This is a genomic window from Phormidesmis priestleyi ULC007 (assembly GCF_003003695.1).
GTDB classification, from domain to species: domain Bacteria; phylum Cyanobacteriota; class Cyanobacteriia; order Leptolyngbyales; family Leptolyngbyaceae; genus Phormidesmis_A; species Phormidesmis_A priestleyi_A.
The window spans coordinates 1-45,450 of sequence record NZ_PVWG01000039.1; the positions used below are offsets into that span (position 1 = coordinate 1).

Consider the following 45,450-nt stretch of genomic DNA (forward strand, 5'->3'; position numbering starts at 1 on the left):
TACTCTCCCAGATTGCATTCGGGATCTAGCCAATCAAGTCCATCAGGTTTTTCGCTGGCTAACTTGAAACCACCCTGCCACTCGTGGGGGATTTAGGGGGCTTCCCGAATTCATCATCGGAGTGAACCACTTCTATCGAACTCACGTTAAATCAATGGCTATATTAACGCCGCCGACCGTTACCTGAAGCCGATCGCCCAGAGATCATTTCTCGTTGGGGCTGAGAGCGTGGCGATCGCCGCTGAATCGGCTCAGGCTTGGCGTTGGGGTCAGGTTCAAAGCCAGCGACTTCTTCTTGAGGGAGCGATCGCTTCATGCGCTTTTCGATATCGGCGAGGAGCTTATATTCATCGACACAGACGAGCGACAGCGCTTCTCCGGCTGAACCTGCACGCCCCGTGCGCCCGATGCGATGGACATAATCTTCGGGCACATCAGGTAAGTCAAAGTTAACCACCTGCGGCAATTCGTTGATGTCGATGCCTCGTGCGGCAATATCAGTTGCTACGAGCACTTGCAAGGTGCCGTCTTTAAACTTCGCGAGGGTGCGAGTTCTCACCAGTTGGCTTTTGTTGCCATGAATCGCCAGTGCCGGAATGCCACCCTGAGTTAACTGTTTAGACAGTCGATCGGCACCGTGCTTAGTGCGAGTAAAGACCAACACCTGAAACCAATTGTGTTGCTTGATCAAGTGAGTCAGCAACTCAGGCTTACGATCGCGGGCAACTCGATAAACTTTTTGAGCGATCAAATCAGCATTAGCTTGCCGGGGTGCAACCTCAATCATCACGGGGCGGGTGAGAATCGTCTGAGCGAGTGCTTTGATTTCGTCTGAGAAGGTCGCAGAGAACAACAAATTTTGTCGTTGCTTGGGCAGTTTGGTGAGAATGCGACGAATATCGCGGATAAAGCCCATATCTAACATGCGATCGGCCTCGTCAAGCACGAGAATCTCGACCTGGGAAAGATCGACGGTGCGCTGCTGCACATGATCGAGCAACCGTCCGGGTGTGGCAACGAGAATGTCTACGCGGCTTTTGAGGCGGCGAATTTGCGGATTAATGTTGACTCCGCCAAAGATTGCCATTGAGGTGAGGTTAAGATGCTTGCCATAGTCGCGTACGCTTTCTTCTACCTGGGCAGCAAGTTCGCGAGTGGGCGTGAGAATCAGCGATCGAATCGGTGGGTGACTCGGCAAATCTTCAAGTCGCTTGGCAGACAGCCGTTGCAGAATAGGCAACGTGAAACCAGCCGTTTTGCCTGTGCCTGTTTGTGCGCCTGCTAGCAAATCACTGCCTAGCAGAATCGTCGGAATCGCCTGTATCTGAATCGGTGTTGGGTCAGTGTAGCCCCGTGCGGTAACAGCACGAACGATTTCATCAGACAGACCGAGGTTTGAAAAAGACATGTAACTCCAGAGATAACATCGGTCTGTTGCCGTTGATGGCACCAGTCTTGGCAGACAGATATGGGTTTGAAGGGCTGACGCGATATTCGGTAATGAAGACTGGAGCGAATGCCGACCTTTGCTATTCTATAACAATTCTGGTGTTGCAGAATGAGGGGGTGAAATAGCTGTAGGAATTCTCGCTACGATCGTCTGTGGAGATGATTGTAGTCAGATTCAAAAGCCACCCTGAACGAGATAGCATTTAGTGCCGGATCAATACGATCGCAGTTCCAGCAACGTCACTTATGGCACAAAAGCACCTGACCTACTCTTTAAACTCTCATCGCCTGTCAATTCTTCTATCATTTGGTGTTATTTCTTTGTTGATTATGAAGAGAAAGCCTTTCCTGATGTCAAAGCCGATCCAGGTGAGAAAGCATTAGTCACATTCCACACAGTTGCGTTTGAAGGCTCGATCGGGTTAGTCAATTTATTGCAGGCCCTTCTGATCACAAAGCGGTAACGGTAGACGGCACAACAGTAATGGTGCCGATTTATGACAGTTTGGCGGCGCGATCGCCCTACTCTATCCGCAATCAGTCATCAGCAGAATTGGCTTTAGAACGGCACGGAGAAGCGATTTCGTCGATCAGCTTTCCTCAACAACCCCAGTTCTATAATCTCACCACAACTGACGGCATTCCCTACTGGAAGATTGCTCTACTGCACAGTCGAGATGTATTAGCTACAACCGTTCTGCAAACCTGCATTCGCTATGGTGACACTACAACCTCTTGTCAGTTTTGCGCGATTGGGCAATCCCTAGAATTTGGAAGAACGATCGCCCGTAAAACTCCCGCTCAACTCTCAGAAGTTGCAGAAGCGGCGGTTCGGTTAGATGGTGTCAAGCATTTGGTAATGACCAGCGGAACGCCCAACACGAGCGATCGCGGAGCCGCTTATTTAGTCGAATGTGCCACCGCCATCAAAGCCAGAGTCAGTCTCCCCATTCAAGCGCAGTGTGAGCCGCCTGATGATTTTGTCTGGTTCGATCGCATGAAGACGGCAGGAGTTGACAGTTTAGGAATGCACTTAGAAGCAGCAGATCCGCAGGTGCGGGCGAAGATTATGCCCGGTAAAGCAACAGTACCGGTCGAGGATTACTTCGAGGCATTTGCGGCAGCCGTCAAAGTGTTTGACTGGAGACAGGTAAGTACTTATCTTCTAGCCGGATTAGGGGACAGTTTAGATACTCTGTTGGAAGTGAGCGATCGCTTAATTCAAATTGGGGTTTATCCGTTTGTGGTGCCGTTTGTTCCGATTACAGGAACGCTGTTAGCCAATCATCCTGCCCCCGAAAGTGAATGGATGTTTACTCTTTATAAGCACATTGGTGCCCAACTCAAGCAAGCCAGGATGTCATCAGCAGACGTAAAAGCCGGATGTGCAAAGTGTGGTGCTTGTTCAGCAATCTCTAACTTTGAATCTTGATTCATGTACCAATTCGAGCTAGCAGCCGATTCTCACGAAATTGACGCTTATTTTGAGCGTAACGATCGCGACGACATTGACCAAATTGCTTACCCGATCGTGGCGATCGCTCCTAATCAACCAGTGATTGGCGTAGTCCGAATCTATGAAGTCGAACCCGGCGTTTGGTATGGCGGCAGATTAGGCACTCATGTGGACTATCGCAAAGGTTGACAAATTGGCAAAGGATTGATCTACAAAGCCGTTACAACTGCAAATAGTTGGGGATGTCACCAATTTTTAGTGAGATGCATATCCCTCTCATGCAATCTTGCATTGATATGTTCTCTATGCTGGCAAATGTTATTATTCGCAGCAGCAATTGAAGGCACAAAGTTATTCCTGCGGCGGTTTTTTTGACAAACGTGTTTTCGAGCAGTTTGGTAGCGATCGCCGTTTACATTGAAGGTCGCTCCAGTCTTTCTGCAATCCAAACTTTCACGATCGATTGACGAGTCACGCCCAAGCGTTTTGCTTCTCGATCGAGCGCCTCAACCATCCAGAGTGGAAAATCAATATCTACTCGTTTTTGCCCATGCCCTGGACGGGATGCCGAGCCAGTTTCAAAAACTCGCTCACATCTTCACCCTCATCAAACCGCCGATCAAATTCCTCTGCTTTCATAAATCGCTTTCTCCAGCCTGAATTTTGACCATTATTTAAGGCAACCTGCGCCGCACGAGTTGAATATTTTTAATCCAGGAGAGTAGGTCTGATTCGCTGATGCGTTGAGTACTCGATCGCGCCTTCAAAACTTGTTCCAACTCTGCGGCAGGACGACCTGTTTGCTGAGTCCACGCCTCGACGATCGCGTCTAGTTCTAGCATCGTCGAGCCAAGCCCTAGCGCTTTTTGAATCTGTAGCTGTTCATGTTTGCCGACTCCATCCAGCACAAACTCACTGCGACCCGCTTTGTGCAAAACGCCCGCCAATGCCTGAATATAAGCCTCACTGTTATCTGGCTTGGGGTTTGTCAACGGCATCGGTTGCCCAAAGCGGCGATTAGCTGCCCAAACCAGCACCAGCAACACCCCCCCTAATTGCACCAAAATCGGCAGCAGAGGCGTTTGGCTCATATAGGCTATCCAGCTTCCTTTACCTTCACGAGCCGCGATCGCCGCTTCTTTATAGCCGTGAGTATATTCATCGACCCAGATAGCATGGCCGTTTTGCTTGACTAACTGAGCCAGAAACGCAAAGTTACCGGGTTCGTTTTGATAGGCATTAGCTGCGAGATAGGGAGTGCTGGCGAAGACAATTCGCCCTTTGCCGACCTTGGATTGCCAAACGATCGCGCCCGCTTGATCGCCTAAAAGCTGGTCTTGGTTCTTACCCAGTTGTCTTCTGCGTGTCGTCTCGATTTTGACTAAGCCGCGATCGCTGGTCTGCATCGTCGTGAATGGGCGATCGGTTGCCGGGGCCGGGGCACCCAAAATAATCAGTGTGCTTCCGCTACGAATCCAGCGTTCTTGCTCAGACCCCGGCGCGATCGAGCCAATGCCGTTCTGAGATTCAGGATCTATTTGCAAAAACGTGACTGGAGATTGACGGGTCAGCCCATCTGTCCAAGGCTTTTGCCAGCGCTGGATGGAAATGCCCTGCCGCTCCATGTAGGCATACCAAGCCCCATAACCATCGGGCGCACGGCTAAATGTAGAACCGCTCACCTGACGATTGCTGCTCGGAGCCGCTACGATCGTTAACAGCACGATCGCGCCGATCACAATCAATCCAAAAAGCCCTTTGCGGTTGATGCGCTTCATCATTTGGGTTAGTTAGGCAAAAAGAAACTGGACGAGCTTTTGTCGATCGAGCGGGCACAGATTCATCAAGCATACGCGATGGGCGAATAAGAACCCTCATCCTAGCCCTCTCCCGCAGGCGAGGGGTTTGGGGTGAGGGTTCTTAGTAGTTCACAAAAGTTGAGTTTTGCGTCATAAAAGTCTAACTTTTGCAAGAGAACATTAAACTATAAAGTGCATTAAGAAATCACTGAGCGCCCAAGAACAAACATTCATGGAACTGGACTCGATCGTCGAGCAATCACGGCTAACCGCATTGCAGCAATACCGGATTCTTGACAGTGAATCTGAGCGATCGTTTGACGATTTGGTGCAGTTAGCGGCTCAGATTTGCCAGGCTCCGATCGCGCTGATTAATTTAATTGCCGACGACCGCCAGTGGTTTAAAGCCAAAGTTGGGTTAGACCTGGCAGAAATGCCGTTAGACCTTGGCATCTGTGTTGAGTGTCTGATGAGCCGAGAGACGCTGGTTGTGCCAGATACCAGCGCAAATGAGCGTTGGGCGACCAATCCCCTGGTGAAGGCAACTCCTCACGTCCGCTTTTATGCTGGGGTGCCTCTGATCACACCGACCGGAGACGCGATCGGGACGCTCTGTGTTGCCGACCTCGTGCCCCGGCAACTGACGATCGACCAAATCAGCGCCCTCGAAGGGTTGGGTCGGCAGGTGATGACTCAGCTAGAGTTGAGGCGAAATCTCAGCGTTTTAGCGCAGGCGAACATCGAGCGCAAACAGGTCGAAGCAGACCTTCAGCTTCAGAGTTTGAGTCATCGGCTGTTTACTGAGATCACGCTTAAAATTCGGCAGTCGTTGCAGCTAAATGAGATTTTGCAGATCACGGTGCGGGAGGTTCAAAAACTGCTGAGTGCCGATCGGGTGCTGCTTTTTGAACTTCAAGCAGATGGATCGGGTCAGGTTGTGCAAGAAGCCGTGTTGCAGCCCTATCCGGTTTCGTGGGGGCAAAATATTGTTGACCCGTGTTTTCAGCAAGACTATCAAGAGAAATATGAATTGGGTCGAATCAGCTCGATCACGGATATTCAAACCGCCCCGATTCAAGCCTGTCATCGCCAGTTTTTAGAGCAGTTTGAAGTCAAGGCAAATCTGGTCGTTCCTGTGGTGTGCAGAGATGCGCTGTGGGGGTTACTGATTGTTCACCAATGCAGTAGACCTCGACACTGGAATAATTTTGAAACAGAATTATTGCAGCAACTCGCGAATCAAATTGGCATTGCAATTACACAATCACAACTGCTAGAGCAAGAAACTTATCAACGGAAAGAACTGATCCGATCGAATGCAGAGTTAGAACAATTTGCCTACGTTGCGTCTCACGATTTGCAGGAACCCTTGCGGATGGTGATTAGCTATCTGCAATTATTAGAGCGACGCTATAAGCACCAACTCGATGCCAGTGCAGACGAGTTTATCGACTACGCGGTCGAAGGGGCAGAGCGGATGCAAACCCTGATTCGAGATTTGTTGAGCTTCTCACGGGTCAGCACATGGGGACAACCCTTCACCGATGTAGACACCGAAAAAGTATTGCAGCGCGCGATCGCTAATTTGCAACTCGCCATTCAAGAAAATGAGGCGGTGATCACGCACGATCCGCTGCCCAACGTCACGGCAGATGCCACCCAATTAACCCAGCTTTTTCAAAATCTGGTCGGAAACGCGCTTAAATTTCGTCAGGCAGAAGCTCCTCAAATTCACATTGGGGTGTCTGACGATAATGCAGAAGAAACGACTTTCTACGTGCGCGATCGCGGCATTGGCATTGAGTCTCAATACCACGATCGCATCTTTGCAATCTTTCAGCGATTGCACTCGCGCAGCAAATATCCGGGTACTGGCATCGGGTTAGCTTTGTGCAAAAAAATTGTCGAGCGGCATGGAGGGCGCATTTGGTTTGAGTCGCAGCCGATGCAAGGAACCACGTTCTATTTCACGTTGTCTAGAGGCATCCCAATCTGATGAGTTTACCCATTCAAGTTTTGTTGGTTGAAGATAATCCAGGTGATGCTCGACTCACTCGGATTGCGCTCGAAGATGGTAAGATGCACATTAATCTCAGCGTTGTCGATGATGGCGTAGAAGCGATGGCATTTCTCCGTAAGCAAACCGTTTATGCCAGCGCTCCTCACCCAGATTTAATTTTGTTAGACCTCAATTTACCCAGAAAAGATGGGCGCGAAGTCCTAGCTGAGATTAAAGCCGATCAGGTTTTAAAGCGCATCCCGGTTGTGATTTTAACCACATCTCAAGCTGAGGAGGATATTATTAAAGCCTATAATCTCTGTGCAAACTGTTACATCTCTAAACCCGTTGATTTTGATCAGTTTATTAAAATTGTTCAATCGATCGAAGATTTTTGGTTCACGATCGTCAAACTGCCACCGGAGTAACCATCAATATGGCAGAGCACTCGATAAACGTTTTGTTAGTCGAAGACAGCCCGGCTGATGTGCGGCTGTTGCTAGAGTTTCTCAAAGAAGTGCCGACTAACCCCTTTCAAGTGACGCAATGCGATCGGTTAGAAACCGCCCTCAACAATCTGACTGAGAGTCGATTTGATATTATTCTTTTAGATCTCACCTTGCCCGACAGCATGGGGTTAGAAACGCTGGTTAACATTCATCGTCGAGTGCCCGCCATTCCGGTTGTGATTTTAACGGGGTTAGATGATGAAGTAATTACGCTGCGGGCAATGCAAGAAGGTGCCCAAGATTATTTGGTTAAAGGACAAGTGACGGGAGACTTATTGGCGCGATCGATGCGCTATGCGATCGAGCGTCAACGGGCCGAACAAAAGATTCGTCAGCAGGCGGCATTGCTAGACATCACTACCGATGCCATTCTGGTCAGAGACTTAAGCCATCGCATTGTGTATTGGAATAAAGGCGCAGAGCGATTATTTGGTTGGCACGCCGAAGAGGCGATCGGCAAAAACGCCAATCAACTGCTTTATCGAAAATCATCGCCTCAACTGCGAGAAGCCTTAGATGTGGTGATCGCCAAAGGAGAATGGCTCGGTGAGTTGCATAAAATTACCAAATCTGATCAAGAAGTAACGGTCGAAAGCCGCTGGACACTGGTGCGAGACGAAGCAGGACAACCCAAATCAATTTTGACCGTAGACACCAACATCACCGAAAAAAAGCTATTAGAAGCGCAGTTCTTTCGCGCTCAAAGATTAGAAAGTATTGGCACGTTAGCGAGCGGCATTTCTCACGATTTAAATAATATTTTGACTCCAATTTTAGCGGCGGCTCAACTGCTGCCTTTGAAGTTAAAAAACCTCGACGATCGCAGTCAACTATTGCTTCAGCTTTTAGAAACTAATGCTCGACGCGGCGCAGATTTAGTGAAACAAGTGTTGTCGTTTACTCGTGGCGTAGAAGGCAAACGAGTTCTTTTGCAAACACGACACTTAATTAGCGAGATTGAAAGAATTTTGCGGGAAACGTTACCGCGATCGATCGAGGTTGAGATCGAAGTTCCGCAAGATTTGTGGACGATAGTGGGTGACAGCACACAGATTCATCAGGTGTTAATGAATCTGTGTGTGAATGCTCGTGATGCGATGCCGATCGGGGGCGTTCTCACAATTTCTGCTACCAATCAATGGCTGACTGAAACTGACAAACGGCTGAATATAGAAGCCCAAATCGGTCCCTATTGTGTGTTATCGGTAGTTGACACAGGCACCGGAATTGCCGCCGAGATTCTCGATCGCATCTTTGAGCCGTTCTTCACCACTAAAGAGCTGGGCGGCGGCACGGGGTTAGGGCTTTCAACCGTCGTCGGCATCGTCAAAAGTCACGGCGGCTTCATTACCGTAGCGAGTCAACTCGGCCAAGGAACTGAGTTCAAAGTCTTCTTTCCTGCGGTGATGATTCAAGAATCTGCTCCGATCGAAGACCCAGAACTGCATCAAGGCAATGATCATTTAATTTTAGTGGTGGATGATGAAGCCCCGGTGCGAGAAAGTACGCGCATTACGTTAGAAGACTATAACTATCGCGTGTTGACTGCTTGTGATGGGGTAGAGGCGATCGAAACCTATTCTAAACATCATGATGAAATTCATCTAGTCTTAATCGATTTGATGATGCCGTTGATGGATGGTCCGACTACAATTCTCACGTTACAGAGGATCAATCCTCATGTTGAAATTGTAGCGATGAGTGGGTTGTCGTCTAGGGGAATGGTTGCAAATGCAGCCAATGCAGGCGTACAGCGATTTTTGTCAAAACCATTTACGGTGAAGGATTTGTTGAACACCCTGGAAGAAGCACTCGTTGAGAAAGTCAACACCTGACACGATCAGCTCGTTCCATAGGATCGTGGATTAAATAACCTGTAAAAGTCCTCTGATTTGTCATCGCCGAGACTTTTGCCCCCTAAATCCCCCACGAGTGGGGACTTTGAAACCAGAGTCTTAGCTCAAAGTCCCCCAGAATGGGGGATTTAGGGGGCTGAAGCCGACCCAAACGCAGCGGTAGTGTTCTAAATGTGTTGTAAAGTTCTGCAGAAAGTTTATTGGGTCAATCATTTAGCTCATCCAGCAACATCTCTGAAACACCACCCACGCAGCGACAAAGATTGGTGTACACCGTAGCTCCCTAGGGAGATGGCGAGAAGTTACACCTTAATAAATCCACGTTCCATAGAATGATAGAAGCTGTTGAAAGAGAATTGTTTTATGTCGCAATTTGTCACCGATCGTGATCAGGTCATCGTTCCGCCAATGGATCAATATAATCAGGAGTTGGTTAACAACGTCCATCCGCCCGATTGGGTCAACCCTGAGCCTGCTCCTCGCTATGATCTGGTGGTGATCGGCGCAGGCACAGCGGGGCTAGTAACCGCAGCAGGGGCAGCAATCTTTGGGGCCAAGGTGGCACTAATCGAAAAGCATTTAATGGGCGGCGACTGCACGATCGTTGGCTGTGTGCCCTCAAAAGCCATGATTCGATCGTCGCGAGTCGTTGCTGATATTCAAAATGCGGCACGATATGGCATTGGCACATCGGGCGAGATTAGCGTCGATTTTGCAGCCGTGATGGAGCGATTGCGGCAAGTCCGAGCGCAAATTAGCCCCAACGATTCGGCGAAGAAATTTCAGCAAGATTATGGCGTAGATGTGTTTTTTGGAGAGGCGAAATTTGCGAGTGCTGACACGGTGAGCGTTGCTGGAAAAAGTCTGCACTTTCGCAAGGCAGCGATCGCAACGGGTTCTCGTGCGGCAGAGTTGTCGATCGAGGGTCTAGCCGAAGCGGGATATCTCACCAACGAAAACGTTTTTGAGCTAACAGAACGTCCCCATCGACTAGGGGTGATTGGGGGTGGCTATATTGGCTGTGAGTTAGCCCAAACCTTTCGACGACTCGGATCGGAAGTCACCCTATTACAGCAGAGTTCTCGCCTTTTGAGTCGTGCTGATGAAGACGCAGCAGCGATCGTACAAAAGACATTCGAGCAAGAAGGAATTCAACTACTTTTACAATCCAAAATTCAACGCATTGAGCGTCAAGGTGCAGAAAAAATTATTCACTATGAGCAAGATGGAAAAGAACAATCAGTCACCGTCGATGAAATTTTGGTCGGAGTCGGACGATCGCCCAATGTTGAAAATCTCAACCTTGAAATTGTCGGCGTAGATTATGACGAAAAGCGCGGCGTGATTGTCAACGATTATCTGCAAACCACGAATCCGAAGATCTATGCGGTGGGCGACATTTGCATGGAGTGGAAATATACTCATGCGGCAGATGCGGCGGCTCGAATTCTGATTCAAAATGCGCTGTTTGCCATTCTCGGATTGGGACGGAAAAAGCTCAGTTCGCTGATCATGCCGTCGTGTACGTTTACCGATCCAGAAGTGGCAACGGTTGGGATGTCGCTAAAAGAAGCGCAACAGCAAGGAATTGAAGTCCAGATTCTCAATGTGCCGATGAATAAAGTCGATCGCGCGATCGTCGATGGCGAAGTCGAAGGATTTGCAAAAATTTACCTACAAAAAGGAACTAGTAAAATGATTGGAGCGACGATCGTCGCGCGTCACGCTGGCGATATGATTAACGAAATTACATTAGCAATGACCCATAAACTAGGAATCGGTGCCCTCGCGAATACAATTCATCCTTATCCCACCCAGGCAGAAGCCATTCGTAAAGCGGCGGATGAATATAGCCGCGATCGCTTGACTCCCTTTGTGAAAAAACTAGCTTCAAGCTGGGTTAAGTTGAGGCGATAAATTTTGTTACCCACTTTTTTACATCAATTTATAGACGCTTCTCGTGTGGATAGCCAACGCTCTAAAGACCTTTGGCTTTCACCGCTTTGCCTGCCCGCTAGTAACCCCTCAACTCCAATATGTTCATCCAGATCAACCCACTCGATCGCATAGCCACCACCTAGAAATTGCCAATTTTGCCAGCAATTCTCATTTTGAAACATTTGTACTGAAATCAGAGCTTCTAAAGGCTTGTGCGCTCAATTTTATGAACGGCAGAATGCGAGTTTCAGCCATTCATAGCTGTTAAAACTGGGCGTTTTCATGAGAATTATTCTCATACTGAGAATTGCTGCAATTTTGCCGTTCTTCAGTTGATGCGTGCATTAAGCGAGGATACCAACCCAGAGGAACGATCAGGCTGCGACCATCCATCAAGTCTATAATCAGCTTCTCATCAGTAACCATAATTTGACTTGCGATCGGTTCCGTTTCAAGGGTCAAAGTAGTCATGCCACGCATCCAGTAAAACTGTTTGAGGTTCTTCTACCAGCCTAGCAATTTGGTTTAATCTTGATAAAAAACCCAACTTCAGATTGTTTACAAACGGTGCGTCTTGATCTAAACAGGTACAAGGGAAAGAACTTTAGTAAAGCGATCGTGAGTGAGGGTTTGATATGTATATCGTGCAAATCGCGTCGGAATGCGCCCCAGTCATTAAGGCTGGAGGGCTAGGCGATGTCGTCTATGGACTCAGCCGCGAGTTAGAAAATCGCGGCAACACCGTCGAGCTAATTTTGCCGATGTATGACTGTATGCGATTTGACCATATTTGGGGACTTCACGACGCTTATCGCGATTTGTCAGTGCCCTGGGATGGCGGCGCAATTCTCTGCGATGTCTATTGCGGCTGGGTGCATGGGCGACTGTGTTTCTTTATCAAACCCAAGTCAGAAGAGGGGTTCTTCGATCGAGGCGTTTACTATGGTTGTGCAGACGACAATATGCGATTTGCCTTCTTCAGCAAAGCCGCTTTAGAATTCTTACTCAGAAGCAATAAACGACCCAATGTGATTCACTGTCACGACTGGCAAACTGGATTAATTCCGGTGATGTTGTTTGAGATTTATAAATATCATGGTATGGCAGATCAACGGGTTTGTTATACCATTCACAACTTCAAGCATCAGGGCATTACCGGAAGCGAAATTCTTAAATTAACGGGGCTGAACCAAGAGTCGTATTATTTTCAATACGATCGGTTGCGCGATAACTTTAATCCCTTTGCGTTAAACATGATGAAAGGCGGCATCGTCTACTCAAATTTTGTCAACACGGTGTCACCCCATCACGCCTGGGAAGCACACTACACAGAAGTTGGCTGTGGGTTAAGTCACACGATTCACTTAAACGAAGAGCGATTTTCTGGAATTCTCAACGGCATTGATGATGAGTTTTGGAATCCACAAAGCGATCGCTACATTCCATCTCATTACAGCAAAGACGATTTAGCTGCAAAAGAGAAGAACAAAAAAGCGCTGAGAGATCGTCTGTTACTGCAAGATTCAGATCAACCTCTGATCTGTTATATCGGACGGTTAGATGAGCAAAAAGGAGTTCATCTCGTTCATCACGCCATTTATTATGCACTCGAAAAAGGGGCACAATTTGTCTTATTAGGGTCAGCAACCGAGCCAGGAATTAACGCGAAGTTCCAGCACGAAAAAGCGTTCTTAAATGAAAACCCTGATTGTCATTTAGAACTAGGTTTTAATGAAGAATTATCTCATCTAATTTATGCCGGAGCCGATATGATTGTTGTTCCCAGCAACTACGAGCCGTGCGGATTGACACAAATGATCGGGCTGCAATATGGCACTGTTCCGATCGTCCGAGGCGTAGGGGGCTTACTCGATACAGTGTTCGATCGAGATTACGATTCCAGCAAACCGCCCGAAAAACGCAACGGCTATGTGTTCTACCAAACCGATGAGAAAGCCATAGAATCTGCGATGGATCGCGCGATCGGGCTTTATCAACACGCCCCCGAAGAGTATGAAAAGCTAGTCATTCAGGGCATGGAATACGATTATTCATGGCACAACCCAGCAGAAGAATATCTGAAGGTTTACGAGTTCATCCGGCACAAATAATTTTCACCTCTAAATAATTGGTTGATAGAGTTGTGATTTCTCACCCCATCTAGCCTAGACTAAAATTATCCGCGGCATACTGCAAATGCCGTTTTGAAGCAAGCAGGACTGACTAGAGCTTTTTGAGAAGATGGAGAGTATGAAAAGCTTGTTAGCTGGCTTTTTGCAGAAGTATGGGATTTGTAGTTGAGCACGATCGGGCATTGCTGAATTGCGGTATGAATGAGCAATGCCAGCGATCGTAACTTAGGAAACAGAATGAACTGGTTCGCCAGATTAAAAACCTTAATGTAGTGCCATGAGATTGCAGAAAAGTGCAATCTTACCTGTCTTGTTTGTGCCATGCACTCGACCGAAAACAGGCGTGTATTGTCCAGCCAGTTCTCATATTATGTGAATTGAAACGACAGTTCAGCGATTTGGGAAGTTCTAGCAAATGCATTGCTGAGAATTTCCGATACTGCTATCTGTCTTAATGAGTCGATCGAGAAGCTCGTGATTTTGGCAATTTGTCTCTTCGTTCTGTTTTGGCTTTTAGCCGCCTATCTTGAGATGCGGCGAACATTGCGCTGGGGGCATCAGCGACAGACTGCCCAGCTTTGCCGCGAATCCGAATCGATTCGGGAGGGGTTGTTGCAGGAGTCTTTTGCAATACGACGGAGTTTAGAGTTAGCTCTAGCCCACGATCGAGCCGATACCAAGGAGGTTCAAACCTGGTTAACGCAAATTGAAACAATTCAACACTCGTTAGAAGCTGTGACGAACCGCTTATCGCCGCCCTACCTCAACGATAGTCTGCCATTGGCGATTCAGTATGTTCTTAAGCAGTGGCAGGTGACGCATCCAGCGTTGAAACTGGAAATCGAGTTGCCGATCGCTTGGGACGAAGAGCCGATCGAGCAACGGCGCGCAATTTTGGCCTTTCTAAACGAACTGCTGCCAATGATTGCTTCTCAGCCGCTCCCAGAGACTGTTCTCTATGTTCGATTGAGCCAACAGGCGCAGTCAAGATTGATGATTCAACTGAGTACGTCAAACGTCTCAGACCTTCTATCCAGTGCTAAGACCGAATTGACTTATCTACAGCAATTCTTTCAGGTTTTGGCGGATGGAAAATGCTACTGTCGGAGACAAGGTTCTACGGTGACTTGGTGCTGTCAGTGGCGATCGCCATAATTCCAGTTCACAACGATAACTTGAGAGGAAAGGAGTATGAGCCAAGAAATATCTAAATCAACCGAAAAAATTTTAGTGATTGATGACCACGAATCGGTTCTAAACGGCACCGTTGAGGGACTCAAACGTCAATATCCAACGGCTGAAATTCAGACCGCTCAAACGGCTCAAGCGGCTTCTCAGTGGGTTGAGCAAGGTCAGCCAGACCTATTGGTGATGGATCTTTCAATCCCTAACGTTTCAGGAGAGATCGCCCAAACAGAAACGGGTATTCAAGTCCTCAAAACTCTCATGCAGATCTACCCAACGCTCAACATTGTGGTGCAAAGTGCCCATGTACGATCGCTAGTCCGCCTCAAACCGATTATCAGTAACCATGAAGGCGGATTTACTATTGCTGACAAAAGCCTACCGCTACAAGAGATGCTAAAACTAGTAGATTGGGCCCTCAAAGGGGTCAACTACACGCCGAAAGAAATGCGAACCCGATTGGAGTTAAAACACGAGTGGATGAACGTGTTGAAGCTCGCATTTCACGAAGGGTTGCAGGATAGAGCGATCGCTGAACGCCTCAATGTGGCAGAGCGTACCGTGCGGCACTATTGGACAAAAATTCAGGATGCGCTGGAGGTATACCCCGAAGAAGGTAAGAATATTCGCATTCAAACAGAACTGCGATCGCGGCAGGAAGGACTGATTGATTAATGGCAGATGTTAACCGCAGCCTTGGGACACGGCTGAAAAATGAATCTTCTATTTGGCGAATCGGCGCACTACCCGGAGTCGTGATCATCGGACTCGTGATTGCGGCTCGGTTGACCGGCGTGCTGCAATGGCTGGAATGGAGAGCGTTAGATCAAGGATTGCGGCTGCGCCCGGCAGAGCCAGTAGATGAGCGAATTCTGATTGTTGGCATTAATGAGGCAGATATTCGCCGCATTGGTACTTATCCGATTCCCGATCGCGACCTCGCCGCCCTGCTCAAAACACTGCAAACCTATCAGCCTGCGGCGATCGGACTCGATATTGTTCGCGATCTTCCGGTACAGCCCGGTCACAAGGCATTGGTTCAAGCCTTGCGTGACAAACGGGTAATTGCGATCGAAAAACTGCCTGATGATAAAAGCGGCATTGGCATTAATCCACCGCCCACACTGCCAGCAGAACAAGTAGGATTTGTCGATGCGTTGTTTGATACAGATGGTATACTCAGGCGCAGTTTATTAGGAGCCTCCGACTTAAAGGGAGATTGGCATTCTTCGCTGTCGTTGCGATTAGCAGAGGCTTTTTTGTTAACTAAAAACCTTTCTCTCGAGAACGGGATTCATGACCCAGAAGCAATGCGGTTTGGCTCAACAGAACTTATTCGCTTTCAGCCAAATTTTGGGAGCTATGTGAGAGCCGATGCAGGTGGTAGTCAAGTCCTGCTAAATTTTCGCAGTGGACGCAATCCGTTTCGGATCGTTTCGCTACAAGATATTCAATTGGGTCAGGTCAATCCGAAGTGGATTCGCGATCGCATCGTGCTGATCGGTATGACGGCTCCGAGTACCAAAGATGTAGTGAGTTCGAGCGCGATCGTCAGCGACAATCCAGCGCTCATTTACGGGGTCGAAATTCAGGCACACGCTATTAGTCAAATCGTGAGTGCGACCCTAGATCAGCGTCCTCTACTCAACGTTTGGTCAGACGGTTGGGAGTATGTGTGGATTATTGCTTGGGGTATTTTAGGCATTAGTTTAGGACGGTTTATTCGCGCTCCGCTGTGGATTTTGCTGGGGTTAACGATCGCCTGCATTACGTTAATCGGAATCAGCTATGGATTGCTGCTGCTGGGCTGGTGGATTCCGGTGGCTCCGGCGTTGCTGGTGCTAGTCTTGAACAGTGCAGGATTAGCTGCCTTCTACCGCTATGACCAGGATTTACGATCGCGCCTGCAAGACCGTCAGCGGGTCATTGACTACACGTTCAACACCATTCACAACGGCCCACTACAAACCCTAGCAACCTTGTTGCGTCAGGTGCAGTCGCAAGATCTGCCATCGTCACAGATGCTCAGTGAGTTACAGCAGCTTAATCAAGAACTGCGATCGGTCTACGATTCGGTGCGGCGAGATGCGCTGATGCAGGGCGATCAGTTTTATTTGAGCCACGATCGCGAGTTAAATTTGCAGGAGCCGATGCATGAGGTGTTGTATGAAGTTTACACCAACGTCATGGAGCGAGACTTACCCTGTTTCAAGTCGCTCAAAGTGCAATTGGTCACGTTTGAGCCGATGAATGAGCGACGTTTGAGCGTTGAACAAAAGCGGGGGCTGTGTCGGTTTCTAGAAGAGGCGCTGTGCAATGTCGGCAAACACGCAGTTTGCGCGAGTCGTTTGGAGGTGAAATGTATTCACGCTAAGGGACGCAATTTAATTCAGGTAATGGACAATGGTCGCGGCTATGATTCATCGCTACCGGAAGGAATGGGAACGCAGCAGGCAAGAAGTTTGACGAAGCAATTGCAAGGCGTGTTTGTGCGAGAGGTGCGATCGACGGGCGGAACGCTGTGTGAGTTGAGTTGGTCGGTCAGAAAAGCCAGGTTTTGGCGGTTTTGATTTTGGGGTTTCTGCTGTTCGCACTCGCAGCTCACTAAGTTACCATTTGGTAAGCGATAGATGCCTTGGGGTTCAACGATCGGATCGCCGAGTTTCCACGATCGTCTAAAGTAACCCGTTTTTGTGAGTAGTAGAATAAGACATGGATATTTGTACGACAGAACTCCCTCAAATTTGAGACACCTTAATGATGAGAACGATTAAAACAACGGCAATTGTCAATCCTGATGGTACAGTCAAGATACAAGTCCCGGCTGAAATTCTGCCAGGAAAACACCGCATTGTGTTAGTAATTGATGAGCCGCTTGAGTCAAACGCACTGAGTTCGGCTGAAATCGATGCGGCTCTTGTAGAGATGGCAAGTGATCCAGATTATCAAGCCGAAGCCCTGCAAATCGAAGCGAAATTTGCAACTGCCCAGTGGGAAGCGTTTCTGCAAACGCCGACAGAATTATGAGACGGGGGCAAGTTGACATGGCTCGACTTGATCCGGCCGAGGGGTCTGAGCAAGCAGGTATTCGCCCTGTGGTTTTGGTCAGCCGTAATGACTTGAACGCCAGTAGCCCGATCGGGCTTGCCGTGCCTTGCACAGCCTACCGTGGCAAGCGCATCTATCCGACTCAGGTTTTGGTTCGAGCACCAGAAGGCGGTTTCGATCGGGATTCGGTTGTCTTGGGTGAGCAAGTTCGCGTGTTGGCAAAAACACGGTTGTTAGAGATGCGAGGTGAGTTGAATCAGCCAACTCTGATGTAACTCAATCAAGCGTTAAGGATTGCTTTGGATTTGCTGACGAGTTCAAGCGAGGAAAGCTGAAGTTTATTGATTCTCGCATTCGCGGCTCATGACGAGTTTGCCGTTGGGAAGACGGTAGATGCCTTGAGGTTCGACGATCGGATCGCCGAGTTTCCACGATCGATTGTTCCCTGTTTTCTGAGTTTCTGGATCTGGAAGCGATCGGACTTCTCCAGTCGGAAACGACGAGGGCGGTGCATCTCCCGGTCGCACAGGTAAACCCCCCGAACCCGTAATCAGAAAGCTGCCGTTTTGCTTACGATCGCGGACGATGCAGCTATTGGCAAGCAAAGTATTGGGATCAGTGAGATTCTGCGACAGTTGGGTGAGGCTGTTTTGAATAAAGGTGGTGTCAGGTAGGGTGATGACACCAGAAACCGTGCCGCTGGCGTTAATGTCTACGCGATCGTTGCCATCCACCAACGTAAGCGAATTAGTTCCGCGAGGTGCCGGACGATAGTTTTGCCCAAAGAAAGCACGAGTATTCAGCGTAATATTGCCACCGCGACCATAGGGGGCAAATGAAAGGATATCGCTGTCTTCTAGCGCGATGATGGTGTTGGCAGTGAGGGCTATATTGCCACCTTTGGTATTACCAAAAGTGAAGCTAGAGATATCGCTATTCTGGCGAAGACGAATATCTTTGGCTGAGACTGTGATCGATCCTCCTGAGCCAATCTCCCCAAATGTAGAGATGCTGCTGTTATTGGCTTGTAAATCTCCGCGCAAGTTGATTTGAATATTCCCTGCGTCTTCGGTACTGTAAGTAGTTGCGCTCAACCCTCCGTCATTAGTCAGCTTCAGAGAACCAGCAGAGATAAAAATATTGCCACCCTTACCGCTCCCTCCATATCCTATGGCAGTCCAAATATTGCCAGCATCAAAAATCGCGCGATCGCGCACGTTGAGTATTACATTTCCAGCATCGCCGCCTACGCTTAGAGCACTCAATGCAGAACCATTCGTTACGGTCAAAGAACCAGTAGAGATGCTGATATTGCCTCCCTTTGTGTTCCCGCCAGATTGTACGCTGCTAAAAATATAACCATCATCAAAAAACACGTAGTTATGAGCGTCAATAATGACATTCCCGGCATCCCCTAATCCCTCAGTGGCAGTACTCAAATATGCACTACTAGTTAGAGTCAGAGAGCCAGTGGAGATGTGGACATTCCCACCCTGCCCATTCCCACTGGGCGCGACAGCACTATCAGCACCACTATTGTCGAAAGTCACACGATCTTGAGCATTAATCACAACATTACCAGCATCTCCAGTGCCAAAGATTGCAGTACTCAGTTTCGCACCATTAGTCAGGTCTAGAGAGCCAGTAGAGATACGAATATCGCCTCCCTGTCCAATGGCTCCGGTTGCTATGCTGCTAAAAGCACCACTGGCAAGTCCCTTTGCACTGGTGCCATCAAAATTTACCCGATTACGGGCATCAATGATGATATTCCCAGCATTACCATTACCACGGGTATTAGCACTCAGTTGTGCGCCATTAGTTAGTTCCAAGGAGTCAGTAGAGATACGAATATCACCGCCTTTGCCATTTCCACCAGGTTCTACACGGCTGTAGGCGGCCGTGAGAGGCTTACCATCTGCACCAAAACCATCAAAGGTTACGCGATCTCGGACATTGACAATGATACTTCCAGCATCTCCAGTACCTTCCGTACTAGTAATTAGTTGTGCGGCATTGGTCAGTGCTAAAGAGCCAGCGGAAATACGAACATTGCCCCCGTTGCCCGTTGCATTCGCTTCAACACTGCTTGAACCACCACTATCTATAAAGGAAGCATGATCGCGAACATTAATAATCACATTCCCGGCATTGCCTTGTCCAAAAGTACTAGTACTAAGTTCTGACTCACCCGTCACTTCCAAAGAACCCGCATTGATAATCAGATTGCCAGCATTGCCAACGGAATCGGAACCTACGTTGTTTCTAATTTCACTACTTTGCTCAACACGGATTTTTCCTGTGGCATCTAGGGTTAGGTTGCTTGCTTGACTGCCCTTAACACCCAATTCTGGATAAACACCCGCTAGTAGTTGACTATTTGATACTTGGATGTTGTCTGCCGTTACGACAATCTCACCGTCATTATTCCCCGCGACACCCACCAAAGATTGTTGCGCCAAGGCGACATTACCTCGCTGCACCTCTGGAGTAAATCGCAAATGACCATTTAGTTCTAACTCCACGCTACCAGCCCCGGCCACTGCACCAAGCTCCACTCGCCCACCTGCGGCAACAATTTGCCCCCCTTCAAGCAGGACATTGCCACCGAGTAACGTCAGAGCTTTGCCATTAGGAACTCGCAAGCCAAATGTTGGATCTCCGAATACTGTAGCGGTTGCGGTTGATTGGTTAACAATGCTGCCTCGTTGAGCAACTGCATTAAAGAAACAGGCGGATGGATCTATCGTCAACAATGCCGACGGACTCGCTGGATTTACAGCACTAAAAACACCCCGATCGCCAAATCCCACCCCATCCGCTGTCGTCGCCGCAAACGAACCTTGCACATCCAAACTCGCATTCGTCCCAAAAACAACGCCGTTGGGATTAATCAAAAACAAATTCGGACGACCATCCCCAAACGCACCCAACGTTCCCAGAATCTCCGAAGCCCTGCCACCCGTCACTCGTACTAAAATGTTCTGAATCGATGCATCAGGTAAAAAGTATGCTCCGCGACCTGCACTGACATTAAACTCACGAAAGCTGTGAAATAGATTTTGCCCTCGTTGTGCCCCACCTCCGATCGCTTCAATGGGTAGAGCCAAAAAGTTCTGGATGACTTGTGATCGCTCATTCCCCAACGTCTCATCTGGCACAATTACACTTTGGGCAAAGACAGACGAAGCCGCGATCGCCCCTACACTCCCTGCGATCGCGATTCCCACGAACTGCCCAGCCAACCTTCTCCAGTTGCTCATGCTGCACTCACTCCGCTGAGTTTTGCCGTAATTTGCTTGATCGGGGATGACAGGGTAGCTCCACCTGATCATCCTTATCCTACTGCTAATGGCAAATTCTTCCTATCTCTTGGCAATTTCTTTAGATTGACCTTGATGGGCAATGCGATCGAGTAATTGCTCCTCCCAGCTTGCCAAATCCCTTAAACCGTAACAAGTTCGTATTGCAACACCAAAAAATCTTGCGCTTGTAACGTCGCCATTGCATACTCACGACCCTGGGAATCAGAAAATTCCACCAGGTAGCGACACAGTGCGTCGTCTCGGTCATAAATATGCACGATGGTTCCAACTAAACCAATAGGCAACTCTTCTAGGGCAAGACTATTTTCCTCAACTAATGAGAGGCGATCGCTCGGAAGCTTAATGAGAAGGGCAACTGTATCTAGAAGTTTCGGTTGAGTCATCACTTGATAAAAGCAGAAACGAGTTGAGGTTCAGTTGAATCCTGCGGAATGATCCAGATCGTTCTGAGTTGAACAGCATTGGTATCGGGTAGTGTCCAGTCTAGCTTAAACTCTTGCCCAAATTCAGTTACCTGCTCTTGAACAATTTCGCCTTCGATCGCCGCCTGCCGAATCAATTGATCGAGTCGTTCTACGTTTTCAGCCGTGATGCCTAATGCAGACTTAAACACTTTAGCCTTGTGTTTGCCTTTAGGATGGTCTGGATTGAGGCAATAGCCGAGCAGCTTTGCGATCGGGATAATCGCCTGGTCTCCATTGGGTAACTTCATCACGTCTTCGCCCTTGTCCCTTGGTCGCTGGGGACATCTCACCGTCAACACTCACACCTTAAATTTCAACCGCAATTGCTACTCCTGCGCGATCGCCTCCTCTGCGTGGTGAATTGCCGCTATCGTACCAGTAGAATGGGCGATCGTCCTCTAAATTTAGCCATTTCAGATTGCGAGGGAGCATCTCACCCTGGCGTAAGTATTCATACTCGGTGTTAACTTGTGATCGACTGGACGTACAATGGAGTTTGGCAGAACTATGCTGGAGCAATGGCACGATCGCGCCATTACTGAGAACTATGCTCAAACCCATTACCGAAGCACAAATGGCTGTCTATCGGGCAACGGCACAGCGGCTTGCCCAAGAGCGGGTACAGCAATTGCGATCAAAGCACCAACGGGCTTGGGAGGTGGCGAGACAAGCGGCTCAAATTCTGAAGCAGCAATTTGGGGCACAACAGGTTGCCATTTTTGGTTCGATGCTCTCCCGCGATCGGGTACACGAACGCTCTGATCTAGATATCGCCGTTTGGGGTTTGGATCAAGACCTTTATTATCAAGCCGTGTCCCGCTTGCTGGATTTAGATCCCAGCCTTCCTATTGACCTAGTGGAAGTGGAACGCGCTAAACCCAAAATTCGAGCTGCTATTGAACACGAGAGTGTTGTGCTATGAGCATCCCTGGAACAATTTTGGCAGCTCGGATTCGCACCGAACTAGTTGATATTGAGCAAGTGGTGACCCGCACACAACATTTGCTGGCAAAAGCCCAACAGCAAAACGATGAGGACTATCTAGATGGTGTAGCCCTTAACCTGCACGGATTTTATGCAGGTGCTGAACGATTGTTTGAGGAAATTGCCAGAGAAATTGATGGCTCAATTCCCAGCCGTGCAGATTGGCATCGGGCCTTGTTGATCCAGATGGCATCCGAGATTTTGGAGCGCCGCCCCGCGGTGATCGATCGCGACACGCGCAATTGCCTAGATATTTACCGAGGGTTTCGCCATGTGGTCAGGAACATCTACACGTTCAATTTAGAGCCAGGTCGATTGCGGGAATTGGTGAATGCTTTACCCCACTGTTATGCCAGTCTTGCCAGAGATCTACACCGTTTTTGTGATTTTCTAGAGCAAGTTGATGTTGAGTGAATCCATCCGCCATTCATTCTTGCCCGTAATCAAGGACACTCGCGACTCATGACGAGCTTGCCGTTGGAGAGCCGATAGATGCCTTGGGGTTCGACTACTTGAAAGACGAATAGACTTAGCCGCGATGTCAATATTGCCGCCAGAGGTTAGCAAAGAAAGAGTTGTAATGCTGCTGTTCGAGAGTCGGGTGATGTTTCAGAGATGTTGCTGGATGAACCAGATGTTTTACTAGGTAGGCTTTCTATAGAATTTAACAACACGTCCAGACCACTACCGGAGTATTGTGAAGGATGATCTCTGCAAAAACTGAAATCGGCAGGATTTTCTTGAGGTCTGTGGAGGATTGAGCGATCGAGTACCATAGAAGCAACATCCACTGCACCTCCATTGCGCCCCATGACTTCAGCCTCCGATCGGGTTTATTGGACAACCGAGGACTTAAAGTTACTGCCAGAGAGCAGCAGTCGCTACGAAATTATTGATGGACATTTGCTCATGACTCGCGCTCCTCACTGGAAACATCAGAAAGCGATCGTCAAAGCTTCCAGAATTTTGGATACTTGGGCGGAAGCAAGTCAATTGGGGGAAACGGTAGCGACACCCGGTGTCATTTTTGATGATGCGGACAATGTGATTCCAGATGTGGTCTGGATTAGTCACGATCGACTAGCGGCGGGAGTCGATCAGGAAGGTCATTTCACCATTGCTCCAGAACTGATCGTTGAGGTGCTATCTCCAGGGACGCAAAATGAGCGCCGCGATCGCGAAACCAAACTAAAGCTTTATGCAGAACGCGGAGTACAAGAGTATTGGATTCTCGACTGGCGCACGCAGCAATTAGAAGTTTATCGTCGTCAGGATGCTTTCTTGCGGCTCGTCTCTACGCTGTTTCCCCAAGATACGCTGACCTCTCCTATTCTTCCAGGTTTTAGCTGCGCGGTTGCCGAGTTTTTCCGCTAGTGCAGAGCCTCTACAAACGTCTGGTGTTCAGGGCTGGCAATTCCTTGCTGAAGAGCTTGTAGCACCGCTGCCATGTCGCCTGACAAGAGGCGATCGCCTGCCAACCACAAGCCCGGAAATCGCTGGCTGCGGAAGATACCCAATGCATTGGCGGCTAAAGATTTGTATTCTCCAGCTTTGAGATAAAACCAATCAATCTGCTGACTGTAGGTGCGCCAAACAATATATTCCTGCACACCGTTGCGCCGATAAACTCGAAGCTTGTCGTGCAGATCGTAGGAAGCGCTACTGGCAGCAACTTCGACGATCAGTTCGGGTGCGCCTTCAATATAATCGTCCTCGCTAATCCGAGATTGTCCGCCCTGTTCTAAACGCAAGACGGCATCGGGCTGAGGTTCGTTATCGGCATCCAGACGAACGGTAGGATTATCGTAGAGTTCCACGCCCGGAGTCGCTGTTTTATAAGTCCAGAGCCAACCCATGATGTCGCCGTGGGGTTTGCCGTGTGCTTTGGCGCGTAATGGGGATGCCACGTAAACGACTCCTTCAATCAATTCTACTTTTTTGGGGTCAGGCATAGCAGCGTAACGACGCTCAAATTCAGTGCGGGTAAGGCGATCGCCGCTTTCCAGGGGAGGTAGCTTGATTAGTCGTTCCGTCGTCATAGCTTATCTTCAAGTCGTTAGTCATATTCTACAGCGTTCTTTCTGTATCCAATCTTTTACAAGTTGTTATTAGCACTAGAGTGAACTGAAAATTCAGGTTACAATCTGCTCAACAAATAAATTTAGCCCTGCGATCGTGGAGTCCCAATGCTCACTCGCCCCCGTGTTTTTCACCTGCTCGGATTGTTTATTAGCAGTGTAGTTCTGTGTTTTTGCCTGAGTCGTGTCGTGACGGCTCAATCTGTTAGTCTCGCGCAACTCGTGCAGCAGGGAGTCGATCTCTATCAGGCAGGCGATTATAAAACCGCCATTGAACTCTGGCAAACGGCTCTAAAAACGGATCAAAATAATCCGACGAATGCTGTGATCATCCGAGAAAACTTAGCGCGGGCACAGCAACAACTTGGGCAAAGCGATGCCGCGATCGCTCAGTGGGAGCAAGTCACTAACCATTATCGTCAGACCCGAAACCTCCAGTTTTTAGAACGCAGCCTGACTGAGCAAGCACAAGTCTACAGCAGCTTAGGACAATCGAGAAAAGCGATCGCGCTGCTGTGTGGACAAGAGTCTAACCGACTTCAGATCAGCAACAATCTATCTTGCTTGCCGGAGAGTGCCCTGCAACTTGCCCGTACTGTAACTGACAACACCGGAGAGGCGGCTGCATTAGGCAGTTTGGGAGATGCCTATCGACTGCGGGGTGATTACCAAACGGCGATCGTGCTGCTTCAGTCAGGCTTGAAGTTGACAACCAATCCTGCTTATCGGATGGCTGCCCTCAACAATTTGGGTAACGCCTACAGCAGTCTCGCACAGGTTAGCTATCGTCGTGCTGAGTCTGCTAACCAGCGTAGCGACGAACCCGAAGCTCAGAGATTTAAACAAATTGGATTGAAGGATGACAGTCAGGCACTGCAATATCTCCAAGAAAGTTTGGAACTCGCTCAGAGTCAAAAGAACTTAGCGAGTGAACTGCGATCGCTGATCAGTGCGATTCCTGCCTACTACCGCACTAGCGCCAACGCATCAGCAACAACTGTTCTTCAACAAGCAACGGCTCTGCTCACCCAATTGCCCGACAGACGCGATCGCGTGTATGCCGCAATTGATTTAGCTCGATTACAGCAGCCAGTAACGATCGAGCAACCCCTTTCTCGTATTGACTGTCTGCAATCAAATCTGTTGCCCCAGGCTGAATCACTCCTTCGGCAGGCGGTGACAACTGCTCAACGACTACAAGATCGCCGCGCCGAATCGTTTGCGCTAGGAGAATTGGGACACCTCCAAACCTGTCGCGGAGACATGGCGCAAGCACTCCAGCTAACGCAGCAGGCTCGACTTGCCGCCGATCAAGACCTGAAGGCAAAAGATAGTCTGTTTCTTTGGGAGTGGCAGACTGGACGCATTTTGAAAGCACAGGGACGTAATGCGGAAGCGATCGCTGCCTATCAACGATCGATCGCTACTCTAGAAACGATCCGCAGCGATATCTTGTCAGCAAACCGAGATCTTCAGTTCGATTTCCGCGAAACGATCGAGCCGATTTACCGCGAATTGGTGTCTCTCAAATTACAGCAGGAGACACCCGTTTCAATTCAAACAAAAGCCAACAATTCGACTAAAAGTAACCAGAACTTTAAAGCGATTTTAGGCACGATCGACTCGCTCAAACTGGCGGAACTGCAAAACTATTTTGGCAATGATTGTGTGGTTGTTGCCCTAAATTCTGGTAGCCAAGATGCAGTGAGCGATCGTTCTGCTGCTGTGATCAATACAGTTATTTTGGAGAATCAAACAGCAATCATTCTCAGCCTGCCAGATGGTCAGAAGAAGTTTGCTTTATACAACATCAAGCGACAAGATTTAATTGACCAAATCAACGTCTTCCGTCGAGGGCTGCAAAGCTACGGGGACTTCGAGGGCTATAATCCCCAACCCGCACAGCAAGTTTACAATTGGCTGATTCGCCCTTTCGCTGATGACCTAGAGCAGGCGCAAATCAAAACGTTAGTATTTGTGCAAGATGGTATTTTACGCAGCATACCAATGGCAGCCTTGCATGATGGCAGACAATTTCTGATTCAGCAATATGCCATTGCCACTACGCCTAGCCTCAGTTTGACCGATACCAAGCCTTTTAATCGCAGCCATTTGCGAGTCCTTGCCCTCGGCTTAACCAAGGAAGCGATCGTCGATAATCAAACGTTTCCGGCATTACCCAATGTCCGCACAGAACTCGCAGGCGTTGAAGGCAAGATTCCTGGCAGTAAACAATTGCTCGATGAAGCGTTCACTTCCATTGGGATGCAAAAAGAACTGAGTCAGACAGTCTATCCCATGATTCATTTAGCGACGCATGGCAAGTTTGGCACCGATCCAGACGATACGTTTATTGTGACGGGCAACAGTCAAAAATTGACGCTGAACGAACTCGATCACGTGATTCGAGGCACAACGCGTAATCGCGAACCGCTAGAACTGTTGACTCTGACTGCTTGCGAAACAGCCGTGGGAGACGATCGCTCGTCTTTAGGGCTTGCTGGCGTAGCCATTCAGGCTGGGGCACGGAGTGCACTCGCTTCCCTATGGTCAATCGACGATGCTGCAACAGCAGAAGTGGCTACAGAGTTTTATGCCAATCTGCGCGATGCCAACCTCACTAAAGCTCAAGCGCTTCAACTAGCCCAAAAAGCGTTGATTGAGAAATCGTTGAAAAACCCGCAGTTCTCGCATCCTGCCTATTGGTCTCCGTTTGTGCTCGTCGGAAATTGGCAATGAGCAACCGTTTGCGCCATCAAACTGAGCCTCTACTGCTGTTCAAGCTCTATCACTTGCTTGAGTCGATCGCTCTGCTTCTGTACCGCTTCTAAAGAATTCGGTGCTTCTAGTTTGATCAAGTCCTTCAATAGCGCGATGCTGGACAGCTTCGCTTTATCGTCTTCTAACGCTTCAGCGAGAGCATCGTACCAGAAGCCAGATTCAGCATACAAATTGGCTCGTTTCGTGCGGTCGGAGGTTCTTGCTAAAGACGACTGCAACAGGGTTGGCATCGCTACAACCTCAACTTCTGCCACCGCCATTTTGTTTTTAGAAGGGTCATTGAAAGCACACAAGATCTCCACTTGCCAAAGATACTTCTGTCCGGCAATTAAACTAGTCTGGTCTTTCGGTAACGTATATATCCGGATGCCCTTAGTGTCTTCTGCTCTTTCTAACAGATTCCGATGCTGCAGAATAGGCTTTCCATTGCTGCCATAGCTGTAGAGGCTAAACCTGATCGGATATGACCGAGTGTCGGGTATATACCAAGCAAACGTTGGGTGTGTTGCGATCGTTTGCCCTACATGCCCTAGGGGTGCCAGGGCAGTCAGCATCCCTTTTGCCGCTTCGCCACAGGCTGTTCTCACACCCGTGGTGCCAGTCGCAGTCGAAGGTCGAGAAGGATTTTTGGGCGTGTAAGCAGCAAAAGCGACAGAAGAGATCGTGAGGCAGACAATCAAATTGCAACTGAACAGGAATTTTAGAGTTTTAGGGTGTGAATGCAGAGTCATATCGGTTTGTTGGGGGAGATAAATTACTTCTAGACTACTGAGAAACGATCGACCTGACGAGACCGTTAAGGGTCAAAATTGATGCAGGATTCTGCAAACCGAGTCACCCAAGCTGGCAATTTCCTTTGTCGAATAGCTTAACAATTGTTGCCGATCGATCGTCAAATCTTCAGTGTTTCTTTGGATAGTGTTTTTTGGAGTTGGCTCGATCGCAGTTTTCGGCAAATTTAGCTGCTCGATCGTGCCATCAACTTGTCAAAATACTGCAATCAGATTGGCACAAAGCGTTCATGGATCTATCAACGCATTTTCCTACTATGGGAGTCAACAGCGTTAATGGGGTAACAATTATGAACAGATTTGACGGCTCGACCTGCACGGCTTTAACCGATCGGTCTAACTTCACCCATTCAGCAGCCCTTACCTCGATCGCAACACAAACCAATGGCTTGCAAGATCCCTTTAATTTTTCGCCTCGCACCAGCAGCAGTTTGATTGCACTAGATGACCGAAGTATTGACACCATTAGCGATACCAATCGGCTGACCTCAACCGATATAATGCAGACGACGACAGATTTCTTCGGTCTGGATCAGTTCGCCTGGAACTATCAGGATGAGTTGACGGGGTTAGCAACTGGCACGTTTAATCAGCCAGCAACGCCAGGGTTATTTGCGACGAGAGACGCGATCGATTCAACGATCGCTCAAACGACTCAACCGAAGATTCAACTAGTAGGTGGAACACTGGGAGCCGATACCTTCACGGTGCTTTCAGGAATTCAATACAACGTGTTTTCTGGCAATGGCAACGTTGAGTTTGGCAGAGGTGGACGGGATGTCATCGATTTATCTGGAGTTTTGTCAAGTAGTGTCGATTTCAATTTGGCAACGGCGACCCGTGGTGGCATTCTGTTTAACCCTGGCAATGGCACACGAGTGTTTGATACGCTTAATTTCAGCAACGGCAGTCAGATTTTGTTTGAAGGAATCGACCAAATTAGCTTTGCTGACACAACGCTAAGTCTCTCTGTTACTCCCAACGATCCAGGATTTAGTCAACAGTGGAACCTGCACATGATGGGCGTTCAGAATGCGTGGCGGTTCACGACCGGGTCAACTAACGTGATGATTGGGATTGAAGACACGGGCTTGGGTATGACGGCGGCTGGCAACATTCATTCCGACCTCCGCAGCGACAATACTCTTCTCTATGGGGACAACTCTAAGGATGACTTTTTCCGCAATGTTCCAGGTGAACAGAGGATTCAATCAACCTCCCACGGAACTGAAGTGCAGGGTGTGATTGCTGCTGCCTCTAACAATGGCATCGGCATCAGCGGCATCAATTGGAATTCGACCGTCGCAAATCTGGACGTGCTAGACAACAATCCTGGCGATCTTTCGCTTGCCCAAGCAACCAAAGTGCTGATCGATTACGCTAACAGCCAGGGGCAACGGCTTGTGATTAACATGAGTCTGGGGGGTGGAGACATTGAGCCTGATTTTGAACAACTGGTTGCCCAAAACCAATCCAACGCGCTGTTTGTGATCGCCGCCGGGAATGACGGACAGTATGGCATTTCTAATCCTGCGTCTTTAGCAAGCCGCTATGCGAACGTGATTGCGGTCGGTGCATCTTGGGGCACTGAGGACAAAAATGGCATTCCTAAAGCTCCCGGTTCTCGAATTTCTTATCCAGGCTGGTGGGGGTCTAACTATGGGGTGGGACTGACACTGATGGGCCCGTCTGAAGTGCTGTCAACTCGTGCGATCGATTCCACTTACGATGTGAGTTTTGATTTTGACTCTGAGTTTAATGGCACCTCGGCAGCGACACCCAACGTGGCGGGGGTTGCTTCGCTGGTTTGGAGTGCCAATCCTTACCTGAGCGCAAATCAGGTGCAATCAATTCTGTCTCAAACTGCCTATGATTTAGGAGCGACGGGTCGAGATTTGGTGTATGGCAACGGATTTGTGAATGCAGATACGGCTGTGCGACGGGCGCTGGCGATCGCTGCTGGGGCCGCATAGGCGATTTTGAAGGTTGAGACGAGCGGAATTCAAAATTAACGAAGTGTTAAGTGATACTTGGCAGTCTGAATCTCTAATGGTAGATTAATCTGTAATTTTTATCTTTGCAGAAAAGTTTTCGTAGAAAATTTTAACTGCTCCTGCCATGAAGACGTATGCGATCGCTCGATGTTGGCTTGGTTTAATGGGTTGGTTAGGTGTGCTGGGCACGATCGCTATCGGCGTGAACGATCACGCGGTTGGGGAAATCGTACCAGATGCCTCTCTGGGTGCTGAAAGCTCGATCGTTACGCCCAATACGGTGATTCGAGGGTTGCCTAGCGATCGCATTGATGGCGGTGCGATTCGCGGCAGCAATCTCTTCCATAGTTTCCAGCAGTTCAACATTGGCGAGGGGCGAGGCGCATATTTCGCAAATCCAGCAGGCGTTGAGAATATTTTGAGCCGCGTAACGGGCAACAGTCGCTCTGAAATCTTAGGTAGACTCGGTGTGTTAGGTAATGCCAATCTGTTTTTGCTCAACCCGAATGGCATTGTGTTTGGTTCCAATGCCAGTTTAGATGTCACAGGTTCGTTTACGGCAACAACGGCTAACGCGATCGCTCTGGGAAACCAGGGCTTTTTTAGTGCGACACAACCAGAGAGCAGTAATTTGCTGGCGATTGCGCCGGGAGCGTTGTTTTTTGATCAACAGGTGCAGCAACCGAGAACAATTCAGAACTCTGGAAACTTAACTGCGGGACGCGATCTAACACTATCGGCTGACAATTTAGAGTTGCAGGGACAGGTACGATCGGGCGGCAATTTAACGCTACACGCTCAAGATACGCTTCGCATTCGGGATAGTGTTACCAATCCATTTATTGCGGCGGCGAGTGGGCAGTTGTTGGTGCAGGGCGATCGATCTGTGGATATTTTTGCGCTGAATCATCCTGATAGCGGGGTGTTTTCGGGTGGGGATATGGTGCTGCGATCGGCTAATCAAGTTGGGGGAGATGCTCATTACTACAGTGGTGGCAATTTCCGCATTGAGAAGATAGATGGCGGTTTAGGTAATTTGTATAGTCCTAACGATCCAATCATCCTCGTAGCTGGAAACCTATTTCTCAATAACTATATTGGAGCTTCGCTGCATATTCTGGCTGGCGGATTTGTGTATATTCCAGGAACGATCGAAATCACAGGTGCAGATACTAATTCGACGGCACTCATAGAGAATGTTAATTTATCGGATGGAACGGTATTGCCAATCGATGGTACTGCGCGCCCGACCTTAGATATCCGAGCAGGTATTGATTTATCAGGTGTCACTATTCCAGGAGGAATAGCTATCATTGGGTCTGGAACTTTTCCTGGTGGTGGAGATTTCGATTCTGAGCCTTTTGATTCAGGAATCGTTTTAGGGCAAGTCAATATCATTCCACCCAATGGATTAGTCTTTCTAACGAATCAATATCAGCCGAACACATTGCTGTCAAGTGCAGGTGTTGTCATCACCGGAAGAGGAGTAACTAGAGCAGGAATTGCTTCGCCTGTGCAAGGAATTGATGCACAGGGCTTTGGAGGAAATGGTAGTTCAGTTGTTATTGACTCACGAGGCATAATTTTTCTAAGAGAAGGAGCTTCAATAGACTCTTCTTCTGACTTTGGCAACGCAGGGAGTATTAAACTGACAGCGGGTGAGAGTATTTCGCTTGATCCTGCTGCTTCCCTCCTCTCTTCTACTAGCACTGGCAGAAGTGGCGATATCAATCTAGATGCAAAGGAAATTTCGCTTGATCTTTTTGCTTCTGTGATCACACAAGGTGGAGGCGATATCCGAATTCAGGGCGATCGCCTGCTGATGTATTCGTTTTCACAGATCACAAATCCTACCCAAGGCAACCAAAACGCAGGTAATATTTTCATTCAGATGAATGACTCAGTTCGTAATGATGGGGGAAACATTGGAACTTTTGTATTCCCTGGATCTTCAGGAAATGCTGGCAACATCGACATCAAAACTGGAGAACTATCACTTATCGGGAATGATCTCACAATAAATGGTAGGCGGTTTACAGGCGGAGATATTGGAGCAGATACAACTGGAGATAGTAAGGCTGGAAATATTACGATCGATGCCAGACGAATCAGTGTTCTAGACGGAGCACAGATTAGGGCAAATGCAGGTGCTGACTTGCTTCCGGACGGTAAAGGAAATGGAGGAAGTGTAAACATTCACGCCTCGGAGCTAGTTGAAGTCAGTGGAAGTGTGCCAAGTAACTCAAACATATACAGTAAAATTTCATCCGATACCTATAATTCAGGTGCGGCTGGCAATGTCAGTGTGATAGTTGACAACGGAAATCTGATTGTTCGCGATCAAGGCGCTATTCAATCTCAGGTTCAGGGAGGTTCCGGATCAGGTGGTAATGTCACGATTAAAGCAAATAATGTTTTGCTTGAAGGTGGTGGACAAATTACGGCTGGCTCCTTTGGTACAGGGCGAGGGGGAACTTTAACAGTCAACACCAGCGAATCAGTCAAAGTAACAGGCTTATACAGAAGTGGGGCACCCAGTGGTCTGTTTACCGGAACATATGGTGGTGGAGATGCTGGCGACATCTCGGTTACGACTAATCGACTTCGTGTTCAAGACGGAGGCACTATTTCTGCCTCAACCTTTGCAATATCAGGGCAGGGACGCGGTGGAAACGTAACTATCAATGCGCCTCAATTTGTAGAAGTGAGCGGCAGTTTGAAGAATGCAGAGGGTGATGTTTTTCGCAGTAGCATAGTTGCTGAAACCGGAAGGCTTCTTGAGGTTCCAGGCGGTGTTGAGCCAGCATTGGGCGGAAAATTAACGATCACGACTGGGCGCTTGAGTATTCGCGATGGTGCTAGAGTATCAACCAACACCTACAACTTTGCAGGACGTGCTGGTGACTTAATTATCAATGCGCCGGAAACTGTCGAGGTTATAGGGAAGAACACTGAAGGAAACATCAGTAGTTTATCAGCAAAAACAAATGGAATTGGGAATGCTGGTAACTTGACTATTAATACTGGACAATTATCAATTCGCGGTGGCGCGGAGGTCTCGACTAGTACTTCAAGAGACAACGATGAATTTCGCGTACAGCAGGGTGGGCAGGCAGGTATATTGAATGTTAAAGCCGACCTGATCGAGGTCAGTGACGCGCCGAGTGGGTTAATAAGTAGTTCTTTGCTCTCAACTGGCGATGCAGGTCAATTAAATTTGACAACGAAGCGCTTAATCATTCGTGATGGTGCCACTGTAGCAACCTCCTCAGTTTTGGGAGGACGAGGAGGCGATTTGAATGTGACGGCTACAGATTCTATCGTCATTAGCGGACAAGGATTTACATCGCTAGCCAATGATCCGTTTGGGCTAGGGCAGTTGACGATCGCGAGTAATCTTTCGGCTGAGGCAACAAGTCTCACAAATGCAGGCAATATAGCAATTCGTACAGATCAGTTAATTGTCAAAGATGGTGCAGAAGTTTCTGCTAGAACTATGGCTTTAGGAAATGCAGGGAATATAGGAATTCAAGCAAATTCGATCACTTTGACGAATGGTGGGCTGATCACAAGCCAAAGCAGTGGACTGTTTACGAGCCAAAGCGGCAATGCAGGTAATATCTTTCTGAATGTCCGGGGACCCTTACAAGCTAACGATGGAACAATCTCAACTAGCGCTGCTCAATCTTCCGGGGGAGCGATCGAGATTACAGCCAAAGACATTCGACTGAAAGGCAACAGCGACATCACCACCTTTGTTAATAGTGGTGCAGGCGGTGGGGGCAACATCACTCTGACTGCTGACTCCATCCTCGCCTTCAATGACAGCGACATCCTGTCATTTGCCCGTGATGGCAAGGGTGGCAACATCACTCTTAATACAGCCGCTTTCTTCGGGCAGAACTATCGTCCGGCTCCTCCTGGTACTGATCCGCGCACATTAGATGGCAACAACCGGGTCGATGTCAACGCCAGCGGCACGGTTTCTGGCATCATCACTATCCCCGACACCACCTTCATTCAAAATAGCCTCACCCAACTGTCAGACAATCTAGTCGATCCCTCTACGCTGCTTGCCAATAGCTGCATTGTCCGCAGTCGCGATCGCACCTCAAATGGCACCTTTCTCATAACAGGCTCCGGCGGCTTACCCATCCGTCCCGGCGATCCACCACCCTCATCATTTCCAACTGGGGAAGTCCGATCGCTCCCCCAACCCCAAAGCCAAACCGATCACCCCTGGAAAATCGGCGACCCGATCGTTGAACCTCAAGGCGTTTACCGATTAGCCAACGGGAAACTGGTTATGAGTCGGGAGTGTGAGCAATGAAGACGATCGTGTTCACACTGGCGCTCTTTTTTAATGGGGCGGCGATCGCCACAGCCCAATCCCCACCGCCTGCGGGTGTGACAATTCCGCCCAACGCCCCCCAACGGCTTGAGCAAACCATTCCAACCCCGTCCGAGTCGCCTAGTCCCCTGCCGCCACCTACCTCTACTCCGCCACCGCGCTTAACCATTCCCGCTACGCCATCCCCGCCTGAGCCATCAGTGTCCCAGGGAGAGCAATTTTTCATCAAAAAAGTAGAAGTTTCTGGGAACACGGTTTTGCAGCGCGAGATTACTGCTCTGGTAAAACAGTATGAGGGCAAAAAGGCAACATTTGAAGATATCCTAAACCTCCGCGCCAAGATTACTCAACTCTATACCGATGCAGGTTACATTACCTCCGGCGCATTTTTGCTGAACAATCAGGCATTAGATCAAGGCATTGTTCGGATTAAAGTTGTTGAAGGTGAACTGGAGCAGATTGAGATTAGTGGCTTAACTCGGTTACGCGATCGCTACGTGCGGAGTCGCTTAGAGCGGGCAACCAAACCCCCTCTCAATCGCCGACCGCTTGAAGAAGCTCTGCAACTGTTGCAGCTTGATCCACTCATTGCTCAAGTCAATGCAGAACTGACAGCAGGCACTGCCCCCGGTCGCAATCGATTGCGCGTCAGCTTGCGAGAAGCACCGCCGTTTCATGCAGGGGTTGCGATCGCGAATGATCAATCTCCCAGCATCGGCGAAGTGTCTGGCAGTGTCTTCGCCTCTCACGACAATCTGCTGGGTTTCGGCGATCGTCTCACCGCCAACTATAGTAGAACCGAAGCGCTCGACCTCTACAATTTTAGCTACACGGTGCCTTTCAATTCCCTCAATGGCACTGCCAGCATCAGCTATGGCAACAACGCCAGCGAGATTATTGAAGAACCGTTTCAAGACCTGGGGATTCGCAGTAAAACTCGTACCCTTTCTTTTAGTGTTCGTCAACCTGTGCAGCGATCGCCTCGCAGTGAGTTCGCCCTGGGTGTCGGACTCGATCTGCGGCGCAGTCAGACCTTTATTTTAGATGATATTCCATTCTCGTTTTCCGAAGGGCCGGACAACGGCGAGTCGAAGGTCACAGTCATTCGCTTTTTTCAAGATTGGACAAATCGCGGCAGCACTCGTGTTTTAGCAGCGCGATCGCAGTTCAGTTTTGGCATCAATGCCTTTGATGCCACGATTAACGATATTGGCACTGATGGGCGCTTTTTCTCGTGGCTGGGGCAGTTTCAGTGGGTGCAGCAGGTGTCTCCCAGAGTAGTGTTGATTAGCCGACTCGCGGCGCAACTAACCCCTGACTCTCTGCTATCTTTAGAGCGCTTTAGCCTGGGTGGAGTTGATACAGTGCGCGGCTATCGACAAAACCAACTTGTATCCGATAATGGCGTAGTGGGTTCGCTAGAACTGCGGATTCCCCTGACGAACAATCCGAGTATTCTACAACTCACGCCTTTTGTTGAAGTGGGTAGTGGCTGGAATAATCGTGGGGTCAATCCTGACCCACAAACGATCGCTAGTCTTGGTGTAGGATTGCGCTGGCTAATCAGTCCAGGCTTTGATGTGCGCGTAGACTATGGCATTCCACTGGTGTCGATCGACCAGTCGGGTAATTCATTGCAGGACAGCGGCATTTATTTCTCCCTGCGCTACCAACCCTTCTAATTTAGTTCCTGTGGGTGAATGCTGGCTCAGTTAACGCAAACAGGGCAGCTATAAAGGACTGCCCCGCCATTTCATTCAATTGTTAGACTTAGCGATTCTGAGAGACTGCATTAGGTGATGCGGTTTCCTCGGACGGTTGGATGGAGAGCAAAAATCGACCTCGATCGTTCGGATTTACCGTGCTGACAATCAGCGTGTAAGAGCCATTTCGAGGAAGTTTGATGTCAACCTTAGACTGGCGATCAGCTTTTCCTTCAACAACCTTCTTGCCCTCAGAATCCAGCAGAATCAGGTACGGGTCGAAGTCGAACTGGTATAAGGTAAGCGCGATAGTTTGGTTTGCCTGCCCTGTAAATCGATAGCTACTGTAAGGGGAGCCATCTTGCAATTGGGGACTGGTGCGAGTTAAGCGTCCTTGCTCAAAAAGCAAAGGAACGGTTGCTTGCAGTTGATAAGCTCCAAGCTGCTCTGGATGTAATGCGTTGGCGATCACGGTGTAGGTTCCGGCTACTGGTAATTTCGCCAACATTGTCGCCGTGCCACCGCGCTCTTTACTCTGACGTTCAGCCACGACTTCCCCATTCGGTCCTAGCAGTACCAAATAGGAGCCGATTTGCGAACTGGTCATACTAATCTTGACAGGTTGATCAGCATCACCCTTAAAGGTGTAGAGGTCGGCTCGGCTCTTATCACCACACATTAAATTGTCGCTTTTCTGAAGAGTGCCGTTGTTCACTGCACCATTGAGCAATAGTTTTGCTGCTAAATCATGACTCGATGACGTGGTAAGACTCACGTACTGTCCAAGAATAGGAGACAAACCTTGCTTTAATGCTTGCACCAATGCCTGCACTTTGTTCGCTGCGATTGCAAAGTTCATTCCTGTCGCATCCCTACGTCCGCCCGTATTGATGCCCAAAAGTTCCCCACGATCGTTGAGTAGCGCTCCGCCAGAGTTACCAGGGTTCAGCGTTACATCCGTGTCAATCCTGCCTTGATCAATAGAGACATTACTGACACCACCTCGCGTAATCGAAGAGGGTTTCGTACCTTTCGGGTAACCGATTGCAAAAACCTCCTGTCCTTTCTCTACGGAACTCGCTGCCGCAAAATTTATGGTTGGTAGCTTAGTTGCTTGAATTTTTAACACCGCCAGATCTACGCAACCAGGTGTTCCCTGTGAGACTACCTGGGCCATAAACTTGCGCCCGTCCGCCAGTTCGACTGCTACCTGTTGTGCGCCTTCTACAACATGTGCATTCGTCACAATCAAGCCATTTGCATCAATGATGACACCACTACCTGTGCCTTGCTCAGTTTCTATATACACAACTGCGGGTGCAGCTTTGCGATAGATATCTTGTCCAGACAGACGCTCACTTTTTGCCAGAGCTGCGCGAGTTGAATCAATACCGGGTGTCGTGAGAGTGAATTCGCTGATGACCGTAGTCGCGATCGCCGCTTGAGTTGCCATCAGCCCAGTAATTGCAAAGCGAACCAGCTTAGACGATCGAGGAAAGAATTGCAGTGTCATGATAGTACTCCTGTAAGTTGGAAAAAATTAGCAATAGAAAGCAAGATTGGACAGTTAGTTATCTAGCGGAAAATTTGCAGATCTACCACTGCATCAGCGGAATGTGAACCATCCCATTGCTTGGTGGCAGCAAACGAGTCCTACCCTCATTAATTGCGTCTTCGACTTTTTTGAGAGACTCTGGATTGAGAGTAATCGGCGTTGTGGGGCCAAAGCTACTACAGTGTTCCAGTCGTACTCCCATTTCTTCTGCCAACAAGCAATCAACCTTTAGAGTTGACCCGAAAGCCGCAAGGGTGGGTCTTAAATCAGCAGCAGAGGTGCTGACCGTTCCAGGCACAGGAACAGAGGGTTGTGTTTCCTGAGCGCTTGCCGACATCCAGCCCGAACTTGTTGAAACAAAAGTACTGATTGTTGTGGTGACGATCGTGGCTTGAATGACTAGAAATCCAGAGACTGCTAGTTGAACCGATCGAGATTTTTTCTGAGAAACAGGTTGCAGTGCCATGAGATATAACTCCTTGGGTGTTGAAGTAATTCAGGCTGCACGGCATCAGCGCGACAGAATAATCCGCAGTTGCTAATACCAGCTTGGGATGAATCGAGAATTGAATTAGAAATAAACTTTGAGAGCTACAAGCAATCAGTAGTCTGTGTCTGAGCGTTTATCTGTTGCTTGTTCGCTTGATTTAAGAGTAGGGCATCCATTGAGGAGAATTACAGACCTTTTCTACCAACTTGCTTGACAAAAAATGGCAGACTGGTTGCACAAAACAGCAATGCCGCTCATGTAGAAAATGGGGAGACGGATTCAACCTGATATACATAACCTAAACGACTTATTTTCTCGCTGCGCCTGACTCAAGATTTTTTCCATTTCTTCCAACTCATAAACCACTCCTGCATAATCATCTTCCCCAATCTCATTCTCATCCTGATCTAGAGCTGATTTATTTCCAATTCACCTTGAACAGAATGCAAATAACTGATTAGATGACGCACTGTAATTAAACCTTGACCTGGATCGAACCACTTTAGCTCTACACTCCACAACATTTGTCCCTGGTAATACCAAGCCTCATCAATCAACTCGCCATCACTCTCAAATCCATCCATCGTTTCGTCGTCAAACGGAGTATCATCGCGAGTTGTGTTTATAAAACGATAGAGCGACTCAATCCCTAATTTTGCAGCTAGAGTATCGAGTTCTTCAAGGTGGTGCGGCACTGACTTCCAATCAACTTGGCGCAGCGAAGGTTCCCAGAAATGATATTTGTCATAGTCCTGTAATGCTGGAAATAGCTGAACGCCCATTGTCTTAATCAATTACGCTGATGTTGTATAAATATTAACTATTTTTGGATTCGATTACTTGAAATGAATAGACCTCCTGCATAAATCCGGATAGCCCTCCTCACGAAGTGGGGCGAAGCCCTCGTCAATCCTTCTCCTCAAGGGAGCCAGAACTCTCTTGTTCCCTCTCCTTGGGGAGAGAGCTAGGGTGAGGGCGGAGTATTTATGCAGGAAGTCTACCGAATGAACACTCAACGAGCAACTTTGAACAACACTCCAATACTTGTAACGAAGTCGAGTACAGAAGCCTTAGATCTATTCCCTCTCATCTAAAGACGATCGAGCAACCAACCGATCGCACCCTCGACATCGGCAACTTGCTCAACGGGTGGAGTGGGCGATCGCTGCACCATGACGATCGGAATCTCTAATTCTCGCGCAGCAACAATTTTTGCGTAGGTTGCATTGCCACCACTGTTTTTGCTGACGATCGTATCAATGGTGTGATCGAGCATCAGTTGTTTTTCTTGTGCGATCGTAAAGGGCGCACGATCGAGGACTGTGATTCCATTGGGAATGGCTGTACCAGGTGATGGTGGATCAATCGATCGCATCAAAAACCAAACATCATGCAATCGTGCAAAAGGCGCGAGTTGTTGTCGCCCGATCGTCAGAAACACACGTTTGGCAGTCTGTTCGAGGGCAAGGGCTGCCGCTTCAACACTCTCGACTTCAATCCAGCGATCGTCAGGCATCTTTTCCCACGCAGGGCGGACGAGCATCAGGTGAGGAATGCTCACGTCACGGGTGGCGATCGCGGCGTTGTGAGAAATTTGAGCCGCGAAGGGATGAGTCGCATCGATCAGGTAGTCGATTTTGCGATCGCGCAAGTAGTCGCTTAAGCCAGTTGCGCCGCCAAATCCGCCGACTCGAACTGACCCGGCGATCTCCGTTGGGTTTTGAGTGCGTCCGGCGAGTGATGTGATAATTTCAACGTCAGGAATCTGAGACGCTTTAGCCGCGAGTGCAGCAGCGTCACCTGTTCCGCCCAGAATTAGGACTCGTTTCATAGCTGATTTTCGATAATTCCTTCTGCCTCAAGTGATAAGTTTTGCAATCGGTTTAGCGTTTCTTTTGATGCATTTTCCCATAATCCACGCTGATGTGCTTCTAATAATCGCTCTGACATGTCTCGCATTGCCCAGGGGTTATTTTCCTGAATAAATTCCTGCACCGAGGGATCAAATAAATAGGTTTCCGCAATGCCCTGATACATAAAATCTTGAACACAGTTTGTTGTCGCATCGTAGGCGAATAGATAGTCGATCGTCGCTGCCATTTCAAAAGCACCTTTATAGCCGTGCCGCATCATACCCGCAATCCATTTGGGATTAACGACTCTAGCGCGATACACGCGGCTGATTTCTTCTGATAGCTGACGAACTTTAGGCTGATCAGGACGCGAATTATCACCGAAATAAACGTCGGGCTGTTTGCCAGAGATCGATTTAACGGCGGCTGTCAACCCTCCCTGAAATTGATAATAATCATCAGAGTCGAGTAAATCATGTTCTCGGTTATCTTGATTTTGCAGGACAATTTGCATCGTGTTGAGGCGTTGATTAAACGCTTCGGGGGCTGATGTCCCGTTTGATTTGCGGGTGTAGGCGTAGGCACTCCAGTTAATATAGGCTTGCGCTAAGTCATTCTCATCTGTCCAGTTTTGTGACTCAATTACGCCTTGCAATCCGGCTCCATAAGCGCTGGGTTTTGAGCCAAAAATGCGATAGAGCGATCGCGCTTTTGCGTCTTCTGATGTTAATCCTTGCGATTCCCAATACGTTTGTTCTTGCGTTGCTTGAGCTGATAACGGATTTTCATCATCAGATTCATCGAGTTGTGCAACGGCTGTAACTGCACTATCAAATAAATCAATCAGATTGGGAAAAGCATCGCGAAAGAAACCAGAGATTCGTAGCGTCACATCGACACGCGGACGACCGATCGCTGAGAGGGGCAAAATCTCAAAATCGACGACTCGACGAGAGACACCATCCCACAAGGGTTTGACTCCTAATAAAGCTAACGCTTCTGCAATGTCGTCTCCACCCGTTCGCATGGTTGAGGTGCCCCAAACCGATAAGCCTAATGTTTTGGGATAGTCGCCGTTCTCCTGGGTGTATCGCTCGACTAATGCTTCGGCGGCTTTTCTGCCAATCTCCCACGCGGTTTCGGTGGGGATGGCGCGAATATCCACTGAGTAAAAATTGCGTCCGGTGGGCAACACTTCGGGTCTGCCGCGAGTCGGTGCCCCAGATGCGCCGCTTGGCACATACTGTCCGTTGAGTCCTTTGAGAAGATTGAGAATCTCTTGATCCGTTTTTTGCAACGCTGGAAGTAGGCGATCGCGAATCCAGTCTAATTCTCGAATCGTCTCTGCTCCAATATCTGAAAATTCATCACTCTGTATCAGTTGAGTGATCAGATCTGCGGCAAACTCTTCAATGACTTCTACAACGTCGCCAATAATTCGACAGTGATCGATTTTGGAATAGTTTTTCTCGTGAACCAACTCACCTAAATCAGCAGTGAGCGGATCTAATTCTAGTTGCCAATCTTGAGCGATCGCGCGGGTTAAACCTAATCGATTAGCGCTGGGGTTGCGAGCGATCGCGACGATCAAATCTCTTAATTGTCGATTTTGAGGACACTGCCCCAAAATGTGCAAACCATCGCGAATCTGAGATTCTTTTAGCTCACAGAGATAGCCATCTGCCGTCTTGAGAAAACTTGCTAGACTCGACTCATTTAACGCCAAATTTTCGATGCCTAAATCTTGATGGAGATTTTCTTGAATGATCAGTTGAGAAAGCCGATCGCTAATCAATTTCAATCGCGATGGATCTAAGGTTTGCGCCTCATAATATTCGTCGATTAATCCTTCGACTTGGTGCAAATTGCCATAGAGTTCAGCCCGCGTCATCGGTGGCGTTAAGTGGTCGATGATCACGGCTTGAGTGCGGCGTTTTGCCTGTGCCCCTTCGCCCGGATCGTTGACAATGAAGGGATATAAATGAGGCATCGCCCCAAAAACCGCTTCGGGATAGCACTCCTCAGAGAGCGCCACGCTTTTTCCAGGAAGCCATTCTAAGTTGCCGTGCTTGCCGACGTGAACGATCGCGTTGGCTCCAAACTGAGACCGAATCCAGTGATAAAACGCTAGATAATTGTGCGGCGGTTCTAAATCGGGCGCGTGATAGTTGAGAGAAGGGTCACGATCGTAGCCTCGCGCAGGCTGCACACCCACAAATACATTGCCGAGCTGAATTCCTGGAATCGGAAATGCCGTGATTTCTTCAGGCAAACCCCATCGAGTTTGAATGCCTTTTTGAACTGCGATCGGCAACTGGTCAAACTGAGATTGATAGTCTTCTACTGTCAGAGATTGCCGAACATTTCTCAACGTCCAACCTTCAGGATCATTGGTGACTCCAGTGGTTAGTAATTTAATCAATTCTTTGTCACTTTCTGGAATATTTTCTACATGATATCCAGCCAGTTTTAATGCTTTGAGAATCTCGATGCAGCTTGCAGGAGTGTCTAAACCAACACCATTTGCTAATCGCCCGTCACGAGTCGGATAATTTGCCAAAATTAGCGCAACTTTACGATCGTTTGGTGGAGTTTGACGCAGCTTGATCCAATTAGCCGCTAACTCTGAAACAAACTCAATTCGGGATAAAACAGGCTCATAACCAACAACATCAGTTTGCAATAATGGGTTTTGAGTTTGAACTGCTTTAAACGAAACGGCTCTCGTAATAATTCTCCCATCCACTTCTGGTAAAGCAACATTCATCGCTATATCTTTAGGCGATAAGCCCTGAAAACCTGATGTCCATTGCTCTTGAGTTCCGCCACTAAAAATCACCTGAAACACAGGAACATTCAGCATTTCCCAAAGTTCGACTTGCGGCGTTTCTGACTCTAATCGGGCAAGCGAAAAACTGGTGGTATTGAAGAGCAACCCAATGCCGCGATCGCAATAGTTCAGCAACTCTTTTTGCACATCAGGTTCTTTTAGCGACGATACAAAAATCGGGACAGGGGTAAGATTTCGTTTAATCAACGCATCGCACATGGCATCAATCACTGCTGTGTTTCCAGACAGATAATGAGCGCGATAAAATAAAATTCCGACTCCAGAGTGAACCCTTGATTCGGCTATTTTTTGCTGTCCGCCATAAATGCCAATTCGCGGAACGGGTTGAGGCGAATTAAACGCATAAGTCTGATTTAAGAAATAGGTTGAAACGAATTTAAGGAGATTGCAATAATTATCAACGCCGCCTTCTAAAAAGTATTTCCAAACCTGATTTACTTCGGTTAACGAAACCGTTGAATGACTCATTAAATTAGGGTCAGGTCGCTCATCTCCCGGCAAGATAATCAGTTTTGTGCCTGTTTGTTTTGCCGTTTCTTCGACAACTTCTAACCCATAACTCCAATACGATCGCCCCCCAATCACCCGAACGATAATCACCTCCGCCTGACTCAAGACATCTTCGGCGTAAGTGTCGATCGTCAGTTGTTGTTGAAGTTGCAGCAGATTGACCACTCTCAGCGACGCAAACCCATCGGGTAGCTGATTTGCCGCCGCCGCCAGCGTTTGAATATCAGTATCAGCCGCCGTAATCACCACGATGGGCGCAGGCTGCTGTTCGACAAAAATCACGCCCTCTGCGGCGGGGTTCCATCCTCCAGGAATCGTTGCGAGACGGTGCATAAGCGTTGAAGATTGCGTTTATAGTGAGAAAGTGCGATCGCCCAAAGGCTTCTCCATCTTACAGGTAGACTGATTGACGTATGGGGATGATTATTGCCGGAGAAAGAAGCGGTGTGGGCAAAACCACCGTGACGTTAGCCTTGTTGTCCGCGTTGCAGCGTCGCAGTCAAGCTGTGCAGTCGTTTAAAGTTGGGCCTGATTATATCGATCCGATGTTTCATCGCCACGTCACTAAGCGGGCTTGTCGAAACCTCGATCCTGTCTTGACTTCAGAAGCTTATGTGCAGCAGTGTTTTGCTCAACACAGTCAAACCGCAGACTACGCTTTAATCGAAGGGGTGATGGGGCTGTTTGATGGAGCCAGTGGGTCAGATGATTTTGGCAGCACGGCTCACATTGCCCGACTCTTAAATCTGCCCGTTTTGCTGATTTTAAATTGCAGTAGTTTGGCCCGATCGATCGCCGCGATCGCTCACGGATATCGCAGCTTTGATCCTCGCGTTAATGTGGCTGGCGTAGTTCTTAATCGAGTCGGCAGCGATCGCCATTTAGAACTGCTCACCGCCGCTTTAGAACCGCTGAATTTGCCAATTTTAGGCGTTTTGCGTCGTCAAGATGAGATTACAATTCCCGATCGCCACTTAGGTTTAGTGCCCACCGCAGAGCTTGAGAATCTAAATCCATTGCTCGATCGCTTGGCTGACTTAGGAGAAACCTGCTTCGATTGGTCGCAGTTGTTGCCCTTGTTGAAATGTCAGCCTTTAGAGAAAAGCGAGTCTAAAATCCAAGTTTTGAACTCTAAAGTTCGAGTTGCGATCGCCTACGATTCTGCGTTTAATTTCTACTATGCCGACAACTTAGATTTGTTGGAACAACTGGGTGCAGAACTCGTTTATTGGAGTCCTTTAACAGACTCAGCATTGCCAGAAAGAGTGCGGGGACTCTATTTTGGGGGCGGTTTTCCAGAAGTGTTTGCAGCCGAACTTGCGGCTAATCAATCGGCTCGTCAGGCAGTTGACGCGGCGATTCAGTCTAATATGCCGACCTATGCAGAATGTGGCGGCTTAATGTATTTGTGCGAACAAATTATTGATTTTGCCGGACAATCTCACTCAATGGTCGGCATTTTACCCACAACAGCAAAAATGGGAAAAAAGCTAACGTTAGGTTACCGACAAGCCACTGTGATGCAAAACAGCCCGATGATGAATAAAGGCGATCGGGTGTGGGGTCATGAATTTCATCGATCGACGTTGACTCACGAATCTGATCAACCGCTCTTTAATCTTGAGGGTTATCACTCTAGCATTCCCCTTAAGTCAGAGGGTTGGCAGTGTTATCAACTTCATGCGTCTTATACTCATTTGCACTTCGGCACACAGCCAGAGTTTCTAAAGCGATTTTTACACCAGTGTTCACAATTTGAGGGTCATTAAGAATAGTTCTAATCCACAACCGATGTTATTGGCATACAAGTTGTAAAGCAGCACTGATGGGAAGTTCTAGCAAGTTGAGGGTATCCCAGCGAGTGGAAAAGAAAAGGATTTCAAGGTTTTCGACGGCTCCAGAGGTGGGGTTGAGGCGGGCGATGATTTCGTCACCTAGTTCCTCGGATTCTTGTTCAGGATAGGGAGGGCAAGTGTCGAAGTAGAGAATATCGCCAATTTTGTCGTAGCGCACGGTTAGTTTTTCTGCCATAGCACTTGCCCTCCAGTGATTTTACGCGCAGTGTAGGTTGTAATAATCCAGTGGCGTTCTGGGTCAGTTTGATTGACCACTACTACTACAAGATAGCGTCCTGTGCGAATACTCTCAAACCATTTGGAGAAGAGAAGAGCATTGGGATCGCGATCGCTGGAACGAACCAAATCAGGATCGAATAGAGTCGAGCTAATTCAGTTAAATAGTCGGGTAGAGTGCCGGGGTGAGTTTCGGCAATATAGCAGTCCTATTTGAGTTGTAAGATCAGCCATAGCGCCGCAACTTGGGAAAATCAAACGTGTAAGACTGCAAGA

41 protein-coding genes are annotated in these 45,450 nt (G+C 48.4%); 21 read left to right on the plus strand and 20 right to left on the minus strand.

The window, feature by feature from the left end:
* Nucleotides 1-163 precede the first annotated feature (163 nt).
* Nucleotides 164-1,408 carry a DEAD/DEAH box helicase gene (locus tag C7B65_RS21035; RefSeq protein WP_073074629.1) on the minus strand — a complete coding sequence of 415 codons (1,245 nt, stop codon included), beginning with the start codon at nucleotides 1,406-1,408 and terminating at the stop codon, nucleotides 164-166.
* 247 nt (nucleotides 1,409-1,655) lie between these two features.
* On the opposite strand from C7B65_RS21035, the gene C7B65_RS21040 reads away from it, so the two are divergent.
* From C7B65_RS21040 to C7B65_RS21050, 3 genes are read left to right on the plus strand one after another with little or no spacing between them, the layout of a single operon-like run.
* Nucleotides 1,656-1,913, plus strand: coding sequence for a hypothetical protein (locus C7B65_RS21040; RefSeq protein WP_073074628.1), 258 nt, complete (start codon nucleotides 1,656-1,658; stop codon nucleotides 1,911-1,913).
* Between the two features lie 20 nt (nucleotides 1,914-1,933).
* Nucleotides 1,934-2,881 (plus strand): MSMEG_0568 family radical SAM protein, encoded by a 948-nt coding sequence (locus C7B65_RS21045; protein ID WP_244913257.1) that lies wholly within the window; start codon nucleotides 1,934-1,936, stop codon nucleotides 2,879-2,881.
* 3 nt (nucleotides 2,882-2,884) lie between these two features.
* Nucleotides 2,885-3,094, plus strand: a complete 210-nt coding sequence (locus tag C7B65_RS21050; protein WP_244913258.1) for a lysophospholipid acyltransferase family protein — start codon at nucleotides 2,885-2,887, stop codon at nucleotides 3,092-3,094.
* A 223-nt stretch (nucleotides 3,095-3,317) separates the two neighbouring features.
* Here the strand turns inward: C7B65_RS21050 and brnA are convergent, their stop codons facing one another.
* A complete protein-coding gene (gene brnA / locus C7B65_RS29685) occupies nucleotides 3,318-3,437 on the minus strand; it encodes a type II toxin-antitoxin system BrnA family antitoxin (RefSeq protein WP_397428432.1) in 120 nt (39 codons plus the stop codon).
* A gap of 142 nt (nucleotides 3,438-3,579) precedes the next feature.
* Nucleotides 3,580-4,686, minus strand: a complete 1,107-nt coding sequence (locus tag C7B65_RS21060) for a DUF4350 domain-containing protein (RefSeq protein ID WP_223257476.1) — start codon at nucleotides 4,684-4,686, stop codon at nucleotides 3,580-3,582.
* A gap of 250 nt (nucleotides 4,687-4,936) precedes the next feature.
* On the opposite strand from C7B65_RS21060, the gene C7B65_RS21065 reads away from it, so the two are divergent.
* The 4 genes from C7B65_RS21065 to C7B65_RS21080 all read left to right on the plus strand — a co-directional run bounded on the left by C7B65_RS21065 (nucleotide 4,937) and on the right by C7B65_RS21080 (nucleotide 10,985).
* A complete protein-coding gene (locus tag C7B65_RS21065; RefSeq protein WP_073074627.1) occupies nucleotides 4,937-6,700 on the plus strand; it encodes a GAF domain-containing sensor histidine kinase in 1,764 nt (587 codons plus the stop codon).
* Nucleotides 6,700-7,131 carry a response regulator gene (locus C7B65_RS21070; RefSeq protein ID WP_073074626.1) on the plus strand — a complete coding sequence of 144 codons (432 nt, stop codon included), beginning with the start codon at nucleotides 6,700-6,702 and terminating at the stop codon, nucleotides 7,129-7,131. Before C7B65_RS21065 ends, C7B65_RS21070 begins: the two co-directional genes overlap by 1 nt.
* Before the next feature lie 8 nt (nucleotides 7,132-7,139).
* A complete protein-coding gene (locus C7B65_RS21075) occupies nucleotides 7,140-9,047 on the plus strand; it encodes a hybrid sensor histidine kinase/response regulator (protein ID WP_073074625.1) in 1,908 nt (635 codons plus the stop codon).
* Nucleotides 9,048-9,431: 384 nt separating this feature from the next.
* Entirely contained in the window at nucleotides 9,432-10,985 is a 1,554-nt protein-coding gene (locus C7B65_RS21080) for a mercuric reductase (RefSeq protein ID WP_073074624.1), read from the plus strand.
* Between the two features lie 23 nt (nucleotides 10,986-11,008).
* On the opposite strand, the gene C7B65_RS21085 is transcribed toward C7B65_RS21080, so the two are convergent.
* Nucleotides 11,009-11,203 (minus strand): DUF2442 domain-containing protein, encoded by a 195-nt coding sequence (locus C7B65_RS21085; protein ID WP_425320472.1) that lies wholly within the window; start codon nucleotides 11,201-11,203, stop codon nucleotides 11,009-11,011.
* 67 nt (nucleotides 11,204-11,270) lie between these two features.
* The gene (locus C7B65_RS21090; protein WP_083583179.1) at nucleotides 11,271-11,477 is read right to left on the minus strand and encodes a DUF2442 domain-containing protein; all 207 of its coding nucleotides are present in this window, start codon (nucleotides 11,475-11,477) and stop codon (nucleotides 11,271-11,273) included.
* 164 nt (nucleotides 11,478-11,641) lie between these two features.
* Here C7B65_RS21090 and glgA point away from each other — a divergent pair, with 164 nt between their 5' ends.
* Nucleotides 11,642-13,117: a glycogen synthase GlgA gene (gene glgA / locus C7B65_RS21095; RefSeq protein WP_073074623.1), complete on the plus strand. Its 1,476-nt coding sequence runs from the start codon at nucleotides 11,642-11,644 to the stop codon at nucleotides 13,115-13,117.
* A 65-nt stretch (nucleotides 13,118-13,182) separates the two neighbouring features.
* Here the strand turns inward: glgA and C7B65_RS27460 are convergent, their stop codons facing one another.
* On the minus strand, nucleotides 13,183-13,461 hold the full coding sequence (locus C7B65_RS27460) for a hypothetical protein (protein WP_143162105.1): 279 nt from the start codon (nucleotides 13,459-13,461) through the stop codon (nucleotides 13,183-13,185).
* A 97-nt stretch (nucleotides 13,462-13,558) separates the two neighbouring features.
* Between C7B65_RS27460 and C7B65_RS21100 the strand changes: the two genes are divergently transcribed.
* The 5 genes from C7B65_RS21100 to C7B65_RS21120 all read left to right on the plus strand — a co-directional run bounded on the left by C7B65_RS21100 (nucleotide 13,559) and on the right by C7B65_RS21120 (nucleotide 17,646).
* Complete coding sequence (locus C7B65_RS21100) at nucleotides 13,559-14,293, plus strand: hypothetical protein (RefSeq protein ID WP_073074622.1); 735 nt, start codon at nucleotides 13,559-13,561, stop codon at nucleotides 14,291-14,293.
* A gap of 36 nt (nucleotides 14,294-14,329) precedes the next feature.
* Nucleotides 14,330-14,998, plus strand: coding sequence for a response regulator transcription factor (locus tag C7B65_RS21105; RefSeq protein ID WP_073074621.1), 669 nt, complete (start codon nucleotides 14,330-14,332; stop codon nucleotides 14,996-14,998).
* Nucleotides 14,998-16,893, plus strand: a complete 1,896-nt coding sequence (locus C7B65_RS21110; protein ID WP_073074620.1) for a sensor histidine kinase — start codon at nucleotides 14,998-15,000, stop codon at nucleotides 16,891-16,893. The genes C7B65_RS21105 and C7B65_RS21110 overlap by 1 nt, the downstream gene beginning before the upstream one ends.
* Before the next feature lie 187 nt (nucleotides 16,894-17,080).
* The gene (locus C7B65_RS21115) at nucleotides 17,081-17,350 is read left to right on the plus strand and encodes a hypothetical protein (RefSeq protein ID WP_219898682.1); all 270 of its coding nucleotides are present in this window, start codon (nucleotides 17,081-17,083) and stop codon (nucleotides 17,348-17,350) included.
* Complete coding sequence (locus tag C7B65_RS21120; RefSeq protein ID WP_073074619.1) at nucleotides 17,347-17,646, plus strand: type II toxin-antitoxin system PemK/MazF family toxin; 300 nt, start codon at nucleotides 17,347-17,349, stop codon at nucleotides 17,644-17,646. Before C7B65_RS21115 ends, C7B65_RS21120 begins: the two co-directional genes overlap by 4 nt.
* A gap of 63 nt (nucleotides 17,647-17,709) precedes the next feature.
* On the opposite strand, the gene C7B65_RS21125 is transcribed toward C7B65_RS21120, so the two are convergent.
* The 3 genes from C7B65_RS21125 to C7B65_RS21135 form a co-directional block, all read right to left on the minus strand.
* Complete coding sequence (locus C7B65_RS21125; RefSeq protein ID WP_181314464.1) at nucleotides 17,710-20,634, minus strand: two-partner secretion domain-containing protein; 2,925 nt, start codon at nucleotides 20,632-20,634, stop codon at nucleotides 17,710-17,712.
* A 182-nt stretch (nucleotides 20,635-20,816) separates the two neighbouring features.
* Nucleotides 20,817-21,080: a DUF4926 domain-containing protein gene (locus tag C7B65_RS21130; protein ID WP_073074617.1), complete on the minus strand. Its 264-nt coding sequence runs from the start codon at nucleotides 21,078-21,080 to the stop codon at nucleotides 20,817-20,819.
* On the minus strand, nucleotides 21,080-21,409 hold the full coding sequence (locus C7B65_RS21135; protein ID WP_073074616.1) for a DUF6883 domain-containing protein: 330 nt from the start codon (nucleotides 21,407-21,409) through the stop codon (nucleotides 21,080-21,082). Before C7B65_RS21135 ends, C7B65_RS21130 begins: the two co-directional genes overlap by 1 nt.
* 248 nt (nucleotides 21,410-21,657) lie before the next feature.
* Between C7B65_RS21135 and C7B65_RS21140 the strand changes: the two genes are divergently transcribed.
* Both C7B65_RS21140 and C7B65_RS21145 read left to right on the plus strand, forming a co-directional pair.
* A complete protein-coding gene (locus C7B65_RS21140) occupies nucleotides 21,658-22,083 on the plus strand; it encodes a nucleotidyltransferase family protein (protein WP_219898683.1) in 426 nt (141 codons plus the stop codon).
* Nucleotides 22,080-22,559 carry a ribonuclease toxin HepT-like protein gene (locus C7B65_RS21145; protein ID WP_073074614.1) on the plus strand — a complete coding sequence of 160 codons (480 nt, stop codon included), beginning with the start codon at nucleotides 22,080-22,082 and terminating at the stop codon, nucleotides 22,557-22,559. The genes C7B65_RS21140 and C7B65_RS21145 overlap by 4 nt, the downstream gene beginning before the upstream one ends.
* A 250-nt stretch (nucleotides 22,560-22,809) precedes the next feature.
* Here C7B65_RS21145 and C7B65_RS29370 read toward each other — a convergent pair whose 3' ends face one another.
* Nucleotides 22,810-22,932, minus strand: a complete 123-nt coding sequence (locus C7B65_RS29370) for a hypothetical protein (protein ID WP_262983566.1) — start codon at nucleotides 22,930-22,932, stop codon at nucleotides 22,810-22,812.
* A gap of 23 nt (nucleotides 22,933-22,955) precedes the next feature.
* Here C7B65_RS29370 and C7B65_RS21150 point away from each other — a divergent pair, with 23 nt between their 5' ends.
* Complete coding sequence (locus tag C7B65_RS21150) at nucleotides 22,956-23,519, plus strand: Uma2 family endonuclease (RefSeq protein ID WP_073074613.1); 564 nt, start codon at nucleotides 22,956-22,958, stop codon at nucleotides 23,517-23,519.
* On the opposite strand, the gene C7B65_RS21155 is transcribed toward C7B65_RS21150, so the two are convergent.
* Together C7B65_RS21155 and C7B65_RS28515 are read right to left on the minus strand one after the other, a co-directional pair.
* A complete protein-coding gene (locus C7B65_RS21155; RefSeq protein ID WP_073074612.1) occupies nucleotides 23,516-24,184 on the minus strand; it encodes a Uma2 family endonuclease in 669 nt (222 codons plus the stop codon). The genes C7B65_RS21150 and C7B65_RS21155 overlap by 4 nt on opposite strands.
* A gap of 93 nt (nucleotides 24,185-24,277) precedes the next feature.
* Entirely contained in the window at nucleotides 24,278-24,424 is a 147-nt protein-coding gene (locus tag C7B65_RS28515) for a hypothetical protein (RefSeq protein WP_219898684.1), read from the minus strand.
* Here C7B65_RS28515 and C7B65_RS21160 point away from each other — a divergent pair.
* The gene (locus C7B65_RS21160; protein ID WP_219898685.1) at nucleotides 24,413-26,962 is read left to right on the plus strand and encodes a CHAT domain-containing protein; all 2,550 of its coding nucleotides are present in this window, start codon (nucleotides 24,413-24,415) and stop codon (nucleotides 26,960-26,962) included. The genes C7B65_RS28515 and C7B65_RS21160 overlap by 12 nt on opposite strands.
* A 29-nt stretch (nucleotides 26,963-26,991) precedes the next feature.
* On the opposite strand, the gene C7B65_RS21165 is transcribed toward C7B65_RS21160, so the two are convergent.
* Entirely contained in the window at nucleotides 26,992-27,735 is a 744-nt protein-coding gene (locus C7B65_RS21165; RefSeq protein WP_073074610.1) for a DUF928 domain-containing protein, read from the minus strand.
* Nucleotides 27,736-28,085: 350 nt separating this feature from the next.
* Between C7B65_RS21165 and C7B65_RS21170 the strand changes: the two genes are divergently transcribed.
* The 3 genes from C7B65_RS21170 (at nucleotide 28,086) to C7B65_RS21180 (ending at nucleotide 35,822) form a co-directional block, all read left to right on the plus strand.
* Nucleotides 28,086-29,768 (plus strand): S8 family serine peptidase, encoded by a 1,683-nt coding sequence (locus C7B65_RS21170; RefSeq protein WP_219898686.1) that lies wholly within the window; start codon nucleotides 28,086-28,088, stop codon nucleotides 29,766-29,768.
* 145 nt (nucleotides 29,769-29,913) lie between these two features.
* The gene (locus tag C7B65_RS21175) at nucleotides 29,914-34,119 is read left to right on the plus strand and encodes a two-partner secretion domain-containing protein (RefSeq protein WP_073074608.1); all 4,206 of its coding nucleotides are present in this window, start codon (nucleotides 29,914-29,916) and stop codon (nucleotides 34,117-34,119) included.
* Nucleotides 34,116-35,822 carry a ShlB/FhaC/HecB family hemolysin secretion/activation protein gene (locus tag C7B65_RS21180; protein ID WP_073074607.1) on the plus strand — a complete coding sequence of 569 codons (1,707 nt, stop codon included), beginning with the start codon at nucleotides 34,116-34,118 and terminating at the stop codon, nucleotides 35,820-35,822. Before C7B65_RS21175 ends, C7B65_RS21180 begins: the two co-directional genes overlap by 4 nt.
* An 88-nt stretch (nucleotides 35,823-35,910) precedes the next feature.
* Here the strand turns inward: C7B65_RS21180 and C7B65_RS21185 are convergent, their stop codons facing one another.
* From C7B65_RS21185 to cobN, 5 genes are all read right to left on the minus strand, one after another.
* Nucleotides 35,911-37,356, minus strand: a complete 1,446-nt coding sequence (locus C7B65_RS21185) for a S1C family serine protease (RefSeq protein ID WP_073074606.1) — start codon at nucleotides 37,354-37,356, stop codon at nucleotides 35,911-35,913.
* Nucleotides 37,357-37,438: 82 nt separating this feature from the next.
* Entirely contained in the window at nucleotides 37,439-37,864 is a 426-nt protein-coding gene (locus C7B65_RS21190; protein WP_073074605.1) for a hypothetical protein, read from the minus strand.
* Between the two features lie 431 nt (nucleotides 37,865-38,295).
* On the minus strand, nucleotides 38,296-38,670 hold the full coding sequence (locus C7B65_RS21195) for a hypothetical protein (RefSeq protein ID WP_073074604.1): 375 nt from the start codon (nucleotides 38,668-38,670) through the stop codon (nucleotides 38,296-38,298).
* A 308-nt stretch (nucleotides 38,671-38,978) separates the two neighbouring features.
* A complete protein-coding gene (locus C7B65_RS21200; RefSeq protein WP_073074603.1) occupies nucleotides 38,979-39,719 on the minus strand; it encodes a cobalt-precorrin-6A reductase in 741 nt (246 codons plus the stop codon).
* Nucleotides 39,716-43,435, minus strand: coding sequence for a cobaltochelatase subunit CobN (cobN, locus tag C7B65_RS21205; protein WP_073074602.1), 3,720 nt, complete (start codon nucleotides 43,433-43,435; stop codon nucleotides 39,716-39,718). Before cobN ends, C7B65_RS21200 begins: the two co-directional genes overlap by 4 nt.
* An 86-nt stretch (nucleotides 43,436-43,521) precedes the next feature.
* Here cobN and C7B65_RS21210 point away from each other — a divergent pair, with 86 nt between their 5' ends.
* On the plus strand, nucleotides 43,522-44,871 hold the full coding sequence (locus C7B65_RS21210; protein ID WP_342353015.1) for a cobyrinic acid a,c-diamide synthase CobB: 1,350 nt from the start codon (nucleotides 43,522-43,524) through the stop codon (nucleotides 44,869-44,871).
* 25 nt (nucleotides 44,872-44,896) lie between these two features.
* Here C7B65_RS21210 and C7B65_RS21215 read toward each other — a convergent pair whose 3' ends face one another.
* Nucleotides 44,897-45,133 carry a DUF2283 domain-containing protein gene (locus tag C7B65_RS21215; protein WP_073074600.1) on the minus strand — a complete coding sequence of 79 codons (237 nt, stop codon included), beginning with the start codon at nucleotides 45,131-45,133 and terminating at the stop codon, nucleotides 44,897-44,899.
* Complete coding sequence (locus C7B65_RS28520) at nucleotides 45,118-45,303, minus strand: hypothetical protein (protein WP_219898687.1); 186 nt, start codon at nucleotides 45,301-45,303, stop codon at nucleotides 45,118-45,120. Before C7B65_RS28520 ends, C7B65_RS21215 begins: the two co-directional genes overlap by 16 nt.
* Nucleotides 45,304-45,450 lie beyond the last annotated feature (147 nt).

Coding starts and splice junctions, on each gene's coding strand:
- C7B65_RS21035 (WP_073074629.1), bottom strand. CDS start 1,408: ATGTCTTTTTCAAACCTCGGTCTGTCTGATGAAATCGTTCGTGCTGTT.
- C7B65_RS21045 (WP_244913257.1), top strand. CDS start 1,934: ATGGTGCCGATTTATGACAGTTTGGCGGCGCGATCGCCCTACTCTATC.
- C7B65_RS21050 (WP_244913258.1), top strand. CDS start 2,885: ATGTACCAATTCGAGCTAGCAGCCGATTCTCACGAAATTGACGCTTAT.
- C7B65_RS21060 (WP_223257476.1), bottom strand. CDS start 4,686: ATGATGAAGCGCATCAACCGCAAAGGGCTTTTTGGATTGATTGTGATC.
- C7B65_RS21065 (WP_073074627.1), top strand. CDS start 4,937: ATGGAACTGGACTCGATCGTCGAGCAATCACGGCTAACCGCATTGCAG.
- C7B65_RS21070 (WP_073074626.1), top strand. CDS start 6,700: ATGAGTTTACCCATTCAAGTTTTGTTGGTTGAAGATAATCCAGGTGAT.
- C7B65_RS21075 (WP_073074625.1), top strand. CDS start 7,140: ATGGCAGAGCACTCGATAAACGTTTTGTTAGTCGAAGACAGCCCGGCT.
- C7B65_RS21080 (WP_073074624.1), top strand. CDS start 9,432: ATGTCGCAATTTGTCACCGATCGTGATCAGGTCATCGTTCCGCCAATG.
- C7B65_RS21090 (WP_083583179.1), bottom strand. CDS start 11,477: ATGACTACTTTGACCCTTGAAACGGAACCGATCGCAAGTCAAATTATG.
- glgA (WP_073074623.1), top strand. CDS start 11,642: ATGTATATCGTGCAAATCGCGTCGGAATGCGCCCCAGTCATTAAGGCT.
- C7B65_RS27460 (WP_143162105.1), bottom strand. CDS start 13,461: ATGGCACAAACAAGACAGGTAAGATTGCACTTTTCTGCAATCTCATGG.
- C7B65_RS21105 (WP_073074621.1), top strand. CDS start 14,330: ATGAGCCAAGAAATATCTAAATCAACCGAAAAAATTTTAGTGATTGAT.
- C7B65_RS21110 (WP_073074620.1), top strand. CDS start 14,998: ATGGCAGATGTTAACCGCAGCCTTGGGACACGGCTGAAAAATGAATCT.
- C7B65_RS21115 (WP_219898682.1), top strand. CDS start 17,081: ATGATGAGAACGATTAAAACAACGGCAATTGTCAATCCTGATGGTACA.
- C7B65_RS21120 (WP_073074619.1), top strand. CDS start 17,347: ATGAGACGGGGGCAAGTTGACATGGCTCGACTTGATCCGGCCGAGGGG.
- C7B65_RS21125 (WP_181314464.1), bottom strand. CDS start 20,634: ATGAGCAACTGGAGAAGGTTGGCTGGGCAGTTCGTGGGAATCGCGATC.
- C7B65_RS21130 (WP_073074617.1), bottom strand. CDS start 21,080: ATGACTCAACCGAAACTTCTAGATACAGTTGCCCTTCTCATTAAGCTT.
- C7B65_RS21135 (WP_073074616.1), bottom strand. CDS start 21,409: ATGAAGTTACCCAATGGAGACCAGGCGATTATCCCGATCGCAAAGCTG.
- C7B65_RS21145 (WP_073074614.1), top strand. CDS start 22,080: ATGAGCATCCCTGGAACAATTTTGGCAGCTCGGATTCGCACCGAACTA.
- C7B65_RS29370 (WP_262983566.1), bottom strand. CDS start 22,932: ATGTTGCTTCTATGGTACTCGATCGCTCAATCCTCCACAGACCTCAAG.
- C7B65_RS21150 (WP_073074613.1), top strand. CDS start 22,956: ATGACTTCAGCCTCCGATCGGGTTTATTGGACAACCGAGGACTTAAAG.
- C7B65_RS21155 (WP_073074612.1), bottom strand. CDS start 24,184: ATGACGACGGAACGACTAATCAAGCTACCTCCCCTGGAAAGCGGCGAT.
- C7B65_RS21165 (WP_073074610.1), bottom strand. CDS start 27,735: ATGACTCTGCATTCACACCCTAAAACTCTAAAATTCCTGTTCAGTTGC.
- C7B65_RS21170 (WP_219898686.1), top strand. CDS start 28,086: ATGAACAGATTTGACGGCTCGACCTGCACGGCTTTAACCGATCGGTCT.
- C7B65_RS21175 (WP_073074608.1), top strand. CDS start 29,914: ATGAAGACGTATGCGATCGCTCGATGTTGGCTTGGTTTAATGGGTTGG.
- C7B65_RS21180 (WP_073074607.1), top strand. CDS start 34,116: ATGAAGACGATCGTGTTCACACTGGCGCTCTTTTTTAATGGGGCGGCG.
- C7B65_RS21185 (WP_073074606.1), bottom strand. CDS start 37,356: ATGACACTGCAATTCTTTCCTCGATCGTCTAAGCTGGTTCGCTTTGCA.
- C7B65_RS21190 (WP_073074605.1), bottom strand. CDS start 37,864: ATGGCACTGCAACCTGTTTCTCAGAAAAAATCTCGATCGGTTCAACTA.
- C7B65_RS21195 (WP_073074604.1), bottom strand. CDS start 38,670: ATGGGCGTTCAGCTATTTCCAGCATTACAGGACTATGACAAATATCAT.
- C7B65_RS21200 (WP_073074603.1), bottom strand. CDS start 39,719: ATGAAACGAGTCCTAATTCTGGGCGGAACAGGTGACGCTGCTGCACTC.
- cobN (WP_073074602.1), bottom strand. CDS start 43,435: ATGCACCGTCTCGCAACGATTCCTGGAGGATGGAACCCCGCCGCAGAG.
- C7B65_RS21210 (WP_342353015.1), top strand. CDS start 43,522: ATGATTATTGCCGGAGAAAGAAGCGGTGTGGGCAAAACCACCGTGACG.
- C7B65_RS21215 (WP_073074600.1), bottom strand. CDS start 45,133: ATGGCAGAAAAACTAACCGTGCGCTACGACAAAATTGGCGATATTCTC.